Origin of the sequence: Myceligenerans pegani, assembly GCF_014892515.1 — a bacterium.
GTDB classification, from domain to species: Bacteria; Actinomycetota; Actinomycetes; order Actinomycetales; family Cellulomonadaceae; genus Myceligenerans; species Myceligenerans pegani.
Window position 1 is genome coordinate 1 of the sequence record NZ_JADBGR010000019.1, and the last position, 57309, is coordinate 57309.

Sequence of the window (57309 nt, forward strand, 5' to 3'; positions counted from 1 at the left end):
CGGCGGTTCGCCGAGTGGTGCGCAGGCAGGCGGAGCGAGGGCGAACGACGCCTCCGGCGGCGGCTCGTCCGGCCACGGCGCGGACGGGACGCCGGGCGGCGCGCGGCGTCGGCGCCGGGGAAGCCGCGGCGGCCGCGGGCGGAACACGCGCACCGCCGACTAGGTTGGTCTCTGAGGGGCGCGGACAGATCCGTCGCGCCCGTCGGCCCCTCGGCGTGACCCGCCGAACGGCCCTGCGCGAAGCGAGCGGAGACGAGCGATGACGTACGAGGTGTCCAAGTCCGAGGACCAGTGGCGTGACGAGCTGTCGCCCGAGGAGTACGCGGTGCTCCGCCGGGCCGGCACCGAACGTGCCTGGACCGGTGAGCTGCTCGACGAGAAGCGCGTGGGCGTGTACCGGTGCCGGGCGTGCGGGAACGAGCTGTTCCGGTCGGACACGAAGTTCGACTCGCACTGCGGGTGGCCGTCGTTCTACAGCCCGCTCGCCGGGGACCGGGTCGAGCTGCTGGAGGACCGGTCCCTCGGGATGGTCCGCACCGAGGTGCGCTGCGCTCGTTGCGGCTCGCACCTGGGCCACGTCTTCGACGACGCCCCGCAGACCCCGACGGGCGACCGCTACTGCATGAACTCCATCAGCCTGACCTTCGAGGAGAGTGCGGGCGACTGATGTCGCGTTCAGGGTGACCGGCGACGGCGATACGATGCCGCATGCGGATCGCAGCCATCTCCGATGTCCACGGGAACGTCTTCGCGCTGCGCGCGGTGCTCGACGCCATCGCCGAGGACGAGGCCGATGTCGTCGTGAATCTCGGCGACCACCTCTCCGGCGGAGTCGCCCCGGCCGCAACGGCGGACCTGCTTCTGCGTACGCCGATGGTGTCGGTCAGCGGCAACCACGAGCGCCAGGTGCTCACCATGGCTCGCGGCCAGATGGGGAAGTCGGACCGCCTCGCCCACGACCAGCTCGACGCCGCCCACCGGGAGTGGCTGGCCGGTCTGCCGACCACCGTGACGATCACCGAGGGCGTGCTCGCCTTCCACGGCAGCCCGAAGAGCGACCTCGAGTACCTCCTGGAAACGGTCACCCCCGACGGCGTTCGTCCGGCGACGGTCGACGAGGTGACGCGGCGTCTGGCCGGCTACCTCGATCACGACCTCCTGCTGTGCGGCCACACCCACCTGCAGCGCGCCATCCGCCTCGACGGCGGCCCCCTCGTCGTCAATCCGGGGAGCGTCGGCTGGCCCGCCTACGACGACGACAACCCCTTTCCTCATGTGGTCGAAGCCGGCTCGCCGCACGCCCGCTACGCGATCGTCGACGACGCCACCGGACGGTGGGAGGTCGACTTCCGGGCACTCGACTACCCCTGGAACGACGCCGCGGCGCTCGCCCGGTCGAACGGCCGACCGGACGTGGAGCACGCCCTCCTCACGGGAACCAATCTCAGCGGATGAGGCCGCACCGGCCGGCCGTGAACTTCCGGTAGGGGATCTGCGCATCGGGTGACGGAGCGGCGCAGAATCCGGCGCCCGCTGTGGGCATCGGGTGGTGACCACCCCGGCACACCGCCCCCGGTCGGTAGGTTGCACCCAAGGCGTCGTTCCGGCGCCGTCGCCGCCGACCCGCACACTCCCGGAGGAGCCCATGACACCCGTCGACCTCGTGCTCCTCCTGATCCTGCTCGTCGCTCTCGGCGCCGGGCTGAGCCGGGGCCTGCTGGCCACGCTCGGCGGCCTCGCGGGCCTGATCGCCGGGGGCCTCGCGGCCTTCTGGGCCGTCCCCGCCGTCAACGACCTGCTGCCCAGCTCCCAGTGGCGCGGCCCGGTCGCTGTCGCGGTGGCGATCGCGCTCCCGGTGCTCGGCGCCTCGCTCGGGTCGGGGCTGGGCCACGACCTGCGGCGGGGCGTGGATCGCACCGCCCTGCGACCGCTCGAACGTCTCCTCGGCGGTGCGGCGAACGTCGTGGTCGCGGCCCTCGCGCTCTCGTTCGTCGGCAACGCGATCACCGCCACCGGCACGCCGGGTGTCGCCGCCGCGCTCTCGTCGTCGAGCGTCCTGCGCACCATCGACGACCTGACGCCGCCGGCGGTCGGCCGCCCCCTCGCCGAGATGCGCGCCATGGCGCTCGACGACGGCCTGCCCCGGCTGAACCTCCTGATCGTCCCGCGGCAGGCGCCGGTGGCGCCCACCGTCGACCTGGACGACGCCGACCTGGAGGCCGCGGCACGGTCGGTGGCCCGGATCTCGGGCATCGCCTACGCGTGCGGGAAGAGCTCGACCGGGTCCGGGTTCGTCGTCGCTCCGGACCGGGTGGTCACCAACGCGCACGTCGTGGCGGGCGTGGACCGGCCCGTCGTGGAGCTCCCCGACAGCCCGGCCCGGGAGGGGCGCGTCGTGTACTTCGACCCGGTCGACGACCTCGCCGTCGTCGCCGTCGACGGGCTGTCCGCCGACGCCCTCGACATCGCGCCGACCCTGTCGGTGGGCGACCGCGCGGTGGTCCAGGGCTACCCGTACGGTGGCCCGTTCACCTCGACGAGCGCCGGGGTCCTCGGCGTGGACACCGCCCGGGTGCCCGACGTGTACGGCTCCGGCGCGGCCGGCCGCGAGGTGTACTCCCTGGCCGCCGCGGTGCGCCCGGGCAACTCGGGTGGGCCGCTCCTGACGACCGGCGGGGACGTCGCCGGTGTCGTCTTCGCCCGTGCCGACTCCTCGGCCGACGTCGGGTACGCCATGACGAGCGCCGAGCTCCGCCCGGTCGCCGCGCAGGCCACCGAGCTCGACGCGGCGGTCTCGTCCGGGCAGTGCACGGCCTGATCACCCAGGTTTCCGGAGGCCGGCGACGTCCGTCGTCGCGCGGCTCCCGAGCTTCCCCCACGGCTTCGCCACCGCGATCCACGTCGCCAGCGCGAGCGCGGTGAGCGACACGACGGGCGGGTAGACCAGCTGGGCGACGACCTCGGGCGCGGGCTGCGCACCACCCGCGAGCGCCTGCCCGTACGCCGCCACCTCCGGCATCCCGGGCCGCAGCGCGAACAGGATCGCCGCGCACAGGGCAAGGTTCATGGCCAGCTTGACCGCGACCCACCAGTACCGGACCAGCCCCCAGCGGGTGAACATCCCGAGCGCCACGCCGGTCGCGAGGCACAGCAGCGCCGAGACGAGCATCGGGCCGAGGACGTACGTGCCGAGCGCCTGGTAGGCAAGTCCCGCGGCGGCAGGGTCGGAGGCGGTCATGCCCACGACGACGAGCACCGCGACCATCACGTCGACGCCGATCCACGCGCCCGCCGCGATGACGTGCACCGTGAGGACGAGTTGGCGCGCCCGCGGCGGGAGTCCGGGCCGCGCCGGGTTCTTCGCTACCTGTGTGTTCACCATGCCCGACACGATTCCCGGTGAACGTGTGGGCCGTCGTCGTCCCAGGGTTGTCACCCGGGCGGCACTCCGGTGCCACCGCCGGCCTGCCCTTCCGGTCGCGTCGTCTCCGCCGGACTGCCTCCACCGGCCTCCACCGGCCTCCGCCGGCCCGCTCGCCCGACGGTTCCCTTCCGTCGGCCGGCCTGCCGTTCCGGCCTTCCGGTGGCCGCCGCGTAGCCCGTCGGAGAACGATCCGGCGGGGCAGTTGAACGCGCGCGGAAGTTTCCCGGAACTCCCCGGCCGATCGCGCCGACCGCGACTCGCGCAGACCTATCGTGAGAAGACGTCCGCAGATCGGAGCACGACATGGCCCTCCTGGATCGCCCGGACACCCCGGTGCGGCCCTTCGCCGTCGGCAGCACCTCCGTGTCCCACGGCACGACGCACGGTACGACGTCGCGCCCCCCGTCCACGCACTCCGCGACCGCGGTCCGCGCGACCGCGCGTCGCACGACGAGCCGCGCCCTGACCCGCCGTCCCGCGCCGAGGAAGCGCGTGCCGCGCTGGACGCCGCTGGTCTGGCTCGCCCTGCTCGCCGACCACCGGCGGCACGCCCGGCTCGCGGCCCGCTCGGCGGTCGCCACGGCTGCGTCGGCCGGACTCTCGCCGTACGAGTCCCCCGGCCGGCCCGGTGTCGTCATGGAGCAGCCGGAGCGGCCCGGTACGCTCGGCCGGATGACCCGCCCCGCCGTCGTCGCGCACCGAGGGAACTCGTCGGTCGCACCGCAGAACACGCTGGCCGCGATCGAGGCCGCGTGCCGGGCCGGGGCCGACGCGGTCGAGATCGATCTGCAGCGCACCGCCGACGGTGCCGCCGTCATCATCCACGACGACGTGGTCGACGCGACCACCGACGGCCACGGCGCCGTGGCGCGCCTCAGCCTGGTCCAGCTCCGCGCCCTCGACGCCGGCCGCTGGTTCGGCCCGGCCTACGCGGGGCAGCGGGTGCCGCTGCTCGCCGAGGTGCTCGAGATCCTGGTGCGCTACCCGAGCACGCACCTGCTGCTCGAGCTGAAGGGCGTCTGGGCTCCGGCCGAGATCCGGGGCGTCACGACGGCGATCGACGACGCCGGGCTCGGTGAGCGGGTGCTCGTCCAGTCCTTCTGGCCCGACACGGTCGCCGCGGCCCGCGACGTCGCCCCGCACCTGGAACGCGGGCTCCTGCTGGCGTACGAGCCGCCGGACGTGCTCGACGTGTGCGCGGGCCTCGGCGTGGCCGCGTGCAATCCGTCCGCCGAGATGGTGCGCCGCGATCCGGGGATCGTCACGCGGCTGCACCGCGCGGGCCTGCGGGTCATGGTCTGGACGGAGAACGACCCGTCGGGCTGGTCGCACCTGTGCGAGGTCGACGACGGCGCCGGCGTGGACGCCATCATCACCGACCGCCCGGACCGCCTCCTGGGTTGGTTCTGCCGCTGATCACCGGTCCCGAGAGGCGAGGATCAGCTCCGCCAGCCGGAGCAGATCGGGTGTGGCGTAGTCCTCCGGGACCTCGACCTCGTGACCGCCGCAGACGATCACGTAGGTGAACGCGTCCGGCCGGCGCGGTTCCTCCGACCAGGCCGCGGCCTCGTGCTCGAGCAGCGAGATGTCCACGCGGTGCACCAGCGTCCGGGCCTCGCCGACGCGCGGGTCGTCGCCGTCCAGGTCCAGGGAACTGGTCATGGTGATCCCCGCGAAGCCTCCGCTCCGCCGGACCTCGACGACGCCGATCGGTTCGCCGGTGTCCGACGGCGGCGCCGGGGTCCCCGGGGCGTCGGGCTCCCCCTGGTCGTCGGTGCGGTCCGACGGCGCCTCCTGCGCGCCGTCGTCCTCCGCGATGACGCCCACGCTCGCCCAGGCCTCGCGGACGACGTCCGCGTGCTCTCCGGCGACGGCGACGGTGGCGGCGGCGAACCCGGCGAAGTCCGTGGTGGGCCCGACGGTGAGCAGCGCGTCGTACCAGATCCTCCCCGCACCCTCGGTGGACGAGCCGCCGATCTCGGTCGCGGCGAGGTAGAACGCCCGGTTCGGGATGCCGGAGTTGATGTGCACGCCGCCGTTGTCGTCCCTCGTGACGACGAAGTCGTCCATGTGAGCCGGCTGCGGGTCCTTGCCCAGGATCGGGTCGTCGTAGGCGGTGCCGGGCTCCGACATCGACCGCAGGGCGTCGCCCCGCACGTGGTCCGTGAAGAGCCCCTCACCGATCAGCCAGTCGGCCTCCGCCGCGTCCTGCCCGAGGACACGCTGCTTGAGGCAGGTGCCGAACACGTCCGACATCGATTCGTTCAGGGCGCCCGGCTGGTTCCGGTAGACGAGACCCGCCGTGTGCTCGGTGACGGCATGCCCGAGCTCGTGCGCCAGGATGTCGACGGCGATCGTGAAGCGGTTGAAGATCTGCCCGTCGCCGTCGCCGAATACGAGTTGCCTGCCGTCCCAGAACGCGTTCTGGTAGTTCTGCCCGTAGTGCACCGTCGCGCTGACGCGCGCGCCGGCGTCGTCGTACGACGTGCGGCCGAAGGCGTCCCGGAGCATGTCGAGGGTGTCCCGGACGCCGTCCCAGGCCTCGTCGACGGGCAGGTCGCCCGACGGCGACCCGTCCGTCTCGTCCCGCACCGGCTCCCCGGGCAGGGTCTGGGTGTTGCCGGCCGTGTGGATCGTCCACGCGAGCCCGGTGGTCTCCACCGGGCGGGGCTGCTCGGGCTCGGCCGCCTGCGTCCGTAACCGGTGTGCGCTGCGCTCGTCGCGGAATCCCGCGTCCAGGTCCAGCGTGTGGCGGCAGGCCTCGCGGAGCCCGGGTTCGGGCGCCGGCCCGGAGGAGGCGGCCTCGGCCACGTGCCGGAGGAGGTAGGGCGGGACAAATCCGGAACGACTCATAAGTCTCAATCAACCATGTCGCGTTCCGGCGCGCCAGGGGAAGCACCCGACGCCACCTGCGCGAGGACGCCTCCCGGCGCCTCGGACTCGAACCGCGTGCGGGGGAGCGACCCGGCCGCCTCCCGCTGCACCCAGACGACGATCTCCTCGCGCACATGGCACCGGAGGTTCCACAGATCGTCCCCGTCCCGTGCGCTGACACAGGCCCGGACCCGGATGGTGCCTCCCGTGGCGTCCGTGACCTGCAGGCTCTGCACCCGGCCGTCCCACAGCGTGGTTCCCGAGACGATCCTGCCCAGTTCCGCGCGCAGCGGTTCGAGCGGGGTGCGGAAGTCGAGGTCGAACTCGACCGTGCCGAGCAGTTCCGACGAGGTGCGCGTCCAGTTCTCGTAGGGCTGCTGCGTGAAGTAGGTGCAGGGCAGGATCAGGCGGCGATCGTCCCAGATGTGCACCACGACGTAGGCGAGCGTGATGTCCTCGATGCGCCCCCACTCGCCCTCGACCACCACGACGTCCCCGACGTGGATGCGGTTGGTGAACGCGACCTGGATGCCGGCGAACACGTTCCCGAGCGAGCTCTGCGCCGCGAGCGCCGCGACGATCGACACCAGCCCGGCCGAGGCGAGCAGGCTCGTCCCCACGGTGCGGGCGCCGTCGAAGGTCATCATGATGCCCGCGAGCGCGAGGACGCCGAGCACGCCGACCGTGATCCGCCGCAGCATCATGACCTGGGTGCGGAGCTTGCGCGCCTGGCGCCAGTCGTGGACGCCCACCCTGATGCGCGCGTAGGCCCGCTCCTCGACGACGAAGGCGAGGTTCCCGACGAGCCAGGCGCCGGTGACGATGACGGCCGGCACCACGAGATTCTGCGCCACGGGGAACCAGTCCGCCCTGGAGTGCCCGGACAGGTTCAGCGCGATCCAGGCGGCCACCACGAGGAACGTGGCCCGGACGGGGTTGCGGAGCCGCTGGGCGATCTGGCGCGCGATCTCGCTGCGTCGGCCGAGCCGGCGGATGAGCCACGCGAGAGCTGCCGTGAGGAGGTAGGCGACGACGACGGCGCCCGCCATCCACGCGATGGTCTCGAGCAGCCCGGACGTGCCCTGGAGTGCGTCTGGCATGGCCCTACTGTGGCGCGCCGGGCACATTTCGCGCAAAGCCCCACAGGGACCTATCGGCTGTGGAGCCAGCCGTGCAGACGCCGCGTCACCCACGGCAGCACCCAGTACGCCATGACCGGTGTCAGGACCAGGGTGGAGATCAGCACCCGGAGCACGAGCGGAACGCCGGACCACCCCGGTACGAACGCCGTGGACAGCCAGGTGAAGAGCAGATTCACCGGAAAGAAGCCGAGCCAGATGCTGGTGGCCTGCTTCCAGCGGGGTGGTGCCGGGACGGCGTCGTCGGCGCGGACCGGGTCGTCGAACCAGCCCTCGATACCGGTCCGGCGTTCGACCCGGCGTTCCTCCACGAGCCCCGCGCCCCGCGCGAGCCACGTGCCACGCTCCTCGGACCGCTCCCACGCGTCGAGGCGCGCCTCGTCGGCGAACCGGTAGAGCATGAACCAGTCGCTCGACCCCTCGGCCGCCCGCACCCATCCGGAGCCGAGGAAGCCGTCCCAGCGGTTGGCGAGGTTGACGCCGTCCTGCACCCAGCGCGTCACCTCCGGAACGTTCTCGGGACTCACGACGCGGTGGATCGAGACGGTCACCGGGACGGTCGGGGTGTGGTCCATGTCCAGCAGTGAACGACGACAGCGAAGTGCCCGACCCGGTGAAGCGCGCCCCCGGGAGGCACCGTCTCGCGATGCGGACACCTGTGGCGGCCGTCACCGCGCTCTTGCCCGGCGACGGCCGACCCGGCGTGAGAGCGATCCCACATTCGGGCGGGTCGAGGCGTCACCTGTGTCCCGACCTTCACGCCGGTTCCACGAGATGGCTACTGACATTGTGACCAATGTCGCGCCGAAACGTCGTGGCCGAACCGTGACCGTCCCCCACCATGGATGGGTCGCCGACGCCGGCGCGGGTCTCGAGGCCCGCCGTGCGAGCCACCCGGGCCGCACGATGAACCGGCACAGGTTCGAGATTCCGCTCGCCCCCCGAGGGTCGCGTGAGTCCACCGGGCGACGTGCCGTGGGCCTCGTCCGACGACGAGCGCGCGCCATGGCACCGAGAAAACAGCATCGGCGTGCACATGGATCCGCCCCCCGCAGGGTCTTCCCCTCACGGACCCATGACTCTGACTCCCAGCCACCGCGCCGGTGCGTGAACGGAATGCCGCGTGAAGCACCCCCACCCTGCCACTGCACACCCTGTCGCGCACCCCGTCGCCCGGTGCACCGCGTTCGCCGCGGTCGTGGCGATCGGTGCGCTGAGCATGAGCGCTCCCGCCGCCGCGTCCCCCGTGAGCATCGCGCCGGAAGGTGTCGCCGCGCCGGCGACCGTGCCGGGAACGGAGCCCGCCGACCCCCTCTCGGTCGTGCTCGCCGGCACTCCCATGACACTGGACGCCGAGACCGAGGAGGCCCTCGCCGACGCCACCGGCGCACTGGTCCAGGCTCGCCACCTCACGACCTCGACGGACATGAGGGCCAAGCGGGCCGCGCGTATCGAGGAGGCCGCCGCCGAGGTCCGCGAACTCGTCATCGCCGCTACCGCCGTGTCGGCCGAGGGCACCGTCGCCGCGTCGGCGGCCGCCGCCCTGGCGGACCGCACCGAGCGCGCCTCGCGTTCCGACGGGCGTTCTGCCCTACCTGGCGAGGCAGCCGACGAGGCATCCGGGGACACCGGATCGCCGTCGGTCACGGAGGTCTCCGCGGCGCACCTGACCGAGGCGACCGAGGACCTGTCGGCCCTGCTGGAGTCATCTGCCGGCGACGTGGTGTCGGAGGTCGTACCGGGCCCGACCAAGAAGGAGATCGCCGCCCAGAAGGCGAGAGCGCGCGCGAAGGCCGAGGCGAAGGCGGAAGCCGAGGCAGCGGCACGGGCCGAGGCCGGGCGGAAGCGGGCCGCGAAGCTCGCGGCCCAGGCCAAGAAGTACGGGAACGGCCAGATCCCGTCGAACCTGCTGTGCGACCTGTCGTTCGCGCCCGGACACGAGTTGCGGTGCGACGCCGCGCTGGCGATCGAGGACCTGAACGCCGCCTTCCGCGCGGCGTTCGGCCGGAACCTGAAGGTCAACGACTCCTACCGGTCGTACGCGGAGCAGGTCGCCGTCGCCGCGACGATGGGCGCGCTGGCGGCTCCCCCGGGAACGTCGAACCACGGGCTGGGGCAGGCGATCGACCTGGGCGGCGGGATCTCGGCGTTCGGCTCGGCCGAGTACCAGTGGATGGCCGCGAACGCCGGAAAGTTCGGCTGGATCCACCCGGCGTGGGCGGAGCCCGGCGGGTCCAAGCCCGAGGCCTGGCACTGGGAGTACAAGACCGGGGCCTGACGGCGTACCCGGGTTCGACCGGGCGGGGTCTACGCCCAGCCGAGCTGGCGAGGGTCTACGCCCAGCCGAGCTGGTGGAGGCGTTCGTCGTCGATCCCGAAGTGATGGGCGATCTCGTGCACGACGGTGACGGCCACCTCCTCGACGACCTCTTCCCGGCTCTCGCACATGGCCAGCGTCGGGTTCCGGAAGATCGTGATGCGATCCGGCAGGGAGCCCGCCGCCCACTGGTGGTCGCGCTCCGTGAGCGGTACGCCCTCGTAGAGCCCGAGCAGTCCGGGATCCTCCGGCGGAGCGTCGTCCTCGACGAGCACGACGACGTTGTCCATCTGGGCCGCGAGGTCCTCCGGGACCAGATCGAGCCCCTCGCTGACCGCGTCCTCGAACTCGCCACGTGTCATCTCCACCACGGGCCCATCATCGCCGACGGCGGCCCGGCGCGCGCAGCCGCCCACGCCCGGCGGCGGACGGCCGGGTCGGGGTGACGGATACGACGTGGACGCACGCCGTCGCGCCTGTAGACTTTCCGCGTCCAGCCCCCATCGTCTAGCGGCCTAGGACCCCGCCCTTTCACGGCGGTAGCACGGGTTCGAATCCCGTTGGGGGTACGAAGAAGCGCCATAGCCGCAGCTCAGGGCGAGTCTCACCCGGTGTGAGCCACGCCATCGTCGCGGGAGCGGGATTCAATTTCCGGTTCGGACACCGCGTGGGTTAGGCTTCTCTCGGTTCGCACGGCGGACCACCTCGGCCGCAGGATGCGGCCATGGCCCTGTAGCGCAGTTGGTTAGCGCGCCGCCCTGTCACGGCGGAGGTCGCGGGTTCAAGTCCCGTCAGGGTCGCGCTTGATCGCCCGGTATCGTCGGTATCGACGCACCGGGCTTTCGCGCACGGCACCAGTGCCACGGCTCTGTAGCTCAGTTGGTAGAGCGTTCGACTGAAAATCGAAAGGTCACCGGATCGACGCCGGTCGGAGCCACAACGAAACCGCAGGTCAGGGGATCATGCCCCTGACCTGCGGCGTTTCTGCGGGTGCTCTCGAATGGGCTGAGGCTCCCAATGGGGCTCTACCACCTCACGAAGGCTCGCCCGCGCTCTGGTCTGGGCCGCCGGACGGAGTCGGCCGGTAGAACAGTTCGGTCACCGCCGTGCCGCTGTGTCCGACGAGCCCGACACCTCTTCGATCGGAACGGCGCTCCAGGACATCAGCGACACGAACATGTGGCGAAGCTCGCGGGGCGTCCACTCGGGCGCGTCGGCTCTTGACCAATGCCGCAATGAACGGTCACCCGACAGGCGTTCCGGCACTGTTGCGCGGCCGCTCCCGTCGAATCTTGTCGATGCAGACGAAACTATCCGGAGTCGCCGGCACAAGCCCATCCCGACGGGGCCCGACCCCGCTCGTTCCGACCCGACAGTTGGTCGATCGTCCAACAACTTCATGACCATACCCCCACATTGCCTCCACGTTGCGCGTGTCACACGCGCCGTACGGACGGAATCCGCGCCGCGCCGCCCTCTGGAATTGCCCTCCGCCTCCCCTACCGGTTGAGTTGACCTCAACAGATGCATGGCAGGCGACAGCAAGATCCGCGGCAGCGCCGTGCACGGGAGGGGCACATGAGCCAGGACACGATGGACGGCACGCCGTCGCAGGACCGTCCGACATCGCTCGGCGGACTCGTCGAGCACATCAGCGAGCAGGCATCGCGCCTGGTACGGGCGGAGATCGCGCTCGCCCGGGCGGAGCTCACCGACAAGGCGATGAAGTCCGGGATCGGGATCGGCCTGTTCGTCGGGGCACTCGTGGTGCTGCTGTACGCGATCGGCGTCCTGCTCCTGGCGGCCGTGTACGGCCTGGGCACGGTGTGGCCGATGTGGCTCGCCGCGCTGGCCGTGGGCGGATTCCTGGTGCTCGTGACCCTGATCCTGGTGCTCGTCGGCCAGGCGCTGCTCAAGAAGGGCACACGGAAGCCGGAGAGCGTGCAGCGCATCAAGGACGACGTCACGACCATCCGCACGGGCATCCAGGAAGGGCTGCACCGATGAGCACCGAGGACAAGGCACGGCGTTCGCCCTCCAAGGAGGAGCTCGAGGCCGAGGTGCTGCGCACCCGCGCCGAGCTGGCCGCGACGATCGACCAGCTGACACTCAAGATCAACCCTGCCCATCAGGCTCAGCGATTCGCGCGGAACGCCAGGCAGGCGGCGGCGGGCGCCGGCAGTCGGGCAGCTGGAGCGTTCCAGCGGGACAAGAGGAACCCGGTGCCTGAGGGACACCGGGTTCGAAACACCAAGCTTCTCGTGGGTACCGCACTGGGTCTCGCGGCCCTGGGTGCGGTCACGATCACTGTGGTGGTCCTGCGGCGCGCGCGGGGCTGAGCTGGGGCAGCACCCGGCGCGCCGTCACCACTGCCTGCCGACCTCGTCGGCTACGCGTCGGAGTCGTCGGGACTCTCGGCCGCTGCACCGAGCAGCGCCCGAACCTCGGACTCCTTGTACCGGCGGTGTCCACCGAGCGTGCGGATCGAAGAAAGCTTTCCCGCCTTTGCCCAACGCGTAACCGTCTTGGGGTCTACACGGAACAAGCTCGCTACCTCGGCAGGCGTGAGCAGGACCTCGGATTCTCCGTGGATGGACATCCCTGCACCTCCTCCGGAACGGCGCCGGCCCTGGCGGCACCAGGTTCTTGACGGCTCCCGCTCTCTCACCATTGTTAGCAGCAAACAGGATTTAGGCGACTTGAGAGCGGACTCATTTCGCTCACATTCTCCGACGCGTCTCTCCGCAACGGAGCGCCCAACGACGCAACCATAGCGCGAACCCCCCACCTGTTAGCGATTCGTCACCATTTGTCGCCATCTTCCACCACCATCATGCATCACTCGGCTACCGACTCCTCGTGGAGGGCAGTTCGCGACGCGCGAACATCGTCACGTCATGACGGTCACGACAGACGACGACGCTCTGTCACGTCGTCACGTCCAGCGCCTTCCGGGGCGTCCCGATGCGAATCGTGCCGAAGATCACCGGCGCATCGGACGAATCACACGTGCAGACTGGAGGAAACCGCGTACAACCATGTACCGTTAGAGCCTGGACAGATCAAGCACACTCCGGGGCCGCACGTCTGTTGCACGTAGCCGCCCCGCTCCTACGTTGAGGGGGTCGGAGCCATGGGCCGCGGCCGTCAGAAGGCAAAGCAGACCAAGGTTGCTCGAGCGCTGAAGTACTACAGCCCTGAGACCAACTACCACGCCCTCGAGCAGGAGCTCCGAGGCGGGAAGTCCCACACGGATGTGGCGACGGACGATTCCCGCTGGGACGCCCCCGAGGACGAGGACTACGACAACCGCTACGCCGACTGGGCTGACTTCGACGATTCGAACGAGCGCCGAGAACACTGACACAGCGTTCCCGCACCCCGATCGTCGACACCCCAGCAGTCGATAGTCCCCCGTGACCGGCCTCACCGCCACTCGGGCAACCCGCACAGCCCCTGTCACAGCTGTGTGCGCCACCCAGCGTCCAGCCGCAGTGAGAGTTCCTACCGAGGTGTGCGGCTCGGCCGACACTCCCAGCAGTCGACAGTCCACCCACAGCAGTACTCACCGCAGTGATCTGCCTCGCGGGGGCGAGGCAGATCACTGGTAGTCGTTCACCAGGCGCACAGCCCCACCCCGCACCCCCTTGGTGCCACCCACCAGCTCCTCCGACGCACTCGCCGAGACGTCGTCGAGGGCTTCGATCCGGCCGAGCTCCCACGCCGGCACCCCGAGCTCGGCCAGTCGGCGCAGTGCGGCGTCGGCTCCCGCGGCGTCGACCACCGCCACCATCCCGACGCCCAGGTTCAGCGTGTTCTCGAGATCACGGCGCGGCACGCCGCCCAGTTCGCGCACCATCCGGAAGACCGGCGGCACCTCCCATGACGCGCGGTCCACGGTGGCCACGGTTCCGGCGGGCAGCACACGCGCGAGGTTTGCGGCCAGGCCGCCGCCCGTGACATGAGTGAAGGCGTGCACGCTCGCCGCGTGGTCCGCGGCGAGGGCCAGGACGTCGCTCGCGTACACGCGCGTCGGCTCCAGGAGTTCCTCGCCGAGCGTGCGCCCGAACTCCTCGACGTGCCGGTCCAGCTCCCACCCGGCGTGCTTCACCACGGCGCGCACCAGCGAGTACCCGTTCGAGTGGAGCCCGGAGGAGGCCAAGGCGATCAGGACGTCGCCCTCACGCACACGGTCGGGCCCCAGCACGTCGTCGGCCTCCACGATCCCCGTGGCGGCGCCGGCGACGTCGTACTCGTCGGGTGCGAGCAGCCCGGGGTGCTCGGCGGTCTCGCCGCCCACGAGGGCGGTCCCGGCCGCCTCGCACGCCTGGGCGATCCCCCGCACGATGTCGGCGACGCGCTCCGGCACGACCTTGCCCGTGGCGATGTAGTCGGTCATGAACAGCGGCTTCGCACCGACGACGACGATGTCGTCGACGACCATCCCCACGAGGTCGAAGCCGATGGTGTCATGCTTGTCGAGCGCCTGGGCGATCGCCACCTTGGTGCCGACACCGTCCGTGGACGTGGCGAGCAGCGGCTTGCGATAGGTCCGGAACGCCGACATGTCGTACAGCCCGGCGAACCCGCCGACGCCTCCGAGGACCTCTGGCCCCTGCGTCCGCCGTACGGCATCCTTCATCAGTTCGACGGCCTTGTCGCCGGCCTCCGTGTCGACCCCTGCGGCCGCGTAGGTGAGCCCTTCGGATGTCACTGGTACTCCATCACTGGTCGGGTCGGTGGTCCGGGGACGACGGCGGTCGTGGTGCGCCGACGCGCCACGAGCCGTTCGTCTCACGGGCGGTCGAGCGCGCCCGCTCCGCCGGCGGAGACCGCCAGGGTCGACAGGCCGTCCTCCGGGGCGCCCAGCGGGAGTTCGGCCTGTTCGAGCAGGTGCTTGCCGAGCCGGTCGTCGGAGGGCAACTCGATCGGGTACCTGCCGGTGAAGCAGGCCGCGCACAACTGGGACGCGGGCTGCTCGGTCGCGCTGATCATGCCTTCGGTCGAGATGTAGCCCAGGCTGTCGGCGCCGAGCGACTGCCCGATCTCCTCCACGCCGAGCCCATTGGCGATGAGCTCGGCGCGCGACGCGAAGTCGATGCCGTAGAAGCACGGCCACTTCACGGGCGGCGAGGAGATGCGCACGTGTACCTCGGCGGCCCCGGCCTCGCGCAGCATGCGGACCAGGGCCCGCTGCGTGTTGCCGCGCACGATCGAGTCGTCGACCACCACGAGGCGCTTGCCCCGCACGTTCTCGCGCAGGGGGTTGAGCTTCAGCCGGATCCCGAGCTGCCGCAGGGTGTCGGACGGCTGGATGAACGTGCGCCCGACGTACGCGTTCTTGGTGAGCCCCTGTCCGAACGGGATGCCGGACTCGGTGGCGTACCCGATGGCAGCGGGCGTGCCCGACTCCGGCGTCGCGATGACGAGGTCCGCGTCGACGGGGTGCTCGCGGGCGAGCGCACGCCCCATCTCGACGCGCGCCGCGTGCACGGAGCGCCCGTTCAGAGTGTGGTCCGGCCGCGCCAGATAGACGTACTCGAAGACGCAGCTCGCTCGCTCGGCGGGCGCGAACCGCGTCGAGCGGAGTCCTTCGGCGTCGATGCAGATCAGCTCGCCCGGTTCGACGTCGCGCACGTAGGAGGCTCCGACGATGTCCAGCGCGGGCGTCTCGGAGGCGACCACCCAGCCACGCTCGAGGCGGCCCAGGACCAGAGGGCGCACTCCTTGCGGGTCCCGGGCCGCGTAGAGCGTCCTCTCGTCCATGAAGACGAGCGAGAACGCGCCGCGCAGCCGCGGGAGCACCTCGAGCGCCGTCGTCTCGAGGGTGTGATCGGCGTCTCCGGCGAGCAGGGCGGTGATGAGGGCGGTGTCCGTGGTGTTCCCGCGGGCGAGCTCGCCGCGGCGCTGGGCGCCGTACCGCTCGGCGACGAGATCCACGAGCTCGGCGGAGTTGATCAGGTTGCCGTTGTGGCCGAGCGCGACGGTACCCGACGCCGTCGGGCCGAGGGTGGGCTGCGCGTTCTCCCACGTGACCCCACCTGTCGTGGAGTAACGGCAGTGACCGAGGGCGATGTGACCGGTCAGGGCGTTGAGCGCGGTCTCGTCGAAGACCTGGGACACGAGGCCCATGTCCTTGTAGACGAGAATCTGGTCACCGTTGCTGGTGGCAATCCCCGCGGACTCCTGGCCGCGGTGCTGGAGCGCGTACAGCCCGAAGTAGGTGAGCTTGGCGACTTCCTCGCCGGGGGCCCATACTCCGAAGACGCCACAGGCGTCCTGGGGACCCTTCTCCCCGGGCATCAGATCGTGGTTCAGGCGGCCGTCCGGGCGCAGAGGCATGCCACGAGTATCCCATGTCGGCGGCAGGGCGCCGCCGCCCCTGTCTCCGGGTGGGTGTGTGACGTGCACGACCCTCGCAGCGGTCTCGTGGCGTGGAGCGGCTCAGCGGCGGGAGCGGGCTCGCTCGTACCGGCGGAGGCTCCGGCGGTCCGCCAGGATCGCCAGCAGCCCCGCCGCGAGCGTCGTGAGAGTCCCGGTGAAGGCCGTGATCACCGCGACGTACACGCCCGGCTTCAGCATCCCGGCCGCCTCCGGGGTCCCGACGGCATACCAGCCGAGCGCCAGACCGATCACGATCCCCACGACGGCACCGACCATCAGGAACCTGCCGTACCGGGGTGCCCGGCGAACGTCCGCCGGGTCGACCACGTCGTGCAGGTGCACCTCGGCACGCGGGTCCGCACCGGTCCGGTCCTCGGGCTCCGGGCCGGTCTGCGGCGCGGTCGAGGGAGAGTCGCTCACGGGTCCAGCCTAACGACTGGCGCGCCGGTGCTCACACGAGCGAGCGGCGTCCCGACAGCGCCGAGCGGCCGGTCGTGCACGACGACCGGCCGCTCGACACCCTGGTCACAGGCTCGCTGATCCCTCACTTGGGCACTCGGTGACCGGCCATCGGGCGATCGACCACCGAGTCGTGGATCACCCGCCGACAGGCGCCCACGGGTTGGCCCACCACCGGATGGCCGGGGACCAGTGGATGTTCGGGCGCTTGGCCTCGTAGAGCTGACCCCGGTACATCACCCGGTCGCCCCACCAGTAGAGCTTCCACGGATGCCACTCGGGGGCCGACGGCGTGGCGTCCTCGATCGTGACGGGCACCTCGATGCTCGTACCGGACGGTTCCGCGACGACGTGCAGCAGATACCCGCCCGCGGTCGTGTCGGCCGGGACGGTCGCGGTGACCGAGGTGGCGCCGTCGGACACCGGGAACGTGCCGAGCGACGTGCCCTGGGAGACGTCCTCGCCGACGGCGGCCAGGACGGCCTCGGCCTCCGTGTTCCGCGGGGCGCCGAGCGACGTGAGGTCGAGCTCCGAGAGCTCCACGGCCACCTCGCCGCCCGCCGCGACCGTGCCCGGGAGGGCATCGACGACGGCGTGCGACCGCGCGAACGACGGGGACAGCGGCGAGTTCGACTCGATGTACCCGATCCAGGCCTCCCGGTCCACGAGACCCGAGTCCCGCAGGTCCGTCCCCTCCCTGAAGACGCGGAAGTTGTCGCCGCCCGACGTCAGGAACGAGAAGGTGGCGACGCGGTACTCCGCCGCCGGGTCGACCGGGACGCCGTCGATGGTGACGGACGAGACGTTGTCGCCCGGGGTGGCGTTCGGGTCGTCGGTGGACGCCGTGTACGAGACGTTGTCCGAGAGCCCGAGAGCCAGGTACGGGCGGGACGGACGGTTGCCGTTCGCGTCCGTCTGCCACTGCTGCTCCAGCAGCGTCTCGATCTGCGCGCCGGTCAGCGTGACCGTGTGCAGGTTGTTGACGAACGGCAGCACGGCGTTGGCCTCGGCGTACGTGACCACGCCGTCCCCCTCCGCGCCCGAGGCCGCGTAGAACAGCTCGCTGCGCAGTCCGCCGGGGTTCACGACCCCGAGGTCGGCGCCGCCGCGCTCCTCGCTCGCGAGCGAGTCCCGCAGCGCGTTCGCGACGAGGTTCCCGAGCGCCGACTCCGACGCGCGGTCGTCACGGTTGCCACCGGTCCAGACACCGTCCGTGTACTGGCCGCCCGCGAACGCGGTGGTGATGTCCGCCGTGACCGCGCCGACCGGCTGCGCGCCGATCTCCTCGGCCTCCGCGAGCGCGGCCCGGACGATCGTGTCCACCTCCGCGACGCGCGGATAGGTCGCGATCAGCTCCGCGTCGGGCGTCTGCGTGCGGGCGACGTTCTCCGCGGTGTAGTCCGTGACCTCGAAGGTCTCGGTGTCGACCGTGAGTGTCACGTGGCCCAGGTTGGCGCCGTAGTCGCCGGTCTGGATGATCGGCCGGGTGACGCCGTCGGTGCCGGGCACCGGGGCGTCCCACGCGTACTCCTTGTGGGTGTGACCGGTGAAGATCGCGGCGACGCGCGGATCGGTGTTCTGGACCATGTCCGCGAACGGGCCGCCGGCGGCGACCTCCTCCTCCAGCGTGGCGCCGTCCGGCGTGCCCATGCTCGCGCCGTCGTGGGTCATCGCCACGACGAGGTCGGCCTCGCCGTTGTCGACGTCACCGTCCAGAAGTTCGTCGGTCACCCGGTTGATCGCCTCGACGGGGTTGCCGAACTCGAGCCCCTCGATCCCGGCCGGGGTGACGAGCGTGGGCGTCTCCTCGGTGACGACGCCGACGAAGCCGACGTCGATCCCGCCGATCTCCTGCACCGAGTACTCCGGGAGCGCCGGCTCGCCCGTGGCCTCGTCGTAGACGTTGGCGCCCAGGTAGTCCCAGTCCGCCGCCTCGGTGACGCGACCGGTGAGGTCGTCCATCCCCTGGTCGAACTCGTGGTTGCCCACCGCCGACGCAGCCAGCTCGAGCGCGTTCAGCACGTCGATCGTCGGCTGGTCCTGCTGCAGCGCCGAGGCGAACAGCGAGGCGCCGATGTTGTCACCCGCGGAGATGAAGGCGGTCGCGTCCGGGTTCCCCGCGCGGATCTCCTCGACCGTCCCGGCGAACGCGACGGTGTTGCCGTCGATCCGGCCGTGGAAGTCGTTGATGTCCACCAGGTCGATCGTCGTCGTCCCGGGCTCCGACGTGTCTCCGGTCAGGTCGAGGCCGACCAGGAGCGGATCGTGGTCGGAGGACCGGAACGGCGACTCGTCGTACAGGATCGTCGCGTTGTAGTTGTACCGGCTGTACTCGTTCGCGACGGGCTCGTACGCGTTGATGTTCCAGATGTCCGTGCCGGTCACGACCTCGGCCGCACCCGGGGAGGCCAGCACGTGGTCGAGCGAGCCGACCTGCCCGCCGTAGCTGTACGAGTACTCGCCGGTGGCCGCCCCGAGGTCGACGTAGCCGGCGTCGGTCATGACCTGGATCGGGTCCTCCTGCTCGTAGGCGTTGAAGTCGCCCACGAGCAGCACCTTGTCCGTGCCCGCCGCGGCGGCGCGCTCCTCGGCGAACGCCACGAGCGACGTCGCCTGGCGGACGCGGGACTCGTTCGAGTTGCCCTGCCCGTCGCCCTGGTCCTCGTCGCCGGGCCACGGTCCGACCGATCCCTTGGACTTGAAGTGGTTCGAGATCACGAGGACGTCGTCGCTCGCGTCGGCTGCCCCGCCGGCCGGCTGGAAGACCTGCGCGAGCGGCTGACGCGCGTTGCCGAACGCCTCGTCACCGACCAGCATGTGCGACTCGCCCACGGGCTCGGCCGCACCGGTCCGGTAGATGAACGCGTTGCGGATCACGTCGTCCTCGGCCGCCGCCGGCACCTCGGCCGGCGACGCGGTGTACGCCCAGGTACCGGCGCCGTCGTACGCGTTGAGCGCGTCCACGAGGTCGCTGAGCGCCTGGTCACGGTCCTTGCCGAGGAAGTGGCGGGAGTTCTCGATCTCCTCGAGCGAGACGACGTCGGCGCCGAGCGCGGAGATCGCGCGCACGATCTTGACCTGCTGGCGCTCCAGGTCCTCGTCCTCGGCGGCGCCACGCGCGTCGCAACCACCCGACACCGTGACCGGATCGCCGGCACGGTCGGTGTAGTACGTGCAGCCCTCCAGCTCGTCGCCCGTCGTCGTGAAGTAGTTCAGGACGTTGAAGGTGGCGACCTGCAGCGAACCGCCCACCTCGGCGGGCGCCGGCTCACGGGTGTCCTCGAACGTCGCGGGCCGGACAGTGTCCGCGGTGTCCGGCGTGAGCTGGCCCTGCGGCTGGAGGCCCCAGGCGCTGTAGCGGTAGTCGAGCACGACCGGCGCCGTGAACTCGACGGGCGCGCCCACTCGTACGGGGGCGCCCCCGGTGAGCCAGGGCAGCGGCTTCGACTTGTTCGACGCGGAGTTGTAGTTCCACGAGGATCCGTCGTCGAGCAGCAGCTCGCGGGCCGCGTTGTCCGCGATCTGCGCCTCGTACTCGGCCGAGAGCGGGCGGCCGACCGAGGTGGGCTGCACCAGCGGCGAGTCCCCCGCGGCCAGGCCGATCGTGCCGTAGTAGTTGGTCTGGTAGTTGTCGGTGACGGTGAACTCGCCCTGCGGCGCCAGCAGCATGCCCTCCAGGGCCTCGCGTTCGGCGTCCGTGGCCGGCCAGTCCGTCCGCAGCGGCTCGACGGCGGCGCCGTCGTCCAGCACCGTCCACGAGTCCGGGGTGATCTCCGTCAGGCCGTAGTACTCGGACACCTCGCCCGTGACCTCGACCGAGTCTCCGACCGACAGCTCCGAGGCCGCCGCCGACGAGTACACGAAGATGCCGTCCGACGCCCCGGGTGTCGGATCGCCGGCCGGGTCTCCGCCGGTCCCGGAGGTCTGGAGGTAGAGGCCGTTGAACCCGCCGGTCGGGTAGGCGGCCGTCACGACGCCGCGCGTCGTGACGGTCTGCCCGGCCATCGGGGACGCGTCGCCGGTGCCCTGGATCTCCGCGATCGGCGTGACATCCTCCTCGTCGGCGAGGGCGGGTGCCGAGAACACGGCGGTGGTGGGAACGACGAGCGCGGCCGCGAGGCAGGCCGCCAGGGCCCGCCGGCGCTCGACCGGTCGCTTCGACCGGAGCGTGCTGGGTCTCACGCTGACTCCTTCAGCAATAGAGGGCCGCTACGCGGCCGGGGGGACAGCACTGCCTTGTGGTGCGCGACGCCGATCGGCGCCACCGCGGCCCGTCGCGTCGCAGGAGCACACACTGCCAGGCACGGACACGGATCCAAACCAACCAGTACACCGTGAACCACCGGTTACGGCGGGGATAAAACCGCCCCGCCCGCCGAGCGAACACCGCTTCGATCGCGCACCCGTGAGAGTAGTGGGGGTCACCGACATCCACACGCGCCAGGCGGTTTCGCGTCAGCTCACCCGGAGCCGCAGCGGTACGAGCCCCGAGAGGTCCGAACGCTCCCCGGAGGCCGCGACACGCCCGTCGGCGACGGCATCTTCCCAGTTCACGCGCCCTGTGACGAGCCCGAGCCACGTCTCGGGATCGGTCTCGACCACGTTCGGCGGCGTGCCCCGCGTGTGGCGGGGACCCGCCACCGCCTGCACCGCTCCGGCCGGCGGGACACGCACCTCGACGGCATTGCCCGGGGCGACGTCGGCCAGTTCCTCGAGCGTGAACCGTACCGCCGTCGTGACGTCACGGCGCTCGGCCGACCCCTCTGCCCACGCCACGAGCGCGGCTCGACCGGTCACGGGATCCGTACGACGGCGGGATGGCATGGGGCAAGCATAGAGGTCGCGACCCCTCGGGAAAGTTGTGGCACTCTTCGCGAATGACCCACCACAGCGACGCGTACGCGCCGCCGGCGTTCCCGGAGCCGCGCCGACCGGGGTACGGCGGCCCGGGCGACAGGAACCGCGACGGCGAGGAGTACGACGGCGACCGGCGGGACGGCCCGGGCCGCGGGCAGCGGATCGTCACCTGGCTCGTATGGCTCTGTGCGATCCCCGTCCTGGCGGTCCTCGGCTCACGCGCGCTGCCCGACGACGGCATCACCCCCGTCGCTCAGCTGGTGCCGTTCTTCCCGTACGCCGTGCTCGTCGCCGTTCCGCTGCTCGTGCTCGCCGTCATGGGCCGGCGATACGTGCTGGCGGTCGTCCTGGTCGTCTGCGTGACCCTGGGCGGCTACGTCGTGGCGTCGGCCTTCATCCCTGGGGAACGGCAGGCCTTCGCCGCAGATCCTCGCGACGCGGGGACGCTCCGGGTGATGACGGTCAACGTGCTGTACGGTTCCGCGAACGCCGAGTGGATCGTCGAGACCGTCCGGGCGGAGGGGGTGGAGATCCTCGCGGTCCAGGAGCTCACGCCGGAGTTCGGCGAGGCCCTTGCCGACGCGGGGCTCGGTGAGTTGCTGCCCCATCAGGTGACCGGCAAGGTCGAGACCGGCAGCCCGGCGGGCAGCGGCCTCTACTCGGCGCTCGAACTCACGGAGCAGGAGGGTGGCGAGTCCTCGACCTTCGCGATGCCCTCGGCGGTGGTGGACGCCGGCGGCCTGGACGTGCGGATCCGTAACATCCATCCCGTTCCCCCGATGCCGGGGAACATCGCCACCTGGAAACGGGAACTGCGCGAGATCCGTCAGGTGGCCCGTTCGGACACGATGGCCCAGATCATGCTCGGGGACTTCAACGCGACCCACGACCACGCGTCCTTCCGCGACGTCCTCGGCGACCGCTTCCGCGATGCCTGGCGGGAGACGGGCGCGGGACTCGAGCGCACCTGGCCCGAGGGCAAGACCCTTCCCGTGCTGGACACGCAGATCCCGGCGCTGATCGCCGTCGACCATGTCGTCGTGGAGAGTTCGATGGGGGTGGCCGACGTCCGGTCACGGATCGTGCCGGGCGCCGACCACCGCGCGGTCCTGTCGACGATCGTGGTGCGCTGACGCCACCGATGTCGGCGACGCCTGCGGCCACGCCGGCGACTCAGTGCGTGCGGGTCCACTCCCGGGGCAGGGGCACCTGGCCGCCTCCGGCCGCCGGGACGCCGCCCTCGCGCAGCTCGGACACCTCCGGCAGCTCGGACGACGCGGCCCCGGCCGTCGCGGCGGGCTCGTCCGCCGGCTCGGCCGGCTCTTCCGTCCGGGCCGGCTCTTCCGTCCGAGCAGGTTCGGCCGGCACGCCCCACTCCGCGGGCCTGATGGGCTCGGCCTGTGCCGCCGCGACCTGGCCCGCGCCACCGGCGGAACCGCCGCTGTCGGCGCCATCACCCACGAGAGCGAACTCGACCCGGTGCGCCTCGACGTCGGCCCGCACGAGCTTCACCCGGACCGCTTCCCCGAGCGGCAGACCGGGGCCGACGACGGTGGCCCGGACCGCCGGCTCGGGCAGGACGACCGTGCCCCGTTCGTCGTCGACGTCCACGATCACGCCGTCGAACTCCTCACCGACCCGATCGTCGAGGAGCGTCGCCTCGACGATCTCGACGACGGCACGCTCGAACTCCGCCGCACGTCGGCCGGCCTCGGACATCTCCCGCGGCAGGGAACCGAGTGCGGTCAGCACCCAGTCGGGCACCGGGTCACCCGCGGCCAGGGCGAGGCACGTCTCGGTCGTGTAGCGGTCCACGAGCCGTCGCAGCGGCGCGGTCACGTGCGCGTAGTCGGTGGCGAGCGCGTGGTGCCGCGTGTCTGCGGGGACGGGGGTGTCGCCCGAGCCGTCCTCCGCCGGATGGCCGAACGCCACGTAGCCGGCGCCCCGGAACAGGGTCGTGGCCTCGTTGAGGAACGCCGCGTGCTGAGGAATCCGCGACTCGAGCGACCGGATCAGCTCCGCGTACGGCATCGCATCGGGCCAGTCGATCTCCAGGGCCCCCGCCGTCCGCCGCAGCCGCGCGAGGGCACGCTCGTCGGCCGGGGGGAGGGTACGCAGGATCCCCACGCCCGCCTCGCGCATCATCGTCGCCGCGGCCATCCCCGTGAGCAGCGAGATCTGTGCGTTCCAGGCCTCGACGGGCAGGGTACGACGGAATCCGAGCGTGAACGAGCCGTCCTCACCGCGCTCCACCACCTGCTCGGGCACGTCCAGCGAGACCCCGCCCCGCTCGCGCTCGAGATCCTGACGCAGGCGCCCGACGTCGGCGAGGAGCTGCAACGACTCGCTCGCCGTGCCGTCGTCCAGGGAAGCCTGTGCTTCCGCATACGTCAGCCGCACCCGGCTCCGGACCACCGCGCGCACGACGGTCGCCGACGTGATCTCCCCTCGCGAGTCGAGCCCGACGGTCCACAGGGCGGCGGGCCGGTCCTCGTCCGGCAGCAGGCTGGCCGCCCCCTCGGAGAGCAGTTTCGGGTGCAATGGCGTGCTCGTGTCCGGGCCGTAGACCGTGAGCCCGCGGCGATGCACCTCGGTGTCGAGCGGGCCGCCGGGCTCCACGAAGGCACCGAGATCCGCGATGGCGTACCGCACGAGGTAGCCGTCCCCCGACTGCGCGACGTGGACTGCCTGGTCGAGGTCGAGCGAGCCGGGCGGATCGATGGTGACCAGCTCGATGTCGCGACGGTCCTGGCGGGCGACGCCGTCGGCACCGTTCGGGTCCGGCGCGACCGCGCGCTCCGCGACGGAACGCGACTCGTCGAGGACGTCGGCGGGAAACATCGGCGGAAGCCCGATCTCGGCGCGCAGCGCGGCGAGGGCGCCGACCACGCTGTCCGGCGTGGCGGGCGCGAGGCGCATCTGACGGTTCGGCATGCTGCCGAAACTACAGCGTGTGGCGAAACTCGCGACTTATCGGCGGGTGGGTCAGCCGAAGATCCTCGGAAGCGTGCCTTCGTGCGTCTCCCGCGCCTCGTCCAGGGGGATCTCGAAGTGTCCCTCGACCTCCACCGAGTCACCACCCGTCACCCCGAGCCGCAGGGCCGGCACGCCGTACTCGTCGGCGAGGTGGATCAGGTCACCCTCGTGATCCTGGGTCACCGCGACCAGCACGCGCGCGGTCGACTCGCTGAACAGCGCCACGAACGGGTCGACCTTGTCGCGCCCGGTCACACCCTCGAGCGCGATCCTGGCACCGACGCCGAACCGCAGCGACGCCTCGAGCACCGCCTGCGCGAGCCCGCCTTCCGACAGGTCGTGGGCGGCCACCTCGAGCTCGTCCTTGCGCGCCGCGACGAGCAGCGCCGCGAGCGCCCGCTCGGCCTCGAGGTCCACCTGCGGCGGCAGCCCGCCGAGATGTCCGTGCACGACGTCGGCCCACGCGGAGCCGTCCAGCTCGTCCCGTGTGGTGCCGAGCAGGATGACCGAGAGTCCTTCGGCGCGCCAGCCCGAGGGCAGCGCGGTACGCACGTCGTCGAGCACGCCGAGCACGCCCACGACGGGGGTCGGGTGGATCGCCGAGTCGATCTGCCCGGGCTCGCCCGTGCCGTTGTACAGGGAGACGTTGCCGCCGGTGACGGGCACGCCGAGCACCTGGCAGGCGTCCGCGAGGCCTTCGATCGCCTCCACGAGCTGCCACATGGAGTCGGGATGCTCCGGCGACCCGAAGTTCAGGCAGTCGGTGACGGCGAGCGGTTCGGCGCCGACGGTGGCGACGTTCCGGTACGCCTCCGCGAGGGCCAGCGCCGCCCCGGTGCGCGGGTCGAGTTTGCCGTAGCGGCCGTTCGCGTCCGTGGCGAGCGCCACGCCGAGGCCGGTGGCCTCGTCGACGCGGACGACGCCGCCGTCGTCGGGCTGGGCCAGTGCGGTGTTGCCCTGGACGAACCGGTCGTACTGGTCGGTCACCCAGGCCTTGGAGGCGAGGTTCGGGGAGCCGAGCAGACGCAGTGCGGTCTCCCGCAGTTCGTCACCCGAGCGAGGACGGGCGAGGCCGACGGCGAGGTTCCCGGCGGCGTTGAGTGCGTCCTGCCACTCCGGGCGGGCGTACGGCCGGTCGTAGACGGGGCCTTCGTGGGCCACGGTCGTCGGGTCGACGTCGACGATGCGCTGCCCGTGGTGGTCGATGGTCAGCCGGCCGCTGTCGTTGACCTCGCCGATGACGGCGGTCTCCACGTCCCACTTGCTCGTGATGGCGAGGAACTCGTCCAGCTTGTCGGGTCGGACCACGGCCATCATGCGCTCCTGGGACTCCGACATGAGGATCTCACCCGCGTTGAGCGTGGGGTCGCGCAGGAGGACGTCGTCGAGGTCGACGTGCATGCCGCCGTCGCCGTTCGAGGCGAGCTCGCTGGTGGCGCACGAGATGCCCGCGGCGCCGAGGTCCTGGATGCCCTCGACGACCTTCGCCCCGAACAGCTCGAGGCAGCACTCGATCAGCACCTTCTCCATGAAGGGGTCGCCCACCTGGACGGACGGTCGCTTCGCGGGGACGCCGTCCTCGAAGGTCTCACTGGCGAGGATCGAGGCGCCGCCGATTCCGTCACCGCCCGTCCGGGCGCCGAAGAGGACCACCTTGTTGCCCTTGCCGGACGCGTTGGCAAGGTGGATGTCCTCGTGGCGCAGCACGCCGAGGCAGAGCGCGTTGACCAGCGGGTTGCCCTGGTAGGAGCCGTCGAAGACGAGTTCGCCGCCCACGTTGGGCAGGCCGAGCGAATTTCCGTAGCCGCCGATGCCGCTCACCACGCCGTGCACGACGCGCCCGGTGTCCGGGTGCTCGACGTCACCGAACCGGAGCTGGTCCATGACGGCGACCGGCCGTGCTCCCATCGAGATGATGTCGCGCACGATGCCGCCGACGCCGGTCGCAGCGCCCTGGTACGGCTCCACGAACGACGGGTGGTTGTGGGACTCGACCTTGAAGGTCACCGCCCAGCCGTCGCCGATGTCGACGACGCCGGCGTTCTCCCCGATGCCGACGAGGAGATTCCGCTTCATCTCCTCGGTGACGCGTTCGCCGAACTTGCGCAGGTGCACCTTCGACGACTTGTAGGAGCAGTGCTCGCTCCACATCACCGAGTACATCGCGAGCTCGGCGGCCGTGGGACGGCGGCCGAGGATGTCGCGGATGCGCTGGTACTCGTCCTGCTTCAGACCCAGCTCGCCGAACGGCTGGACCTCGTCGGGCGTGGCCTTCGCATTCTCGACCGTGTCGAGAACGGGGCGGGCGGCCTGAGACGCGGGCGCGGTCATGTATCCCTCGCGTGCAGTGGGGGAGCGCAGAGCAACGGCTGCGCGGGAACGTTGCGCGGGAGGCGCGCGCACAGTCTATCCGCCGCGCGACGGGGGGCGCCCGATCGGGCCGGTGCGACGCGACTCTGCAGGTCGGAGACCATGGGACCGAACGACGACGGCGGAGGAGCGGCGGGCACGGAACCCCCGGCTCGAACTGTGACCCAGCTCATCGACCAAGGTCACGCTGTCGCGCGTGCCACAGCCGACCCTCCTTCGACCGCACATGCCGGATATGCCGCATTTATGCACCTCGCCGTGGCATAGAAAACCCATCGTGGCCAGGGGGTTTCGCATCCATACCACAAAGTGGTTTGATGCGCCCATGCAGATGCTTCGCACTTTTGCCAAGGATGCCTTCCGTTTCGGACTGGCCTCCTGGCGATGGCTGGGTATCAGCGGCAAGACCCCTCGCTTCACCACCTGCTTCGGCGACGTCTTCCTCGAGTCCCTCGAGGGCTGGTGGTTCCTGGACACGATGGAGGGAACGCTGGAGCTCCGCTGGACCACGGCGGTGGACATGTACGCGGAGCTCGAGGCGCCCGAGGGCCGTGCCACCTACCTCATGGACGATATCGTCCGGGACGCCGAGCAGCGCGGCATGCGCCTCGGGCGCAAGGACGTCTTCACCTTCAATCCGCATCCCGCGCTCGGCGGCGAGATGACGGTGGACAACCTCACGACGATGCGCTTCAGCCTCGCGCTCAACTGGGCCGGGACCATGCATGAGCAGCTTCGGCAGGCGCCCGTGAACTCCGTCCCGCAGCCGCAGGCATCGTCGACGCGCTGGGTCGTGGCCGCACCTCCCGTCCGCGTCGATACGGCGCACCCGGCCTACGCCGAGCCGCATCCGCCGACGGGCTCGTTCGCGATCACCGGGCCGTACGGTCACCACGTCCCGGCCGAGACCGGGGCCCATCACGTCGCGGACACCGGGACGTTCCCGCACTACGCCCCGCAGGACGCGTACGACGCCCCGCCCATGACCGGGCAGCACATGGCGACCACCCCCGCGCCGCGCGAGGACCCCCGGCCCTACGTGCAGGCCGGCGAGCCCCCGGCGTGGGACGACATCTGGCGCCGCTGACGCACCGAGTCCGCCCTGGCGGCGCGGCGCCTCGGCGCCCGCAGCCGGCGCTCCCGCTCCGTGCGGGCGATCAGGCTCAGCTCGGCCACCGTGGCCGTCCGCGCGTGCCGCAGCAGCCGCGTCTCCAGCGCGGCGCGCCCGCCGCGATGCAGCCCGTAGGTGTACCCCAGGATCGTCTGCGCGTGCCCGTAGGAGATCTTGCCGCCCCTCAGCGCCGCGAGGGTTCGCGGGTGCCGGCGCACCAGCGCGCGGGACTCCTCGACGAGACCCGCCGCCGCGTCCGGTGACACGCGCAGGATCTCCGCGAGTCGGTCCGCCACGATTCCCGCGGCGAGATCCTCGGCCTCCGCGGCCGCCGCGTCGCCGTCACCGACCGAGCCGGGAAGGATCTCCCCGACGTGCGTGCTCGCCCACTCCCCGAGTTCGCTCATCAGCACCGCACGCGAGGCCGCGAGGGACGCGAGCAGGGCGTCCACCGCCGCGACCGCGTCGATCGCCTCGGCCAGCGACCCGAACCCGTCCCGCTCCGGCCCCGCCGTGACCGCACCGCTCGTCACGACCGATCTGCTGGTGGTTGCACTACCGACCATGTGGTGACCCTCCTCGAACCCCGATTCGAACGTGTGTTCCAACAATAGCCCTGACCCTCGGGCGGCGCCACCGCACGTCCGGGAGAATGGCGTCGTGCGAGCCTCACACGTCCTCGTCGTCGCGGTCGCCGCGCTCGTCCTGGCCGCGCTCGTCGCGTCCCGCGCGGAAATCGGCGGCGACACCACCGGACCGGCGACCCCGACGTCGCCCACCCGGACGACGGCATCGCCGCCCCCGGACGACGGGGACGGCGGAGACACCGCGCGGACGCCGACCCCCGCGCCCCGGGAGCGTTCGACCGTCACCGTGGCGGGCGTCGTCCTGGAGATCGCGGCCACCGAGATCACGATCGGGGAGCCTCGGCCCGACGGCACCCGTCGTGTCACGGCGTCGGGGTCTCGCGCGTACTCGACCGGAACGCCCGGGGCGGACGTCGTCGAGCACGGCGACGAGAGCGTCACCGTGCTTCGCGACGGCATCCCCGTCGCCGCGCTCACGCCCGAGGGGCACGACAGGACGAAGCGCCCCGACGACTCGCCGTCGGGCACCGTCGCCCTCGTGCTCGGCGACGACGCGCTCGACTCCGCGACCTGGGCCGAGCGGGTGGGCGAGGGCGGCCTCTCACTCGCCGTCGTCCCCGAACCCTGGGTACGCGACGGCGGGGAGGCGACGCTCGAGCTGCTCGCCGCCCAGCTCGCCGCCGCGGAACCCGAGGCGGGCAGCGACGGGATGCGTGACCAGCTCGCCTGCCACCACCTGGGCGCCCCCGACAAGGCGTCGTGGAACCTGGAGCCGTGGCGTCCCGACGTCGGGATGTTCGGGACCATCGCGGCACGCTGCAATCCGACGGAGTCGTGACCGCGGGACGCGGGTGTCCGATATCGAACGACGATCACAAGGCGACACCGGGCCGTAATGGGATCGTGACGTAGCACGTCTCCGTTCGGCGTGCGAGCCGAGCCGTCATCAGGTTTCCTGGAAGTGGTGCGGGCGTCGGCAGAGGGCGTCGCGGCACCGAACGGACGTTGTCAGCAACCCCCGGCTGATCCTTGTACGGCCCCCGGGTCGTGGCAAGCACTACCCCCGCGTCCCCAGACCACGTGGGAGCCCCGTGCAGGGGCCACCAGCACCAGCACGGCAGAACCTCGGCAGGGAGGCTCCCCATGACTCGTGTATTCGCCCTGGGAACGATCGTCGCGATCGGCTGTGGCGTGCTCCTCGGCCTGACGCTCGCCTACGGCCAGTGGATGCTCGCCATCGGCGCGCTGATCCTCGGCGTGGGAGGAGCGACCGTCGTCGCCCTCGCAGCGCCCGAGCCCGAGCCCGCGATGGCACCGGTGACCCTCGGCGGCCCCGTCGTCCGCCCGACGATCGAGCTGGACGACGAGGCCGATGACGCGCTCGATGCCGCCCCGGCGTCCGGCAGCACCTCGGAGACGGCTCCGGAGACGGCCCCAGCGCCGGTGCCGGCGCTGCTGCCGCTCGATCAGGACCGCTCGATCCCGAGCGCGGCCTGACAGCGGAGCCTCACAGCGGCGTGACGGTGCCCGTCAGATGACGGGTCGTCCGGCCCGCACGCCAGGCGTCGTAGACGAAGCCGCCCTCCGGGCCAACAGCAGGGGCGGCGCCGGCGCCGGCGTCCGACGCGTACCGGATCGCCACGTCGACCGAGCCGGGCAGCAGCACCGGCTTGAAGAACTCGGCGGTCCACTCGTACGCGTCACCGCGCCGGGCCGGCCCCACCTCGGCCAGGGCACGCGCCGCCGTGTACATCCCGTGGGCGATCGCACGCGGGAATCCGAAGGCCTTCGCCCCGAGCGCGGACATGTGGATCGGGTTCCGGTCACCGGAGACCGCGCCGTACTCGGGGCCGATGCTCCTGGGGAGGCGCCAGCGCGCCGTGGGCAGCGGCGGCACCCAGGGGGCGCGTGACGCGGGTCGGCCCGCGCCGTCGGCCGCTCGGTCCGGCATCGCCCCGTCCGGCACCTCCCGCCCAGGCAGCGCCCCCTCCGACGCCGCGCGGTCCGGTCCCGCCCACTCCGACGGCGTGCTCGCACCGTCCCGCACCGAGAAGCCCTTCGCGAGGTACGTCGAGACCCCCCGGTACACCGGCACGCCCCCCGCGAAGGCCTCCGCCACCAGGTCGACCTGCACGCCCCGCCGGTGGGCGCGCGCATGCTCGGCCCAGGCCCGGATCTCCAGCCGGTCGCCCACCCCCACCGGGCGGAACACGCGGGCCGTGTTGCGCAGGTGCACCATGCCGAGCAGCCCCAGCGGGAAGTCGGGGCGCACCATGACCGCGGTCGCCAGCGGGAACGTGAGGACGTGCAGGAATCCGGCCGGCAGCACGTCCGACACCGGCTCCCCCACCACGCCCTGGTAGTCGGCCAGGTGGGCGGCCACGCCCGTGGTGTCGACGTCCGCCACGCGGTACACGACCCGCGGGAGGACGACGCCGGCTCGCGGACGCTTCGTCACGGAGCCCATCGCGCCCTTCACGTACAGCCCGCCGAGCGGCGGCACCACGCCCAGGTCGGTGACGGTGTAGGACGACGGCGCCCCGGCCCTCGGCGCGGATCTCACCTCGTCGGCCCCGACCACCGCGGTCACTTGCCCACCATGTGCTGACCGCAGACGCGCAGCGTCCGGCCGTTGATCCCGGCCGCCGCGTCGGACGCGAGGAAGCAGATCGCCTCCGCGATGTCGACCGGCTCACCGCCCTGCGCCAAGGAGGGCAGCATCCGCGCCACCGAGCGCGTCGCGAACGGAATCCTCGCGGTCATCTCCGTCTCGATGAAGCCTGGCGCGACCGCGTTCGCGGTGCCACCCGTGGCGGCGACGAGCGGCGCCGTGGCCGCGGTGTGACCGATGACGCCCGCCTTCGAGTAGGCGTAGTTGGTCTGGCCCTTGTTGCCGGCGATGCCCGACGTCGACGCCAGGGAGACGATCCGCAGCCCCTCGACACCCGCCTCCAGGAGCCGGGCGTTGATCCGCAGTTGCGAGGCGAGGTTGACGGCGATGACGGAGTCCCAGCGGTCCGCCTTCATGTTGGCGAGCAGCTTGTCGCGGGTGATGCCGGCGTTGTGGACCAGGATGTCGAGCCCGCCGAGCGGCTTCGCGGCGGCCAGGATCTTGTCGGCGGCGTCGGCGGCGGTGACGTCGAGCTGGAGCGCGACGCCGTGCACCGAGTTGGCGACCGCCGACAACGCCTCCCCCGCGGGCGGCACGTCGACGACGACGACCTTCGCGCCGTCGCGCGCCATCGTCCTCGCGATCGCGGCGCCGATGCCGCGCGCCGCGCCGGTCACGACCGCGACCCTGCCGGCGAGCGGCCGGTCCCAGTCGATCTCACCGGGGCCGTCGCAGGGTCCGACCGGGAGGATCTGGCCGTCGACGTACGCCGACTTCGCGGAGAGGAAGAAGCGCAGCGTGGCGATCACGGAGATCGAGTCGACGGCGGCGCCCCCGGTCAGCTGGACGCCGTTCGCGGTCGAGCCCCCGCGGAGTTCCTTGCCGAGCGAGCGGACGAAGCCCTCCACGCCCGCGCGGGCCGCCGCGAGCGTGGGTGCGTCGCCGGTCTCCGGGGCGCGGGAGAGGGTGACGACGCGGCCGTTGCCGGCGAGCCCGCGCAGGGTCCCGCCCAGGGCGAGGGCCGCGCCGGAGACGTCCTCGGGGTGTTCCACCGCCGAGAGCACGAGCACGACGGCGCCGAACTTCTCGCGCTCGGCGAGTTCCGGAGAGCGGCGTACGTCGATGTCCCAGCCGGTGAGGACCTTGGTGACGGCGTCGGCGTCGGATGCCGAGGCGTCGTCGGACACCACCAGCACCGGGCCGACGGTCAGCGGGCTGCCGGCCTGATGCCGGCGAAGGATCGCGGGCTGGGGCAGCCCGAGCTTCTTGACGAGCGGCTTGAAGCCGCCGTTGGCGAAACGGGTGTAGCTGTCGGTCACGGTGCCCTCTTGGATCGTGGTGGTCGGAAGTGCTGGTGAGGCCGGTCAGATACGCGGAGGCCGGATCCGCTCAGGCGGACTCGACGAGCGCCGTGACACCCAGTCCGCCCGCCGCGCACACGGAGATCAGGGCGCGGGCCGGCTTGCCGGTCTCGGCGGCCTTCGCGTGCACCAGCTTCGCGGCCGTGGCGACGATGCGTCCGCCGGTCGCGGCGAAGGGGTGCCCGGCCGCGAGCGAGGAGCCGTTCACGTTCAGCCTGCTGCGGTCGACCTTGCCGAACGCCCCGGGCAGGCCGAGCTCGTCGCGGCAGTAGTCCTCGTCCTCCCAGGCGGCGAGGGTGGTGAGGACGGTTGCGGCGAACGCCTCGTGGATCTCGAAGAAGTCGATGTCCTCGAGCGTGAGGCCGTGGCGCGCCAGGAGGCGGGGAACGGCGGCGGCCGGCGCCATGAGCAGCCCTTCGTGGCCGTGCACGAAATCGACGCCGGCGGTCTCCGCGTCGACGAACTTCGCGAGCACGGGCAGGTTGCGTTCCTCGGCCCAGTCCCGCGAGCCGAACAGCACCGCGGAGGCGCCGTCGGTCAGCGGGGTGGAGTTGCCGGCGGTCATCGTGGCCGGCAGCGGTGCGCCGTCGTCGCCCGTGAGCCCGCGGCCGAAGACCGGCTTGAGCTTCGCGAGCTTCTCGGCCGAGGTGTCGCCGCGCAGGTTGTCGTCGCGGGACAGGCCCCGGAACGGGGTCACGAGGTCGTCGAAGAAGCCCTCTTCCCAGGCGCGGTACAGGTTCTGGTGCGACCGCAGGGCGATCTCGTCCTGCGCCTCGCGGGTGATGCCCCACTTCGCGGTGGTGATGGCCTGGTGCTCGCCCATCGAGAGGCCGGTGCGCGGCTCGCCCGTGTCCGGTGTCTCGGGTGCGAGCCACTTCGGGTGGCCCAGCACGGGAAGCAGCGCCTTGATGCGGTCGCCGGTGCTGCGCGCGTGGTTCGCCTGGAGCAGGGCACGGCGCAGCTTGTCGCCGACGGCGATCGGCGCGTCGGAGATCGTGTCGGTCCCGCCTGCGACGGCGGACTCGATCTGGCCGAGCTTGATCTTGTTGGTGACCGCGATCGCGGCCTCCAGGCCCGTGCCGCAGGCCTGCTGCAGGTCGTACGCGGGCGTGGCGGGAGCGAGGGACGAGCCGAGCACGCTCTCCCGGATCAGGTTGAAGTCGCGGCTGTTCTTCAGCACGGCGCCACCGACCACCTCGCCCAGGAGCTCGCCCTGCAGGCCGAAGCGGGCCACCAGCCCCTCGAGTGCGGCGGTGAACATGTCCTGGTTGCTGGTGCGGACGTACTTCTTGCCGGCCCGGGCGAACGGGATGCGGTTGCCGCCGATGATGACGGCCTCTCGAGTGGTGGGAATGGAAGAGGCCATTTCGTCAGGTCCTTCACGTCGTTTGGGAAGTTCTTGGGCGGATGTCAACGTGGACGGTGTCCGAGACTCACAGTACCTGATACTGTCAGTCTCGTGAGGCGGAGCACAAGAGCGACGGCCCGTGAAGGAGAAAATCGATGAGCGTCGGCGTGGACGGACGATCGACTCGCTGGGCGGACCACCGCACCGCGCGCCGGGCAGAACTCGTGCGCGCAGCCCGGAAGGCCGTGCACCGCCTAGGTCCTACGGTATCCATGGACGAGATCGCCGCAGAGGCGGGAACGTCGAAGTCGATCGTGTACCGCTATTTCGACGACAAGGCGGGGCTGCGCCTCGCCGTGGCCGAGGCCGTCGTCGCTCAGATGCACGACACGCTGCAGGAGGCCGCGCACGGGGCCGCCACCCCCGAGGGGGCGCTGCGCGCCATGGTCCGCGTCTACCTCGAGATGATCGAACACTCGCCGAACGTGTACTGGTTCGTGACCCGGACGTCGATCGGCGGCAACGACCCGGTCTCGCCCGTGGAGCAGCCCGGCGGGCGGGACACCCAGGCCACGGCCTCGCCGGTCGGCTCGTCGGACGCGCCGCTGGGTGCCTACCTGGAGTCGGTGATCGAGCTCGTCGCGGAGCCGTTCGCCCAGGCGGCCGACGTCACGCCCGAGGACGCCGCCGCCTGGGCGGCCGGCGCCGTCGGCTTCGTCCGGGGTGCCGGCGAGTGGTGGCTCGGTCACCGCGTCGCCGGGCAGTCCGTGACCCGCGAGCAGCTCACCGAGCGCGTGAGCCTGTGGCTCTGGACGGGGCCCGTCGGCGTCCTGCATCCCGACGAACCCGCCGCGGCGACCACCGCCTGACCTCCCGCACCCGCCTCAACCTCGCGGCTACCAGCCGCCGACCCTCGAGGAGAACCGATGACGACCACCTCCGAACCTCCGACGACGACACTGGCCGTGCCGACCGCCGCGCCGCGCACCGCCACCCAGGACCGCAGGAACGAACCGGCCCGCGGCGCCTCGACGGCGTCGGACGGTCCGCGCGTGAACGTCGCCGAACTGGAGCACCTCCTGCTCGGGCGCTGGAAGGAGGTGCGTTCCAACGCCCGCCGTCTCGTCGCCGAACGCGAGGAGATCTGGAAGATCGACGGGATCTCGAAGGAGGAACATCGCGAGCGCACCCTCGAGACCATGAAGTTCATGGCGCGGGACGAGCACGGCCAGGTATGGCGTGCCTTCCCCGAGCGCCTCGGCGGCAACGACGACGCCGGCGGCAACCTGGTGGGCTGCGAGGAGCTCTTCGTCGCCGACCCGTCGCTGCAGATCAAGTCGGGCGTGCAGTGGGGCCTGTTCGCGGCCGCCATCCTGCACCTCGGCACCGAGGAGCAGCAGGACCGCCTGCTGCCGGGGGCGATGGACCTGTCGGTCCCGGGCGCCTTCGCGATGACGGAGACCGGGCACGGTTCGGACGTCGCGTCGGTCGGTACGACGGCGACGTACGACCCGGGGACCGAGGAGTTCGTCATCAACACCCCGTTCCGGGGGGCGTGGAAGCAGTACCTCGGGAACGCGGCGCGGCACGGCGTGGCCGCGACCGTGTTCGCCCAGCTGATCACGAACGGCGTGAACCACGGCGTGCACTGCTTCTACGTGCCGATCCGGGACCCGGAGACGCTCGAGTTCCTGCCCGGCGTCGGCGGCGAGGACGACGGCCACAAGGGTGGCCTCAACGGCATCGACAACGGCAAGCTGCACTTCACCGACGTGCGGATCCCGCGCCGGGACCTGCTGGCCCGCTACGGCGAGGTCGCCGCGGACGGCACGTACACGTCGTCGATCGACAGCCCGGGACGCCGCTTCTTCACGATGCTCGGCGCCCTGGTGCAGGGTCGCGTGACCCTGGACGGGTCGGCGTCGGTCGCCGCGAAGGTCGGCCTGGCGATCGCCACGAAGTACGCCGACGAGCGCCGACAGTTCGCGGCCGGCGACGGCCAGGAGGAGATCACGCTGCTCGACTACGCGATGCACCGCAAGCGGCTCCTCCCGCGCATCGCGGAGACGTACGCGATCTCGTTCGCGCACGAGGAGCTGCTGGAACTCTTCGACGGCGTGTTCTCGGGTGCGACGGACACCCCGGAGAACCGCGAGGACCTGGAGACGACGGCCGCCGCGCTCAAGGCGACGTCGACCTGGTTCGCCATGGACACGCTGCAGACGTGCCGCCAGGCGTGCGGCGGGGCCGGCTACCTGTCGGAGAACCGCTTCACGTCGATGCGGGCGGACCTCGATGTCTACACCACGTTCGAGGGCGACAACCACATCCTCCTGCAGCTCGCCGCGAAGCGGCTGGTGGGCGACCACGGCAAGCGGCTGGCCAGGGCCGCCAAGTCCCCCGCCGGCATGGCGGGCATCGTGGCCGGACGGCTGAAGGACACGCTGCTGCACAAGGCGCCGCTGCGGAAGCTCGGCCAGAACGTGGCCGACGGCGGCGGCGCGCGGGCGGCGAGCAACCTGCTCGACGCCAGGACCCAGCGAGCGCTGCTGCAGGAGCGCGTGGACGGCCTCGTGAACTCGGTGGCGATGGGCCTGCGGCCCGCGCTGGGGACGAAGGACCCGGCCAAGGCGCAGGAGATCTTCGACGACAACCAGGTCGAGCTGATCACCTCGTCGATCGCGTGGGCCGAACTGTTCCGCTGGGACGCCTTCACCAAGGCGCTCGACGAGATCGAGGACGTCGGCACCCGCGCGATCATGACGACGGTGCGTGACGTCTACGGCCTGACCGTGATCGAGCGCAACCTCGACTGGTACCTCGTGGGCGGGCGGCTGTCGGTGTCGCGCGCCAAGGCCGTGACGACGACGATCCACCACCTGCTCAAGCAGATCCGCCCGCACGCGGTGGACCTCGTCGACGCGTTCGGCTACGGCCCGCGCCACCTCCGGGCGCCGATCGCCGACGGCTCGGAGCGGCTGCGCCAGGACGAGGCGAGACAGTACTACCGCGATCTCGCAGCCAGCGGAAAGGCCCCGAGGTCGGAGAAGTCCCTCCGCAAGACCGGCGCAAAGGCCTGACCCCACGCTGACCCCCACGCGGCCCGCGAGGGACGGCTTCGGCGTTCAGAGCCACCCCTTGCGGGCCGCGTGCCAGCCCAGCTGGATGCGCGTCGCCACGCCGGCCGTGTCCATCATCGACTTGACGCGCCGCTGAACCGTGCGAAGACCCAGCTCCAGATGCTTGGCCACAGCCTGGTCGGTCAGGCCGGAGAGCATGAGGCCGAGGATCTTCAGGTCGAGGTCGTCCAGCTCGCCGTGGACGCCTTCGGACTGCACCCGCAGCGGCACCGCGTCCCGCCAGAACGCCTCGAAGAGCGCGATGATCCCGTCGAGCAGCCCGCTCTCATGGATGATCAGCGCGGAGACGGTGTCGACCTCGTCGTCGGGCCGCAGCTGGCTCTGCACCGGGACGATGGCGAGCCGCCGGTCGATGACGAACGCCTTGATCGGGACGTCGTCGGCGATGCGGACCTCCTCGCCCGCGCGGACGGCCTCGACCGCGGCCTCGACCGTCAGGAGGCCCTCGTCGAGCATCGACCGGTCCATCACGGCCCGGTAGCGCACGCCGCGTTCGACGGCGTCGTCCTCGGCGGTGTTCTCCTCGGTGCCCATCACCAGCACGGGAGGCCGGAGGAAGGTCTCGACGGTCTCGTGCGCGCCCGCCTGGAGCTGCAGGATGCGCTGCAGCACGGCGTCGGAGCCGCGCACCAGGTCGACGATGTCGCTCGCCGGGCGCAGGTCGGCGGACCGGCGGTACTCCTCCTCCAGGTCGAGCATCTCGAGCTGCGCGGACCGCAGTTCCTCGGTCCGGCGCGAGAGGATCGCACCGAGCGCGATCTCCGGGGGCGCCGCCTGGAATCGCGAGTCGTCGGTACCCTGCCGCGCGGCAAGCCCGTGCTCCTCGAGGACCTGCAGCACCGCGTAGGCCTCGCCGGGGTCGACGCCCATCCGCCGGGCCAGCTCGCTCGCGTCGAGCGAGGGCGAGCGGACGAGCTCGCGGTAGGCGAGCGCCTGTGCTTGCGACAGGCCGAGCACGTTGCCGAACATTCTCAACCCTCCAGCAGTAATCGATGCACCGAGGATGCGGCGAGGATACGCCATGGCGGGTTACCGCCACGAGACCTCAGGCGATTGCGCGCCGCCTCCGCCGTGGTATTCCCGAGCAGACGGACGGGGCGCCGGCGGGCGCAGCAACAAGGAGAGGCCCCGCACTCCGCCGTCGGAGTGCGGGGCCCGACCGTGTGCCGGGGCCGATGTCGCGATTCAGCCGTTGCTCGGCGGGGCGTAGGTGCCACCGGCCGACTGCTGCCCCGCACCGCTCTGGGCAGCACCACCCGGGCCGCCGGGCGCGCCGATCCCGGCGAGCCAGCCCTCCCACTTCGTCCGCATCGGGCCGATGAGGCCGCCTCCGACACCGACGATCAGGATTCCGGCGATCGTCGCCAGAACCGCGGTGAGCACCGACGTCGTCACCGACACCGCGATACCGACCTGGTTCAGGGCGGCGACAATGCCCAGGAAAAGGATCCCGACCCAGGCGACCTTCGCCACCAGCGGGCCGTAGGAGACGCCGCCCATGGTCGATGTGAGCAGGTCCCTGACGGCGTTCGCGATCGCGCCCGCAATGACGACGATGACGATCGCGACGACGAGCTGCGGCAGCCAGCCGACGATCTCGTTGACGATCTGGCTGACGGGATTGGTGGGCCCGAACGCACTGAGCGCGAGCTGCAGCACGATGAGCAGGATGAAGTAGTAGATGATCTTCGTGAGCAGCGAGATCGGCTCGACCCCGGAGCCGGCGAGCAACCGCCCGGCACCCGCCTTGTCGAGCAGTTTCGTGAAGCCGATTCGGTTCAGGATCATGCCGACGAAGCGTGCGACCGCCTTCGCGATGATCCAGCCGATAAAGAGAATGACCAGGAACACGAGAAGCTTCGGGACGAAGCTTGCGATCGAGTTCCAGGCATTGGTGAGACCTGCCATCCAGTCCATGTGGTGTTTCCCCTTCCCCCTTCGAGATGATTCTCGCCGTGCCGGGCACGTTTATCCCCGGACAGTTCCGGCACGTCACGAAGGTATCCCTGTGGGCGGTATGGCGCGCGTTCAGGAAATGTGGTGGAGGGAAATCAAAAGTGATATGTCAGATGACGCCGCAGGTCGGACCTCGCAGGTCAGACCTCATCGGGCAGGCAGACGGCGACGTCCGCCAGGTAGCCGGCGGCCGCCGTGGCGAGCAGCCCGGCCAGGCCGGACCCCTCGGGCACCGGCCGCGGGTCGTCGACCACGACCCAGAGCCCGTCGACGACGTCGTACTGTGCCTGCGGCCCGTCGGTGACCAGCGTACGCACCGCCGCGACGAGCCGCTCGACCTCCTCGCCGGCGGTTCCGACACCGACCGAGGCGCGCACGGCCCCGGCGTCGAACCCGAGACGTCCGAGCAGCGGGTGCGCGCAGAACCGCCCGTCGCGCACGCCGATCCCGTGCTCGGCCGACAGGTAGGCCGCGACGAGACCGGGGTCGTACCCCGCCACCGTGAAGGTCACCACCCCGACCGGGTCGACGGCGTCGTCCCACACCCGCACCACCGACACCCGGTCGATCGACTCCAGGCCGCTCACGAGGCGACGGCGCAGCGCGCCCTCGTGCGCACGAACCAGGTCGGGGTCCAGGGCGGCGAGCGCCTCGCACGCGGCGGCCAGCGCGACGGCCCCGATCACGTTCGGTGAACCCGCCTCGTGCCGCGCGGGCCCGTCGTGCCAGTCGGTCTCGCCGGTACGCACCCGCCGGACGGCACCGCCGCCGGCGAGGTAGGGAGTGCCCGCGTCGAGCCAGTCACGGCGGCCGATCAGGGCGCCGGCGCCGTAGGGCGCGTAGGTCTTGTGCCCGGAGAAGGCGAGGTAGTCGACGCCGCTGTCGGCGAGCGAGATCCGGCGGTGCGGGACGAGCTGGGCGCCGTCGAGCACGATGCGTGCGCCGTGCTCGTGGGCCGCACCGACCAGGTCCGCGAGGGGGAGCGACTCGCCCGTCACGTTGGACGCGCCCGTGACGGCGAGCAGCACGTACGGCCTGCCGGTGCCGGCGCCGTCGGCGAGCTCGTCACGGACCTGCGCGAGCGTGTCCGCGACGGTCGTGCCGCCGGTGAGGACGGTGGCGTCGGTGAGCCGCTGCCAGGGCAGGAGGTTGGCGTGGTGCTCGACGTCGAGCACCAGCACCCGGCCGGGTGCCCCCGTGGCCGGATCGGCGGGGACGCATCCCGCCAGCAGGTTGAGCGAGTCGGTGGTGTTGCGCGTGATGAGAGTGAGGTCCTCTGCGCGCGCACCGACGAAGTCCCCGATGGCGCGGCGGGACGCCTCGTACAGGGCGGTGGAGACCTGGGAGAGGTAGCCCGCGCCCCGGTGCACGCTGGCGTACAGCGGCAGGGTCTCGGCGACGCGCTCCGCGACGGACTCCAGCGCGGGAGCGGAGGCCGCGACGTCGAGGTTGGAGTAGGTGACCTGCCGCCCGTCGACGAGCGGGACGAGCGTGTCGTGCCCCACGACCGGCAGGAGCGGCGCGGTCGGGTCCGGCGCGGCCCGCTCGGCGGGCGCGGGAGCGGTCGACGTACGGGCCGAGCCGCCGGGCGTGGTCGTGGTGTCGGTGGCTGCCGTCATGGCGCCCTCCAGCGAGTCCTGGGGGAGTGCGTCCCCGCGCTTGCCACGAACGGTCTCGAACGCGGCCTGGTCGTCACCCGGGGCACCCCACCGCGAGAGGAGGGTTGCCGGCCAGCAAGCCGGGGCTTGTCGCTGGCACTCATGACCTGGCGTCATCCTGCGATCCCCGCACGGACGCGTCAACGAGCGTCCACATTCTGGTCTCACTGTGTGATCGGCCCGCGCCGGTGACGTACGATCGCGTCGACCATCCCGAGCGGGCGAGTGACGTGGCACGTCGACCCCGCAGCAACCCGCGGGTCTCGCGCACACGCGACGCCTCCCGGACCAGGGTGCTAACGCCACGACCGATGGGAGGAGTGCCATGAGCAACCCCGAAGCCGACACCCCCGCGAACGCGGGCCCCCCGCTGGACGCACGCCCGGCCGCGGGCTACGCCGGCGACATCACCCCGCAGCAGGCGTGGGACCTCCTGGCCACGGATCCGGACGCCACCCTCGTGGACGTCCGCACCGAGGGCGAGTGGCGCACCATCGGCGTGCCGGACGTCAGTTCGCTCGACAAGCAGGCCGTGTTCGCGGAGTGGGTGCACGCCGACGGCCGCCCCAACCCGGCGTTCCTGGAGGAGCTGAAGGCCGGCGTCGGCGCCGCCGGTGGACCGGTCGTGTTCCTCTGTCGCTCCGGCCAGCGGTCGATCGGCGCCGCGCGGCTGGCCACCAGCGCCGGCATCGCGCCGTCGTACAACGTGCTGGAGGGGTTCGAAGGGCCGGCGGGGCCCGACGGTGTCCGCAACCACAGCGGCTGGAAGGTCCGCGACCTGCCGTGGGCGGAGGCCGACGCGTGACGACGACCGGCGCCTTCCCGCCCGACGCCGTCCCCGGCGGTTCCGGGCGCAAGCCGCTGCCCGCGGGTGTCCGGCCGCGCACCCTCGCCGTGCGTGCCGGGCACGCCCGCACGGAGTTCCAGGAGACCGGCGAGGCCGTCTTCCTCACCCAGGGGTACGTGTACGACTCCGCCGCGGACGCCGAGGCGGCGTTCTCCGGCGACCTGGACCGGTTCGTCTACTCGCGCTACGGCAACCCGACCGTGCACACCTTCGAGGAGCGCCTGCGCGTCCTGGAGGGCGCGGAAGCCTGCTACGCCACGGCTACCGGGATGTCGGCGGTGTTCACGGCGCTGGCCGCGCTGGTGCGGTCCGGGTCCCGGATCGTCGCGGCCCGGGCGCTGTTCGGGTCGAGCGTGGTGATCTTCGACGAGATCCTCGCCAAGTGGGGAGTGCGCACCGACTACGTGGACGGGCACGTGCTCTCCCAGTGGGAGGAGGCCCTCGCGGAGCCGGCGGACGTCGTCTTCTTCGAGACGCCGTCGAACCCGATGCAGGACATCGTCGACGTGCGGGCCGTGGTGGAGCTGGCGCACCGCGCGGGCGCGACCGTGGTGCTCGACAACGTGTTCGCGACGCCGCTCCTGCAACGGCCGCTGGAGCTCGGCGCCGACGTCGTCGTCTACTCCGCGACCAAGCACATCGACGGGCAGGGACGCGTGCTCGGCGGCGCGATCCTCGGGACCACCGAGTTCGTCACGGGTCCGGTGCAGACGCTGATCCGGAACACCGGGCCGTCCTTGTCGCCGTTCAACGCGTGGACACTGCTCAAGGGGCTGGAGACACTGCCGGTGCGGATCACCGCACAGAACGCGGCGGCGCTGGAGGTCGCGCGGGTGCTCGAGGGGTTCGACGGCGTCACCGGGGTGCGCTACCCGTTCCTCGACTCACACCCCCAGGCGGAGCTCGCGCGGTCGCAGATGTCGGGCGGCGGGACCGTGGTGACGTTCGACCTCGACGTCCCGCCCGGGACGGACGCCGACGGCGCCAAGAAGCGGACGTTCGCGTTCCTGGACGCGCTGCGGATCGTCGACATCTCGAACAACCTCGGCGACGCGAAGTCCCTGATCACCCACCCCGCCACGACGACCCACCGCAAGCTGGGCGCCGACGGCCGCGCCAGGGTGGGCATCAACGAGACCACGGTGCGGCTGTCCGTGGGGCTCGAGGACGTCCAGGACATCGTCGAGGACGTGGAGCAGGCGCTGGCCACGTCGTAGGCGCTGTCCCTGCGCCGGTGCCTTGACTCCACGGTCGGGGCACCGGCCTTGGTGTGATCCAGGCCACAGTTCAGCCCAGCCCGAATCCTTTCGTTGTTCCGCGAGGTCGCTCGCGATTACGTTCGGAGAGCACTTTCCGATCTGTCGCAGATGACCGCTTTACCGGAACAACGAAGGGATCTCACCCTTGCGTACCCGATCAGTCACCGTAGCGGCCGTCGCCGCCGCGCTCGTCGCGAGCAGCTGCATGCTCCCGAGCGCGGCCGCGCAGCCAGGCAGTTCATCCGACGGCGCCGCCGCCGAAAGCGCCCCGGCCCTGGCCGAGTCCGTCACGGTCCCGCTCCTGACGGGCGATCGCGTGACCGTCACGACGGCCCCGGACGGAAGCCGGACGGCCGCCGTTCTCCGCGCCGAAGGACGCGAGGACGTCCCGTTCCTCCGGCGCGGCCACGGCGAGCACCTGTACGTCATCCCGGCCGATGTCGCCGAGTTCGTCGGCGAGACGCTCGACGAGCGGTTGTTCGACGTCGCCGCGCTGGCCGACGCCGGATTCGGCGGTCGGCCGACACTGCCGGTCATCGTGCAGCGGACCGGACGGCCGAGCGACGTCTCGACCCTCGCGGCCCGCGGCGACTGGACGTCGGCCGGCATCACGCCGGAGCGCACCCTGGAGTCCGTCCGTGCCGTGTCCGACGACGTCGACGCCGCGGCGGGCGCGAAACTGATCGACGCCCTGCGCACGCAGGCCGGCGAGGCCACGACGCGCGCCGCGCAGGAAGCGCCCGCGATCGAGCGCGTCTGGCTCGACGCGCCGGTGCGGGCGCTCGACGCCGACTCGGCACCCCAGATCGGCGCACCCCAGGCCTGGGAGGCAGGCTTCACCGGCGACGGGGTCACGGTCGCCATCCTGGACACCGGCATCGACGCGACCCACCCCGACCTGGACGAGCTCGTGGTGGCGCAGCAGGACTTCTCCGACACCGGGTCCGTCGTCGACGGGGACGGGCACGGCAGCCACGTCGCCTCCATCGTGGCCGGGTCCGGCGACGCGTCCGACGGCGTGAACTCCGGCATGGCTCCCGATGCCGACATCATGGTCGGCAAGGTGCTGGACGACTACGGGTACGGTGACGAGTCGTCGATCATCGACGGCATGGAATGGGCCGCCTCGCAGGGCGCGGACATCATCAACATGTCCCTCGGCGCGTCCGAGTACACCGACGGCACGGACCCCATGGCGCTGGCCGTCGACCAGCTGACCGCGGAGCACGACGCCCTGTTCGTCGTCGCGGCCGGCAACGACGGCATGGACGAATCGATCGCGACGCCCGGCTCGGCGTCGTCGGCCCTCACGGTCGGCGCGGTCGACGACGACGACGTGGTCACCGACTTCTCGAGCCGCGGGCCACGAACCGACGGTGCCATCAAACCCGACGTCGTCGCTCCCGGCGAGGAGATCGTCGCCGCGCGTGCGGCGGGGACGCAGCTCGGCAGCCCCGTCGGGGAGCACTACACGGCCCTGAGCGGAACCTCGATGGCGACGCCGCACGTCGCGGGTGCGGCGGCGGTCGTCCTGGAGGCTCGGCCCCACCTGGGCGCGGCCGAACTGAAGGCCGTCCTGATGGGGTCGGCGGACCCGACCGGTGCGTCCGTCTTCGAGGAGGGTGCGGGGCGGGTCTTCCTGCCCGCCGCGATCGAGCAGCCGGTGCTGGCCGATCCGGCGTCGGTCTCGCTCGGCGCCTTCGAGCACCCGCACGAGGGCACGGCGTCGGACACGGTCACGTACCGGAACACCGGCGACCAGGACGTCGTCCTCGGCGTGGATCTCGCCGTGACCGGCCCTGACGGCGAGGCCGCCGAGGGCGCGTCCGTCTCGGACGACCGGGTGACCGTTCCGGCGAACGGCACCGCCGAGGTCGCCGTGACCGTGGACCTTGCGCTCGGGCCCATCGGCCGGTACTCCGGCGTGGTCACGGCGACCGGCCCGGACGGCGCGACGGTGCGGACACCCGTGGGCTGGGAGAAGGAGCCCGAGCTGTTCGACCTGGAGGTGGAGTTCGTCGGACGGGACGGAATGCCGTTCGAGGACGGAATGACGGACCTCGCCGTCATGAACGTCGACGACGCCGGGCAGTTCCTGTTCTCCGACCTCACCGAGGACGCGACGCACACCCTGCGCGTGCCCGCGGGCCACTACTCGGTCGCCGCAAGCATGCTCAACGACACGTTCACGCAGGTCACGGACGCGTTCGCGCCCGAGGTGACCGTCACCGCCGACACGACCGTGACGCTTGACGCGCGGGAGGCCCTGCCGGTGTCGATCGCCACGCCGCGCAGGGCGTCGGTGAGGGAGCTCGGCCTGGACGAGCAGCGGACCGACCCGAACGGGGGCGGCATCTCGACGGGGGTGAGCGTCGGGGGCGCCGACGCCTTCGTCACGCCGACCGAGCCGGTGTCGATCGGAGAGTTCGACCACGTCACCTCGGCGCACCTGGACCAGCCGACCTCGGATGGGACGGGACCGTCGTACACCTACGACCTGGTGTTCCAGCAATCCCCGGTGACCACGGGGACATTCACCGCGCGCCGCGGGGACCTGGCGGCCGTGAGGACGACGCACGCGGAACCGGCACGGGACGTCGCGATCTTGACGGGCCGCGGTGCCCTGCCGGAAGGTCGGTTCTTCGGTTCCGCGACGTTGGTCCCCGTGGAGCCGGGTACCCGGACCGAGTACGTGAGCGCGCGGAACGTGAACTGGTTCCAGGGCACGCTCTACGGCACCCCCGCCGGGGAGGAGATCCTCGGCGGCTACGACTCGCCGCTGACCGCGTACGAGCCCGGTTCAACCGTCGAGGAGACGATCGGCGGGGCGCCCCGCACTCCGCAGGCCGACGCCGCGCAGCTGGGAGACCTGCTCGCGATCTTCCCGAACGGCTGGTCGGACTCGGCCGGAAACACGTTCACGGGCTGGGGCGAGGACGACGAACGACTCACCGTCTGGCAGGACGGCGAGGTCGTCGTGGACGACGCACCCGGATGGGCCGAGCTGACGATGCCGCCCGGCGGCGCGGGCTACCGGGTCGCCTACCACGGGATCCCGGCGTCCGACCAGTGGTACACCGCGAAGCGCGTCACGGGCGAGTGGACGTTCCACGCCGAACCGGTCGGCGAGGACGAGGTCGTGCCGCGGGAACTGCCCGATGTCCGGTACGACGTCGCGGGGATCGATCTGCGAGGCGCGGCACCGCGGCGCACCAAGGTCGGGGTCGAGGTGACCGGTACCGAGGGTGACGCCGACGTACGCCTGTGGTGGTCCGCGAACGACGGCAGGGACTGGAAGGAGGCCAGGACCAGGAACGGCGTGGCCATGGTGAAGGTCCCGAAGGGCACCTCGGCGGTGTCGCTCCGTGCCGAGGTGACGGACGCGGCGGGGAACAGTCTGCGGGAGACCGTGATCGAGGCGTATACCGTGAAGAAGTGGCCGTGGTGAGGTAAGAGGTCGCGCGAGGGCGCCGGCGCCGGACCTCCGCCCGGTGCCGGCGCCCTGAGCGCGTAGCGTGGGGGCGTGAGAATCGTGACGCCGTTCGTGTCGATGCTGCGGGCCGACAACCCCGGCCCGATGACGCTCGACGGGACCCGGTCCTATGTGCTGCGGGCGCCCGGCGCCGTGGGGTGCGTGGTGGTGGATCCGGGGCCGGACCTCGACGAGCACCTCGACGCGCTGGCCGGTGCCGGGCCCGTCGAACTGGTGCTGATCACGCACCGGCATCCGGACCACACCGCGGGGTCAGCCGGGTTGCGGGAGCGGACCGGAGCGCCCGTGCGGGCCCATGACCCCGAGTTCTGTCTCGGCGGGGAGCCGCTGCGCGGGGGCGAGGTGCTCGACGCGGCGAGCCTGCGGATCGAGGTTCTGGCAACGCCAGGACACACACGCGACTCCGTGTCGTTCGTGGTCAGCGGGCCGGCGTCGTCGGACACGGAGACCGTCGTGCTGACGGGGGACACCGTCCTCGGTAAGGGCACCACGGTCATCGCCGAGCCGGACGGCTCGCTGCACGACTACTTCGAGAGCCTCGATACCCTCGAATCGGCGGGTGCCGGCACCCTCGGGCTCCCCGCGCACGGCGAGCCGATCGGTGACCTGGCGGCGGCCGTGCGCATGTACCGTGCGCACCGGATCGAGCGGCTCGAGCAGGTGCGGCGCGCGCTGGACCGGCTCGGCGTGCCCGACGACGGCCGGAGCGCGGAGATCTCGGAGCTCGCCGACGCGGTGGTGGGGATCGTGTACGCCGACGTCGACCCGAGCGTCCTGGGCGCGGCTCGGCAGAGCGTCACGGCGCAGCTGAGCTACCTGCGCGGGGAGTAGGAGGAGCAGGAGGAGCCTGCCCGGTCAGAGAGCCTTGCCGTAGCAGCGCTGGTCTTCCTCGCCCGCGTACTTGCCGTAGGGCGCGATGCGCTCGTAGCCGAGCTTCTCGTAGAGCGAGATCGCCTCGGGCTGCGCCGTCCCGGTCTCCAGGACGACTCGCGTCAGGCCCGCCTCACGGGCGGAGCACTCGAGTTCCTCCATGATCAGCGTCGAGAGGCCGCGGCGCCGGAACACGGCGCCCACGAAGACGCGCTTGACCTCGCCCGTCCCCGACGGGTGCCGGCCACCCACGCCGTCGTCGGCCCCGGACAGGTCCCGGAGGCTCCCGCCCGCGGCGGCGACACCGCCGGCCCTGATCACGACCGTCGCGACGATGGTCGCCGGGTCGAAGTACTCGTCCGCGTCGCCATCGTCGCCGTAGCGCTCGGCGAGTTCCGCGACGGCGGCGAGCCGGAGGGCGACGGCGTCCGGATGGTCGAACGGGACCCGCTCGACCACGACCTGCTCGGACGCAACCTGCTCGGCCGCGACACGCTGGGCCACGACCTGCCCCGAGGCGGCCTGCCTGGCTCGACCGGACTCGGTCACGACCCGCCCGACCCGCCCGGCCGGCCCGCGCTCGGTCGCGGCCTCGGCGAGCGCGCCGTCGTGCGCCCCGACCGCCATCGTCACGCCCCGACGAGCGACGCCAGGACCGACCGGAAGAACGGGAGCCCGTCCGTGCCCGCGCGCGGGCCGTCCGCGCCGGCGGGGCCGAAGCCCGGTTCGACGGCGTGCTCGGGGTGCGGCATCAGGCCCACCACGTTGCCCCTCTCGTTGGTGATGCCCGCGATGTCGCGGCGCGAGCCGTTCGGGTTCCAGCCGTCGTAGCGGAAGGCGACGCGGCCCTCACCCTCGAGCCGGTCGAGCGTGGCCTCGTCCGCGACGTACTGACCGTCCTGGTTCTTCAGGGGGATGGTGATCCTCTGCCCCGTGGCGAACTCGTTGGTCCAGGCCGTGTTGGCGTTGGCGACCACGAGCGTCTGCTCACGGCAGACGAAGTGCAGGTGGTCGTTCTTGATCATCGAACCGGGCAGCAGGTGGGCCTCGGTGAGGACCTGGAACCCGTTGCAGATGCCGAGCACCGGCATGCCACCGCGCGCGGCGTCGATCACGGACGACATCGCCGGGGCGAACCGGCTGATCGCGCCGGCCCGCAGGTAGTCGCCGTAGGAGAAGCCGCCCGGGAGCACGACGGCCTCGACGTCCCGCAGGTCGGCGTCCGCGTGCCAGAGGGCGACGGGTTCGCCGCCGGCCAGGCGGATGGCCCGGGCCGCGTCGCGGTCGTCGAGCGTGCCCGGGAAGGTGACGACACCGATCCTGGCGCTGTTCAGCGTGCCCATCAGGCCAGCCCGGCGCGCTGTGCGACGGGGGCGGTCCCGGCGTCCGCCGAGGCATCGGTCACGGCGACGATGTCCTCGATGATCGGGTTCGACAGGACCTCCTCGGCCGCCTTGCGAGCCTGCTCCAGGATCTCGGGCGTGACCTCGCCGTCGACCTCCAGTTCGAATCGCTTGCCCTGGCGGACACCGGTGAACTGCGTGAACCCGAGGCGCGGCAGCGCCCCGACCACGGCCTTGCCCTGGGGGTCCAGGATCTCGGGCTTGGGCATGACCTCGACGACGACGCGTCCCACGGGGGCTCCTTGAAAGACGAGGGAATTCCGGGGCCGAGTCTACTGGGAGGCGGGGAACGGCGAGGCATCGGCCTGTGGACGCACGCGTGAGGTGCGCCACGGCGTCGCCTCGGTGCCCTCCGTCCCGTCCGGATCGCCCTGGAAGCCCAGGACCATCAGCACCCCGACCATCCGGGCCCGCACTCCCGCGTCGTCGGTGACGGTCGTGGCCCGGGCGCGCACCCAGAGCTCACGGCCGTCGGCCGCCATGAGGCGGTGCTCCAGGTCCAGTGGTTCACACGCCCCGGCGAGCTGCTGCGCGATCGCGGATCGCACCGCGCGCTGGTCGTCCGCGTGGACACGGCTCGTCCACTCCTCGATGCCAGTGCCGACCTCGGTGTCGGTCAGTCCGAGCAGCGACTTCCAGGTGCGTGAGTAGTACACGTGACCCGTGGTGATGTCCCAGTCCCAGGTGCCTTCCAGCGCCACCTCCTCGACCAGGCGGTAACGCACCTGGCCCGCCCGCAGGTCGAGGGCCAGCGCCCGCTCGCGCGCGGCCATGTCGGCGAGGGCGGCCCGCTGCGTGCGCAGCGAGACCAGCCGGGCCTCGCGGTCCAGCGCGACCGCGAGCATCGCCGCCCAGTGGTCGAACTTGTCGCGAGCACTGGTGGCGTGCGTGTCGATCGCACCGCCGATGAGCAGCAGCCCCCAGTCGCTCGTGTCGAAGGTGACCGGGATGACGAAGGCGATCCCGTCGGCGGAGTCGAGCAGGGCCCGCGTGGGGAAGGACGCCACGGGCAGCTTCGTTCCGACGAGCGCGCGGGCCTGGGCCGACGTCGACGTGGTGCCGACGACGGTGAGCTCGCGCGCCGGGTCCGCCGCGGTCCCCGCCGGAGGCCGTGGCGCCGGGCTGTCGATCTCACCCGCGTAGTCCCGCAGGCCGGGCCGGGGGACGTCGTCGGGCACGGGCGGGTGGGCGAGTCGCTCGGCGGCGTCGGACCAGAGCGCGAGCGTGGCGGGACCGCGGTGTCCCGTGGGCAGCCAGCGCAGCGTCCGGATGGTGGGAGCGTCCGCGTGCAGCAGCCCCAGGTCGAGCTCGTACTGCTCGCCGATCGTCCGCTCGAGGCGGCCGGCCCTGGCGAGCAGCGTCTGCGTGCACCCGGTGCTGAGCGCGACGATGACGTCGGTGATGGCGCGGGCCACGGCACGGCGCCGGGCCGTCGGCCCGGGCTCGCCGGGAGCCCGGGTCCCGCCCTTCCGAGCCTTGGCCAGCTCCTCCTCGACCGAGCGGAGCGCCGGCACGAGCTGCTCCAGGGCCTCGGGGTGCGGGCGGAGCGCGCGGGTGATGTCCACGAGCGACGCGAGCGCGTCGGCGTCGGGCAGCACGGCGAGCGCGTCGGCAGCCCGGACGATCCGTTGCACGCTGCGCATCCACGCCTCGATGCCCGGGGTGGCCCCCGCGCCGTCGAGCACGATCTCCGCGACACCGGCGAGGCGTGCCCAGGAGCTCGACGCCCCGCCGCCGGTGCCCTGCACGGGGCCCACGCTCGCCTCCCGGCAGCCGCACGACTCGCGGGTGATCAGGCTCGCCGCGGAGAGATGCCGCCCCCGCGGCCGCTCGCCACGGATCTGCGCGACGAGGAGCGAGACGGCGAGCTCGCCGACGCCGTCGTGATGCGGGTCGACGGTCGCGAGCCGCGGACGCATGCGCGCGCCGAGGTCGGAGTGGTCGAAGCCGACGATCGCCTGCCGCCTCGGCAGGGCGAGCCCGCTGACCTGGAGCATCCTGGTGAAGCCGGCGGCATTGCGGTCGGTGGCGACGAACGTCGCGGTGGTCGGCATCCCCGCGGCCAGGGCCTGCCGCGCTGCCGCCGCGCCCGCCGCCTCCTGGTTGTCGGCCGCCTGGTAGACCCACTCGTCGCGCGGTTCGATGCCGTGGTCGCGCAGCGTGGCCCGGTAGGCCTCGTAGCGCTCCACGATGTCGGACTGCCGCAGACTGCCCACGAAACCGATTTCGACGTGGCCGTGCGAGATGAGGTGCTCGACGGCCGCGCGTGTGCCTCCCGCGTTGTCGGGCGCGACGGCGGGCGCCTGCGCGCCGGGCGAGTGCTCGCCGACCAGCACCATGGGCCGGTCCTCCGCGCCGAGCCGTTGCACGGTCTCGGCGTCGACGGCGGTCGTCACCACGATCAGGCCGTCCGCCGCGTCCAGCCCGACCGGCACGCCGACGGGCGGCTCCTCCGGGAACTGGGCGCGCTCCAGGTCGGCCGGGTACGTCTGCACGACGACGACCCGGTGGCCTCCCGCCCGGGCCGCGCGGGACACGCCCGCCAGGACCTTGCCGAAGTAGTGCCCACCGACGACCGGTGACAACACGGCCAGAGAGTACTTGCCCCTTACGGATGTCATGCTCACACCCCGTCCTCGTCGACGCTGTGCAAAGTATGGGCTAACAGGGCATGCTACGGGAATGGTCTCGACGGCGCGACCGAATCATCACGAAGATCCAGATAACTCGGCGGGAAAAGGTGGAATTCCTGCCTCACCCCGGGGAGGCCGGTCACGTTCCGGCGAGGGCAGGCGACGACCGACGATCGTCGACGTCGCGCGGGCGGCCGGCGTGTCCACGGCCGTGGTCTCGTACGCCCTCAACGGCAGACGCGGCGTGGCGGAGGTGACGCGCGAGCGCGTGCTCCGGGTGGCCGACGAACTGGGCTGGCGTCCCGCCACGGCCGCCCGCTCCCTGCGTGCCGGCCCCGGCGCGGCCGCCCTCGTCGCGGTGCACGACGGCGCCGCCGGGTCGCGCGCCGCCTCCACGCTCGATCTCGTCACGGCCGCGGCCGAGGTGCTCGACGAGGCCGGTGTCACGCTCGCGGTCCACACCGCGAGCAGCGTGGAGCAGGCCGCGCACCTCATGCGCCAGTGGTGGGCGGAGCGCCGCTACGCCGGCTTCGTCGTGACGGGCCTACGGTCCGACGACGCCCGGCTCGCCGCCCTGCGCCACCTGCCCGCCCCGGCGGTCATGGTCGGAGACCCGGCCCTCCCGGCCCCACCCGCGTGGCGCAGCGTGGTGCTCGACGACGCGACGGCGTTCGCCCAGGTCGGCGAGTTCCTGGCGGATCTGGGACATCGCCGGGTCGCCATGCTCACCGGGGCAGAGGGTCTCCTGTCGACCCGGCGGCGCGCGACCGCGCTCGGCGGGGCGCTGAACAAGTCCGGAATCGATTTCGAGGCGGTCTCCGGGGACGGGGTCGACCGGGCGGCGGCCGCCGTCGGCTCGCTGCTCTCGTCGGGGAGCCATCCCACCGCCGTCGTGACCGACGACGACGTCACGGCCGGCGTCGTGCTCGACGTCGCGCGGCGGCTGAACGTCAACGTGCCCTGGCAGCTCTCCGTCGTGGCCGGGACCGACGCCGCGGCGTGCCGGCTCACGACGCCGTCGCTGACCGCCGTGCCGTATCCGGTGGAACGCCTGGGGAACGCCGTCGGACACGCGCTCCTCGGCGTGCTGCGTGCGGACGGGACGAAACGCGAGAAGGCACCTCCTTCCACGACGGTGGCCGCCGGCGGGCTGGTGGTCCGCGGCTCGACCGCGCCGCCGGATCCGCGGTGAGACGGCGCCTGCTCACTCGCTCCGTCTCCGAGACGCCGCACGGCGGTGACCGTGCGGCGGCGTGGAAGCGGCCGCCTGTTAAACGATTCGTCTGGTGTCGTCCAAGTCGTCGCCCGGGCAACGATTCCCAGGCCACGCAGAAAGGCCTGCGGGGTGCGCGCGCCGCCGGCCCCACCGCGGAGGAGGGCCGGCGGGCGCGTGCGAAACGAACGACCCGGGAGGGCATCGTGCAACGAGAGAAGAAGGTGCGCGCGGGAATCGCGGCCGGAGCCACAGGGGCGCTGGTCACCGCGTCGGCCCTGGTGGCGCTGGCGGCGGCGCCATCGGCCACCGCGGCGGTGGGCAACCCGTACGAAGGGGCCGCGCAGTACATCAACCCTGACTGGCGCGAGGACGTGCTGGAGGCCGCCGACGTGGCGGGAGGCTCGCTCGGCGAGGACATGCGCGCCATCGCGAACGAACCCACCCACGTGTGGATGGACCGCATCCAGGCGATCGAGGGCATCGACCGGCAGCACGGCCTGGAGTGGCATCTCGACCAGGCCGTCGCGCAGGCCGGCGGCAGCCCGCTGGTGTTCAACCTCGTCATCTACGACCTGCCCGGCCGCGACTGCTTCGCCCTCGCGTCCAACGGTGAACTGCCCGCCACGGACGAGGGCATGGAGCGCTACAAGACCGAGTACATCGACGCCATCGTCGAGATCCTCGACCGTCCGGAGTACGAGAACCTGCGGATCTCGGCCGTGATCGAGCCGGACTCGCTGCCGAACCTGGTGACGAACGCGTCCCACCCGCCCTGCCAGCAGTCCGCGCCGTACTACCGCGAGGGCGTGCGGTACGCCCTCGACCGGCTGCACGAGGTGGGCAACGTCTACTCGTACATCGACGCGGCGCACTCGGGCTGGCTGGGCTGGCCGGACAACGCGAGCGGCAGCGCGCAGGAGTTCGCGAGCGTGATCGAGGGCTCCACCTACGGCTGGGACGCCGTGGCGGGCTTCGTCACCAACACGGCGAACACGACGCCGCTCGAGGAGCCGTTCCTGACCAACCCGAACCTGCAGGTCGGCGGCGGCCAGGTGCGCTCGGCGAACTACTACGAGTGGAACCCGGACTTCGACGAGATCGACTGGACCGCCGACCTGTACGACCGGATGGTCGCCCAGGGAGCGCCGTCGCGCATCGGCATGCTGATCGACACGTCCCGCAACGGCTGGGGCGGCCCGGAGCGCCCGACGTCGGCGTCGTCGTCGAGCGACCTCAACACCTACGTGGACGAGTCCCGCGTGGATCGTCGCAACCACCGTGGCGCCTGGTGCAACCCCGACGGAGCCGGCATCGGCGAGCGCCCGACCGTGTCGCCCGCCGGCTACGCCGAGTCGCACCTGCACGCCTTCGTGTGGGTCAAGCCGCCGGGCGAGTCCGACGGCGCCTCGGAGGAGATCCCGAACGACGAGGGCAAGGGCTTCGACCGGATGTGCGACCCGACCTACCAGGCGGACAAGCTCGGCGGCGCCTACACCGGCGCGCTGCCGAACGCCCCGCTGTCGGGCTGGTGGTTCCAGGAGCAGTTCGAGATGCTCGTGGCCAACGCGTACCCGCCGATCGGTGACGGGCCCACCCCGGACCCGACCGAGGACCCCACGGAGGACCCGACCGAGGATCCCACCGAGGACCCCACGGAAGATCCCACCGAGGACCCGACCGAGGACCCCGGGCCCGGGACCTGCGCGGCGTCCTTCGACGTCGTGAACAACTGGGGCAGCGGATTCCAGGGCCAGATCACGGTCACCGGCGGTTCCTCCGGCGTGAGCGGCTGGACGACGCAGTTCACGCTGCCGTCCGGCACGACGATCGGAAGCCTGTGGAACGCGAGCTACTCCGTCAGCGGATCCACGGTCACCGCGAGTGACGTGGGCTGGAACGGCACGCTGAGCGCCGGCCAGTCGACGTCGTTCGGCTTCACGGCCAACGGCAGTGCCCCGTCGTCGATGGCGGTCTCCTGCTCCTGATCCGTCCCTGACAACGTGGTTGGGAACTCCGTATCGGGGTTCCCAACCACCGTCCTTCCGTCAGGCCGGGACCGTGAGGGTGCCGGCAGCGGCCTTGGCGGCGATGTCCGTCCGGTGCTGGGAGCCGGGCAAAGAGATCCTGCCCACCCCCTCGTACGCCCTCTCGCGCGCCTCCCGCAGGTCTCCGCCCAGTCCGACGACCGACAGCACGCGGCCGCCCGCGGCGACGAGCACGTCGTCCTCGGACAGGGCCGTGCCCGCCTGCAGGACGTGCACGCCGGCGAGCGCCTCGGCCTCCTCGATCCCCGTGATCGGATCGCCCTTCCGGGACGACGCCGGGTAACCGGCGGACGCCACGACGACGGTGACCGCCGCCTCGTCCCGCCAGTGCAGCGACTCCAGGTCCGCGAGCTCGCCCCGGGCAGCGGCCAGCATGACCCGGCTCAGCGGCGTCACCAGACGCGCGAGCACCGCCTGCGTCTCCGGGTCCCCGAAGCGCGCGTTGAACTCGACCACGCGCATACCGCGCGAGGTGAGCGCGAGTCCGCAGTAGAGAACGCCGCTGAACGGGGTCCCGCGTCGGGCCATCTCGTCGACGGTCGGCCGCGCGACCCGCGACACGACCTCGTCCACCAGACCCGCGGGTGCCCACGGCAGCGGGCTGTAGGCGCCCATGCCGCCGGTGTTGGGGCCCTCGTCGCCGTCGAAGATGCGCTTGAAGTCCTGGGCGGGGGCGAGCGGCACGACGCTCCTCCCGTCGCACACGCAGAAGAGCGAGACCTCGGGGCCGTCCAGGTACTCCTCGACCACGACCTGGCCGGCGCCGCCGCGGGCGTCCAGGGCGGCGCGTGCGTGTTCGAGCGCCACGTCCCGGTCCTCGGTGACGACGACACCCTTGCCGGCGGCCAGGCCGTCGTCCTTCACCACGTAGGGGGCGCCGAACGCGTCGAGGGCGGCGCCCACCTCGTCGAGGTCGGTGCACACGTGGGCCATCGCGGTCGGCACGCCGGCCGCGGCCATGACCTCCTTGGCGAAGGCCTTGCTGCCCTCCAGCCGCGCGGCCTCGGCGCCCGGGCCGAACACGGGGAAGCCGGCCTCCCGCAGGGCGTCGCCGACACCGGCCACCAGTGGCGCCTCCGGCCCGACCACGACCAGGTCCGCGTCGATCTCGCGGGCGATCGCGACGACGGCCGCGCCGTCCTCCGCATCCACCGGATGGAGCGTGGCCTCGGCGGCGATGCCCGGGTTGCCCGGCGCGGCGTGGATCTCGTGCGCCTCGCCGCTCTTCGCCTCCGCGGCGAGTGCGTGGACGATGGCGTGCTCACGGGCACCGGGCCCGACGACGAGGATCTTCACGGGGCTCCAGTGTAGGAGGTCGCGCGGCGGCGGGTGGCGTCGGCTCCGGATACGGGACGCTCCGGATACGGGACTCAGTGACCGCGCGCGTGGATCAGGTCGTGGACCGGGATGATCGCGTCCCGGGCCGGGCCCACGCCGATGGCCGAGATCCGCGTGCCCGACATCTGCTCCAGGGCGTCCACGTAGGCGCGTGCGGCGGGCGGGAGATCCTCCAGCGTGCGGGCTCCGGAGATGTCCTCCCACCAGCCGTCGAGCTCCTCGTAGATCGGCGTCGCGTGGTGGAACGCCGTCTGGTCGGTCGGCATCTCGTCGTGGCGGACGCCGTCGACGTCGTACGCCACGCAGACCGGGACCTTCTCCAGGCCGGTCAGCACGTCCAGCTTGGTCACCACGAGATCGGTGAGCCCGTTGACCCGCGAGGCGTAGCGGGCGATGACCGCGTCGTACCAGCCGCAGCGGCGAGGCCGCCCCGTCGTCGTGCCGTACTCGTGACCCACCTTGGCGAGGAACGCGCCGTTGTCGTCGAAGAGCTCGGTGGGGAACGGGCCCTCACCGACGCGCGTGGTGTAGGCCTTGATGACGCCGATCACGGAGTCGATCCGCGTCGGCCCGACGCCGGAGCCCGTGACCGCACCGCCCGCGGTCGCGCTGCTGCTGGTGACGAACGGGTAGGTGCCGTGGTCGATGTCGAGCATCGTGGCCTGGCCCGCCTCGAACAGGACGTTCTTGCCCTCGTCGAGCGCTCGGTTCAGCTCCACCGACGTGTCGGTGACCATGGGGCGGAGCCGGTCGGCGTGCTTCAGCAGCTCGTCGACCGTCTCGTCGACGTCCACCGCGCGGCGGTTGTAGACCTTCACGAGCAGGTGGTTCTTCTGGTCGAGGGCGCCCTCGATCTTGGCGCGCAGGATCTTCTCGTCGAACAGGTCCCACATCCGTAGGCCGACGCGGCTGATCTTGTCCGCGTACGCGGGGCCGATGCCACGGCCCGTGGTCCCGATCCGGCGCTTGCCCAGGAACCGCTCTGTCACCTTGTCGATGGTGCGGTGGTACGGCGCGATGACGTGGGCGCTGCCGGACACGAGGAGGCGCGAGACGTCGACCCCCCGCGCCTCCAGGGCGTCGAGCTCCGAGAACAGCACGTCGATGTCGACCACGACGCCGTTCGCGATGACCGGCGTGACGCCTGGCGACAGGATGCCGGACGGAAGCAGGTGCAGCGCGTACTTCTCGTCGCCGATCACGACGGTGTGGCCGGCGTTGTTTCCACCGTTGAACTTCACGACATGGTCGACACGCGAACCCAGAAGATCGGTTGCCTTCCCCTTGCCCTCATCGCCCCACTGGGCACCGACGAGCACCACGCCTGGCATGGATTTCCCACCTTCTCGGGAGTTTGTTGAGCGACGGCGAGTTTACCCGTGACCACCGACATCGACGAAGGAGGGGTCGATCCGGCGGCCCGGGTGCCTCACCGGCCGGCGACGACCAGGGCCCGCACCTCGTCGGCCGAGCTGCCCGAGTCCACGAGGAACTGGCGGCACCGGTCGCGCTCCTCGGCCTCCCCGATCAGCGCGGCGGCCTCGGACAGCGCCAGCAGCGCCCGTAGGAAGCCCTGGTTGGGCACGTGTGCCGCGGGGATCGGGCCCTGCCCGCGCCACCCGGCCCGGCGCAGC

The 57309-nt window shown here is 71.9% G+C and carries 47 protein-coding genes, 3 tRNA genes and 1 riboswitch (1 of these 51 only partly in view); of the genes, 23 read left to right on the top strand and 27 right to left on the bottom strand.

Going from position 1 to position 57309, the window contains the following annotated elements:
* Positions 1-259: 259 nt before the first annotated feature.
* The 3 genes from msrB to IIE03_RS01470 all read left to right on the top strand — a co-directional run bounded on the left by msrB (position 260) and on the right by IIE03_RS01470 (position 2818).
* On the top strand, positions 260-667 hold the full coding sequence (msrB, locus tag IIE03_RS01460; RefSeq protein WP_192860955.1) for a peptide-methionine (R)-S-oxide reductase MsrB: 408 nt from the start codon (positions 260-262) through the stop codon (positions 665-667).
* A 41-nt stretch (positions 668-708) separates the two neighbouring features.
* On the top strand, positions 709-1455 hold the full coding sequence (locus IIE03_RS01465) for a metallophosphoesterase family protein (RefSeq protein ID WP_192860956.1): 747 nt from the start codon (positions 709-711) through the stop codon (positions 1453-1455).
* Between the two features lie 190 nt (positions 1456-1645).
* Positions 1646-2818 carry a MarP family serine protease gene (locus tag IIE03_RS01470; RefSeq protein WP_192860957.1) on the top strand — a complete coding sequence of 391 codons (1173 nt, stop codon included), beginning with the start codon at positions 1646-1648 and terminating at the stop codon, positions 2816-2818.
* On the opposite strand, the gene IIE03_RS01475 is transcribed toward IIE03_RS01470, so the two are convergent.
* Positions 2819-3382, bottom strand: coding sequence for a hypothetical protein (locus tag IIE03_RS01475; RefSeq protein ID WP_225997095.1), 564 nt, complete (start codon positions 3380-3382; stop codon positions 2819-2821).
* 345 nt (positions 3383-3727) lie between these two features.
* Here IIE03_RS01475 and IIE03_RS01480 point away from each other — a divergent pair, with 345 nt between their 5' ends.
* The gene (locus tag IIE03_RS01480) at positions 3728-4840 is read left to right on the top strand and encodes a glycerophosphodiester phosphodiesterase (protein WP_225997096.1); all 1113 of its coding nucleotides are present in this window, start codon (positions 3728-3730) and stop codon (positions 4838-4840) included.
* Here the strand turns inward: IIE03_RS01480 and IIE03_RS01485 are convergent, their stop codons facing one another.
* From IIE03_RS01485 to IIE03_RS01495, 3 genes are read right to left on the bottom strand one after another with little or no spacing between them, the layout of a single operon-like run.
* Entirely contained in the window at positions 4841-6277 is a 1437-nt protein-coding gene (locus IIE03_RS01485) for a protealysin inhibitor emfourin (protein ID WP_192860958.1), read from the bottom strand.
* A gap of 5 nt (positions 6278-6282) precedes the next feature.
* Complete coding sequence (locus IIE03_RS01490) at positions 6283-7398, bottom strand: mechanosensitive ion channel family protein (protein WP_192860959.1); 1116 nt, start codon at positions 7396-7398, stop codon at positions 6283-6285.
* Between the two features lie 50 nt (positions 7399-7448).
* A complete protein-coding gene (locus tag IIE03_RS01495) occupies positions 7449-8012 on the bottom strand; it encodes an antibiotic biosynthesis monooxygenase (protein ID WP_192860960.1) in 564 nt (187 codons plus the stop codon).
* A 548-nt stretch (positions 8013-8560) separates the two neighbouring features.
* On the opposite strand from IIE03_RS01495, the gene IIE03_RS01500 reads away from it, so the two are divergent.
* Complete coding sequence (locus IIE03_RS01500) at positions 8561-9715, top strand: M15 family metallopeptidase (protein ID WP_318842735.1); 1155 nt, start codon at positions 8561-8563, stop codon at positions 9713-9715.
* A 55-nt stretch (positions 9716-9770) separates the two neighbouring features.
* Here IIE03_RS01500 and IIE03_RS01505 read toward each other — a convergent pair whose 3' ends face one another.
* Positions 9771-10115, bottom strand: a complete 345-nt coding sequence (locus IIE03_RS01505; protein WP_192861016.1) for a metallopeptidase family protein — start codon at positions 10113-10115, stop codon at positions 9771-9773.
* A 134-nt stretch (positions 10116-10249) separates the two neighbouring features.
* On the opposite strand from IIE03_RS01505, the gene IIE03_RS01510 reads away from it, so the two are divergent.
* From IIE03_RS01510 to IIE03_RS01530, 5 genes are all read left to right on the top strand, one after another.
* Positions 10250-10322, top strand: a tRNA-Glu gene (locus tag IIE03_RS01510).
* A 157-nt stretch (positions 10323-10479) separates the two neighbouring features.
* A tRNA-Asp gene (locus IIE03_RS01515) sits at positions 10480-10553 on the top strand.
* Between the two features lie 64 nt (positions 10554-10617).
* Positions 10618-10690, top strand: a tRNA-Phe gene (locus IIE03_RS01520).
* A gap of 641 nt (positions 10691-11331) precedes the next feature.
* Complete coding sequence (locus tag IIE03_RS01525; protein WP_192860961.1) at positions 11332-11760, top strand: phage holin family protein; 429 nt, start codon at positions 11332-11334, stop codon at positions 11758-11760.
* Positions 11757-12092 (top strand): DUF3618 domain-containing protein, encoded by a 336-nt coding sequence (locus tag IIE03_RS01530; protein WP_192860962.1) that lies wholly within the window; start codon positions 11757-11759, stop codon positions 12090-12092. The genes IIE03_RS01525 and IIE03_RS01530 overlap by 4 nt, the downstream gene beginning before the upstream one ends.
* 50 nt (positions 12093-12142) lie before the next feature.
* On the opposite strand, the gene IIE03_RS01535 is transcribed toward IIE03_RS01530, so the two are convergent.
* Entirely contained in the window at positions 12143-12352 is a 210-nt protein-coding gene (locus IIE03_RS01535; protein ID WP_123816003.1) for a BldC family transcriptional regulator, read from the bottom strand.
* Positions 12353-12886: 534 nt separating this feature from the next.
* Between IIE03_RS01535 and IIE03_RS01540 the strand changes: the two genes are divergently transcribed.
* A complete protein-coding gene (locus tag IIE03_RS01540; protein ID WP_192860963.1) occupies positions 12887-13117 on the top strand; it encodes a DUF3073 domain-containing protein in 231 nt (76 codons plus the stop codon).
* A 237-nt stretch (positions 13118-13354) separates the two neighbouring features.
* Here IIE03_RS01540 and purM read toward each other — a convergent pair whose 3' ends face one another.
* The 5 genes from purM to IIE03_RS01565 form a co-directional block, all read right to left on the bottom strand.
* A complete protein-coding gene (purM, locus tag IIE03_RS01545; protein WP_192860964.1) occupies positions 13355-14467 on the bottom strand; it encodes a phosphoribosylformylglycinamidine cyclo-ligase in 1113 nt (370 codons plus the stop codon).
* An 80-nt stretch (positions 14468-14547) separates the two neighbouring features.
* On the bottom strand, positions 14548-16095 hold the full coding sequence (gene purF / locus IIE03_RS01550) for an amidophosphoribosyltransferase (protein WP_192860965.1): 1548 nt from the start codon (positions 16093-16095) through the stop codon (positions 14548-14550).
* A gap of 102 nt (positions 16096-16197) precedes the next feature.
* Positions 16198-16557, bottom strand: coding sequence for a hypothetical protein (locus IIE03_RS01555; protein WP_192860966.1), 360 nt, complete (start codon positions 16555-16557; stop codon positions 16198-16200).
* A 177-nt stretch (positions 16558-16734) separates the two neighbouring features.
* The gene (locus tag IIE03_RS01560; RefSeq protein WP_318842736.1) at positions 16735-20778 is read right to left on the bottom strand and encodes an ExeM/NucH family extracellular endonuclease; all 4044 of its coding nucleotides are present in this window, start codon (positions 20776-20778) and stop codon (positions 16735-16737) included.
* Between the two features lie 273 nt (positions 20779-21051).
* A complete protein-coding gene (locus IIE03_RS01565) occupies positions 21052-21420 on the bottom strand; it encodes a sterol carrier family protein (protein ID WP_192860967.1) in 369 nt (122 codons plus the stop codon).
* 53 nt (positions 21421-21473) lie between these two features.
* Between IIE03_RS01565 and IIE03_RS01570 the strand changes: the two genes are divergently transcribed.
* Complete coding sequence (locus IIE03_RS01570; RefSeq protein ID WP_192860968.1) at positions 21474-22586, top strand: endonuclease/exonuclease/phosphatase family protein; 1113 nt, start codon at positions 21474-21476, stop codon at positions 22584-22586.
* 40 nt (positions 22587-22626) lie between these two features.
* Here the strand turns inward: IIE03_RS01570 and IIE03_RS01575 are convergent, their stop codons facing one another.
* Positions 22627-24387 (bottom strand): RNB domain-containing ribonuclease, encoded by a 1761-nt coding sequence (locus IIE03_RS01575; protein ID WP_318842737.1) that lies wholly within the window; start codon positions 24385-24387, stop codon positions 22627-22629.
* Positions 24388-24438: 51 nt separating this feature from the next.
* Positions 24439-26760 carry a phosphoribosylformylglycinamidine synthase subunit PurL gene (gene purL, locus IIE03_RS01580; RefSeq protein WP_192860969.1) on the bottom strand — a complete coding sequence of 774 codons (2322 nt, stop codon included), beginning with the start codon at positions 26758-26760 and terminating at the stop codon, positions 24439-24441.
* A 364-nt stretch (positions 26761-27124) separates the two neighbouring features.
* On the opposite strand from purL, the gene IIE03_RS01585 reads away from it, so the two are divergent.
* Positions 27125-27886: a T6SS immunity protein Tdi1 domain-containing protein gene (locus tag IIE03_RS01585; protein WP_192860970.1), complete on the top strand. Its 762-nt coding sequence runs from the start codon at positions 27125-27127 to the stop codon at positions 27884-27886.
* Here IIE03_RS01585 and IIE03_RS01590 read toward each other — a convergent pair.
* Positions 27835-28476, bottom strand: a complete 642-nt coding sequence (locus IIE03_RS01590; RefSeq protein ID WP_192860971.1) for a 13E12 repeat family protein — start codon at positions 28474-28476, stop codon at positions 27835-27837. The two genes, IIE03_RS01585 and IIE03_RS01590, sit on opposite strands and share 52 nt — an antisense overlap.
* Before the next feature lie 94 nt (positions 28477-28570).
* On the opposite strand from IIE03_RS01590, the gene IIE03_RS01595 reads away from it, so the two are divergent.
* Both IIE03_RS01595 and IIE03_RS01600 read left to right on the top strand, forming a co-directional pair.
* Positions 28571-29335, top strand: coding sequence for a DUF2599 domain-containing protein (locus tag IIE03_RS01595; protein ID WP_318842738.1), 765 nt, complete (start codon positions 28571-28573; stop codon positions 29333-29335).
* A gap of 305 nt (positions 29336-29640) precedes the next feature.
* Positions 29641-29994, top strand: coding sequence for a hypothetical protein (locus tag IIE03_RS01600; RefSeq protein ID WP_192860972.1), 354 nt, complete (start codon positions 29641-29643; stop codon positions 29992-29994).
* Between the two features lie 10 nt (positions 29995-30004).
* On the opposite strand, the gene IIE03_RS01605 is transcribed toward IIE03_RS01600, so the two are convergent.
* From IIE03_RS01605 to IIE03_RS01615, 3 genes are all read right to left on the bottom strand, one after another.
* Complete coding sequence (locus IIE03_RS01605; RefSeq protein WP_318842739.1) at positions 30005-31087, bottom strand: MaoC/PaaZ C-terminal domain-containing protein; 1083 nt, start codon at positions 31085-31087, stop codon at positions 30005-30007.
* On the bottom strand, positions 31084-32427 hold the full coding sequence (locus IIE03_RS01610; protein ID WP_192860973.1) for a 3-oxoacyl-ACP reductase: 1344 nt from the start codon (positions 32425-32427) through the stop codon (positions 31084-31086). The genes IIE03_RS01605 and IIE03_RS01610 overlap by 4 nt, the downstream gene beginning before the upstream one ends.
* Before the next feature lie 70 nt (positions 32428-32497).
* Positions 32498-33835 carry an acetyl-CoA C-acetyltransferase gene (locus IIE03_RS01615; RefSeq protein WP_192860974.1) on the bottom strand — a complete coding sequence of 446 codons (1338 nt, stop codon included), beginning with the start codon at positions 33833-33835 and terminating at the stop codon, positions 32498-32500.
* 137 nt (positions 33836-33972) lie between these two features.
* Between IIE03_RS01615 and IIE03_RS01620 the strand changes: the two genes are divergently transcribed.
* Both IIE03_RS01620 and IIE03_RS01625 read left to right on the top strand, forming a co-directional pair.
* On the top strand, positions 33973-34686 hold the full coding sequence (locus IIE03_RS01620) for a TetR/AcrR family transcriptional regulator (RefSeq protein WP_192860975.1): 714 nt from the start codon (positions 33973-33975) through the stop codon (positions 34684-34686).
* Positions 34687-34743: 57 nt separating this feature from the next.
* A complete protein-coding gene (locus tag IIE03_RS01625) occupies positions 34744-36897 on the top strand; it encodes an acyl-CoA dehydrogenase family protein (protein ID WP_192860976.1) in 2154 nt (717 codons plus the stop codon).
* 45 nt (positions 36898-36942) lie between these two features.
* On the opposite strand, the gene IIE03_RS01630 is transcribed toward IIE03_RS01625, so the two are convergent.
* The 3 genes from IIE03_RS01630 to IIE03_RS01640 all read right to left on the bottom strand — a co-directional run bounded on the left by IIE03_RS01630 (position 36943) and on the right by IIE03_RS01640 (position 40532).
* A complete protein-coding gene (locus IIE03_RS01630) occupies positions 36943-37926 on the bottom strand; it encodes a helix-turn-helix domain-containing protein (RefSeq protein WP_192860977.1) in 984 nt (327 codons plus the stop codon).
* Positions 37927-38142: 216 nt separating this feature from the next.
* Positions 38143-38874, bottom strand: a complete 732-nt coding sequence (locus tag IIE03_RS01635; RefSeq protein WP_192860978.1) for a mechanosensitive ion channel family protein — start codon at positions 38872-38874, stop codon at positions 38143-38145.
* A 179-nt stretch (positions 38875-39053) separates the two neighbouring features.
* A complete protein-coding gene (locus tag IIE03_RS01640) occupies positions 39054-40532 on the bottom strand; it encodes an aminotransferase class V-fold PLP-dependent enzyme (RefSeq protein WP_192860979.1) in 1479 nt (492 codons plus the stop codon).
* 31 nt (positions 40533-40563) lie between these two features.
* Positions 40564-40679, bottom strand: a riboswitch (SAM riboswitch).
* A gap of 217 nt (positions 40680-40896) precedes the next feature.
* Here IIE03_RS01640 and IIE03_RS01645 point away from each other — a divergent pair.
* From IIE03_RS01645 to IIE03_RS01660, 4 genes are all read left to right on the top strand, one after another.
* On the top strand, positions 40897-41376 hold the full coding sequence (locus tag IIE03_RS01645; protein ID WP_192860980.1) for a rhodanese-like domain-containing protein: 480 nt from the start codon (positions 40897-40899) through the stop codon (positions 41374-41376).
* Positions 41373-42635 (top strand): O-succinylhomoserine sulfhydrylase, encoded by a 1263-nt coding sequence (locus tag IIE03_RS01650; RefSeq protein ID WP_192860981.1) that lies wholly within the window; start codon positions 41373-41375, stop codon positions 42633-42635. Before IIE03_RS01645 ends, IIE03_RS01650 begins: the two co-directional genes overlap by 4 nt.
* Positions 42636-42822: 187 nt before the next feature.
* Complete coding sequence (locus IIE03_RS01655) at positions 42823-46125, top strand: S8 family peptidase (protein WP_192860982.1); 3303 nt, start codon at positions 42823-42825, stop codon at positions 46123-46125.
* 102 nt (positions 46126-46227) lie between these two features.
* Positions 46228-47001, top strand: a complete 774-nt coding sequence (locus tag IIE03_RS01660; RefSeq protein WP_192861020.1) for an MBL fold metallo-hydrolase — start codon at positions 46228-46230, stop codon at positions 46999-47001.
* A 24-nt stretch (positions 47002-47025) separates the two neighbouring features.
* Here the strand turns inward: IIE03_RS01660 and IIE03_RS01665 are convergent, their stop codons facing one another.
* From IIE03_RS01665 to IIE03_RS01680, 4 genes are read right to left on the bottom strand one after another with little or no spacing between them, the layout of a single operon-like run.
* Positions 47026-47667, bottom strand: coding sequence for a GNAT family N-acetyltransferase (locus IIE03_RS01665; RefSeq protein WP_225997106.1), 642 nt, complete (start codon positions 47665-47667; stop codon positions 47026-47028).
* A gap of 2 nt (positions 47668-47669) precedes the next feature.
* On the bottom strand, positions 47670-48383 hold the full coding sequence (purQ, locus tag IIE03_RS01670) for a phosphoribosylformylglycinamidine synthase subunit PurQ (RefSeq protein ID WP_192860984.1): 714 nt from the start codon (positions 48381-48383) through the stop codon (positions 47670-47672).
* Positions 48383-48676 (bottom strand): phosphoribosylformylglycinamidine synthase subunit PurS, encoded by a 294-nt coding sequence (gene purS / locus IIE03_RS01675; protein WP_192860985.1) that lies wholly within the window; start codon positions 48674-48676, stop codon positions 48383-48385. Before purS ends, purQ begins: the two co-directional genes overlap by 1 nt.
* 39 nt (positions 48677-48715) lie before the next feature.
* A complete protein-coding gene (locus IIE03_RS01680) occupies positions 48716-51031 on the bottom strand; it encodes a substrate-binding domain-containing protein (RefSeq protein ID WP_192860986.1) in 2316 nt (771 codons plus the stop codon).
* Between the two features lie 217 nt (positions 51032-51248).
* Here IIE03_RS01680 and IIE03_RS01685 point away from each other — a divergent pair, with 217 nt between their 5' ends.
* Positions 51249-52268 (top strand): LacI family DNA-binding transcriptional regulator, encoded by a 1020-nt coding sequence (locus IIE03_RS01685; RefSeq protein ID WP_408632819.1) that lies wholly within the window; start codon positions 51249-51251, stop codon positions 52266-52268.
* A gap of 227 nt (positions 52269-52495) precedes the next feature.
* Entirely contained in the window at positions 52496-54277 is a 1782-nt protein-coding gene (locus IIE03_RS01690; protein ID WP_318842740.1) for a glycoside hydrolase family 6 protein, read from the top strand.
* A 60-nt stretch (positions 54278-54337) separates the two neighbouring features.
* Here the strand turns inward: IIE03_RS01690 and purD are convergent, their stop codons facing one another.
* The 3 genes from purD to IIE03_RS01705 all read right to left on the bottom strand — a co-directional run.
* Entirely contained in the window at positions 54338-55633 is a 1296-nt protein-coding gene (gene purD, locus IIE03_RS01695) for a phosphoribosylamine--glycine ligase (RefSeq protein ID WP_192860988.1), read from the bottom strand.
* 74 nt (positions 55634-55707) lie between these two features.
* On the bottom strand, positions 55708-57006 hold the full coding sequence (locus IIE03_RS01700) for an adenylosuccinate synthase (protein WP_192860989.1): 1299 nt from the start codon (positions 57004-57006) through the stop codon (positions 55708-55710).
* A 98-nt stretch (positions 57007-57104) separates the two neighbouring features.
* On the bottom strand, positions 57105-57309 hold the 3' portion of the coding sequence (locus IIE03_RS01705; protein ID WP_192860990.1) for a DUF3151 domain-containing protein. The gene runs 275 nt beyond the window's last position; 205 of the gene's 480 nt are visible here — the last part of the coding sequence; its start codon lies beyond the right edge, outside the window — the gene reads right to left on this strand; it ends in the stop codon at positions 57105-57107.

What these genes read in the sequence shown, in the direction of transcription:
- msrB (WP_192860955.1), top strand. Translation starts at nt 260, where the DNA reads ATGACGTACGAGGTGTCCAAGTCCGAGGACCAGTGGCGTGACGAGCTG.
- IIE03_RS01465 (WP_192860956.1), top strand. Translation starts at nt 709, where the DNA reads ATGCGGATCGCAGCCATCTCCGATGTCCACGGGAACGTCTTCGCGCTG.
- IIE03_RS01470 (WP_192860957.1), top strand. Translation starts at nt 1,646, where the DNA reads ATGACACCCGTCGACCTCGTGCTCCTCCTGATCCTGCTCGTCGCTCTC.
- IIE03_RS01475 (WP_225997095.1), bottom strand. Translation starts at nt 3,382, where the DNA reads ATGGTGAACACACAGGTAGCGAAGAACCCGGCGCGGCCCGGACTCCCG.
- IIE03_RS01480 (WP_225997096.1), top strand. Translation starts at nt 3,728, where the DNA reads ATGGCCCTCCTGGATCGCCCGGACACCCCGGTGCGGCCCTTCGCCGTC.
- IIE03_RS01485 (WP_192860958.1), bottom strand. Translation starts at nt 6,277, where the DNA reads ATGAGTCGTTCCGGATTTGTCCCGCCCTACCTCCTCCGGCACGTGGCC.
- IIE03_RS01490 (WP_192860959.1), bottom strand. Translation starts at nt 7,398, where the DNA reads ATGCCAGACGCACTCCAGGGCACGTCCGGGCTGCTCGAGACCATCGCG.
- IIE03_RS01495 (WP_192860960.1), bottom strand. Translation starts at nt 8,012, where the DNA reads ATGGACCACACCCCGACCGTCCCGGTGACCGTCTCGATCCACCGCGTC.
- IIE03_RS01505 (WP_192861016.1), bottom strand. Translation starts at nt 10,115, where the DNA reads ATGACACGTGGCGAGTTCGAGGACGCGGTCAGCGAGGGGCTCGATCTG.
- IIE03_RS01525 (WP_192860961.1), top strand. Translation starts at nt 11,332, where the DNA reads ATGAGCCAGGACACGATGGACGGCACGCCGTCGCAGGACCGTCCGACA.
- IIE03_RS01530 (WP_192860962.1), top strand. Translation starts at nt 11,757, where the DNA reads ATGAGCACCGAGGACAAGGCACGGCGTTCGCCCTCCAAGGAGGAGCTC.
- IIE03_RS01535 (WP_123816003.1), bottom strand. Translation starts at nt 12,352, where the DNA reads ATGTCCATCCACGGAGAATCCGAGGTCCTGCTCACGCCTGCCGAGGTA.
- IIE03_RS01540 (WP_192860963.1), top strand. Translation starts at nt 12,887, where the DNA reads ATGGGCCGCGGCCGTCAGAAGGCAAAGCAGACCAAGGTTGCTCGAGCG.
- purF (WP_192860965.1), bottom strand. Translation starts at nt 16,095, where the DNA reads ATGCCTCTGCGCCCGGACGGCCGCCTGAACCACGATCTGATGCCCGGG.
- IIE03_RS01565 (WP_192860967.1), bottom strand. Translation starts at nt 21,420, where the DNA reads ATGCCATCCCGCCGTCGTACGGATCCCGTGACCGGTCGAGCCGCGCTC.
- IIE03_RS01570 (WP_192860968.1), top strand. Translation starts at nt 21,474, where the DNA reads ATGACCCACCACAGCGACGCGTACGCGCCGCCGGCGTTCCCGGAGCCG.
- IIE03_RS01575 (WP_318842737.1), bottom strand. Translation starts at nt 24,387, where the DNA reads ATGCCGAACCGTCAGATGCGCCTCGCGCCCGCCACGCCGGACAGCGTG.
- purL (WP_192860969.1), bottom strand. Translation starts at nt 26,760, where the DNA reads ATGACCGCGCCCGCGTCTCAGGCCGCCCGCCCCGTTCTCGACACGGTC.
- IIE03_RS01585 (WP_192860970.1), top strand. Translation starts at nt 27,125, where the DNA reads ATGCAGATGCTTCGCACTTTTGCCAAGGATGCCTTCCGTTTCGGACTG.
- IIE03_RS01590 (WP_192860971.1), bottom strand. Translation starts at nt 28,476, where the DNA reads ATGGTCGGTAGTGCAACCACCAGCAGATCGGTCGTGACGAGCGGTGCG.
- IIE03_RS01600 (WP_192860972.1), top strand. Translation starts at nt 29,641, where the DNA reads ATGACTCGTGTATTCGCCCTGGGAACGATCGTCGCGATCGGCTGTGGC.
- IIE03_RS01615 (WP_192860974.1), bottom strand. Translation starts at nt 33,835, where the DNA reads ATGGCCTCTTCCATTCCCACCACTCGAGAGGCCGTCATCATCGGCGGC.
- IIE03_RS01620 (WP_192860975.1), top strand. Translation starts at nt 33,973, where the DNA reads ATGAGCGTCGGCGTGGACGGACGATCGACTCGCTGGGCGGACCACCGC.
- IIE03_RS01625 (WP_192860976.1), top strand. Translation starts at nt 34,744, where the DNA reads ATGACGACCACCTCCGAACCTCCGACGACGACACTGGCCGTGCCGACC.
- IIE03_RS01630 (WP_192860977.1), bottom strand. Translation starts at nt 37,926, where the DNA reads ATGTTCGGCAACGTGCTCGGCCTGTCGCAAGCACAGGCGCTCGCCTAC.
- IIE03_RS01635 (WP_192860978.1), bottom strand. Translation starts at nt 38,874, where the DNA reads ATGGACTGGATGGCAGGTCTCACCAATGCCTGGAACTCGATCGCAAGC.
- IIE03_RS01640 (WP_192860979.1), bottom strand. Translation starts at nt 40,532, where the DNA reads ATGACGGCAGCCACCGACACCACGACCACGCCCGGCGGCTCGGCCCGT.
- IIE03_RS01645 (WP_192860980.1), top strand. Translation starts at nt 40,897, where the DNA reads ATGAGCAACCCCGAAGCCGACACCCCCGCGAACGCGGGCCCCCCGCTG.
- IIE03_RS01660 (WP_192861020.1), top strand. Translation starts at nt 46,228, where the DNA reads ATGCTGCGGGCCGACAACCCCGGCCCGATGACGCTCGACGGGACCCGG.
- IIE03_RS01665 (WP_225997106.1), bottom strand. Translation starts at nt 47,667, where the DNA reads ATGGCGGTCGGGGCGCACGACGGCGCGCTCGCCGAGGCCGCGACCGAG.
- purQ (WP_192860984.1), bottom strand. Translation starts at nt 48,383, where the DNA reads ATGGGCACGCTGAACAGCGCCAGGATCGGTGTCGTCACCTTCCCGGGC.
- IIE03_RS01700 (WP_192860989.1), bottom strand. Translation starts at nt 57,006, where the DNA reads ATGCCAGGCGTGGTGCTCGTCGGTGCCCAGTGGGGCGATGAGGGCAAG.